The 57,671-nt window shown below is 51.2% G+C and carries 50 protein-coding genes, 1 tRNA gene, 1 pseudogene and 2 CRISPR repeat arrays (2 of these 54 running past the window's edge); of the genes and pseudogenes, 27 read left to right on the plus strand and 25 right to left on the minus strand.

What is annotated here, in order from left to right; all coding sequences use genetic code 11:
- A protein-coding gene (locus WES_RS13760; protein WP_001024862.1) for an aspartate:alanine antiporter crosses the window boundary here: on the minus strand, nt 1-535 show its beginning. 1,151 nt of this gene lie to the left of the window's left edge; the window shows 535 of its 1,686 coding nt (coding positions 1-535); its start codon is at nt 533-535; its stop codon lies off the left edge, out of view.
- 268 nt (nt 536-803) lie between these two features.
- Between WES_RS13760 and WES_RS13755 the strand changes: the two genes are divergently transcribed.
- Nucleotides 804-1,181, plus strand: a complete 378-nt coding sequence (locus WES_RS13755) for an inner membrane protein YbjM (protein ID WP_000681103.1) — start codon at nt 804-806, stop codon at nt 1,179-1,181.
- Between the two features lie 31 nt (nt 1,182-1,212).
- Here the strand turns inward: WES_RS13755 and grxA are convergent, their stop codons facing one another.
- Complete coding sequence (grxA, locus tag WES_RS13750; RefSeq protein ID WP_001195223.1) at nt 1,213-1,470, minus strand: glutaredoxin 1; 258 nt, start codon at nt 1,468-1,470, stop codon at nt 1,213-1,215.
- Nucleotides 1,471-1,629: 159 nt separating this feature from the next.
- Between grxA and WES_RS13745 the strand changes: the two genes are divergently transcribed.
- The 10 genes from WES_RS13745 to rlmC all read left to right on the plus strand — a co-directional run bounded on the left by WES_RS13745 (nt 1,630) and on the right by rlmC (nt 10,353).
- Nucleotides 1,630-1,917: a YbjC family protein gene (locus WES_RS13745; protein ID WP_001201566.1), complete on the plus strand. Its 288-nt coding sequence runs from the start codon at nt 1,630-1,632 to the stop codon at nt 1,915-1,917.
- A complete protein-coding gene (gene nfsA, locus WES_RS13740; protein WP_000189119.1) occupies nt 1,901-2,623 on the plus strand; it encodes a nitroreductase NfsA in 723 nt (240 codons plus the stop codon). Before WES_RS13745 ends, nfsA begins: the two co-directional genes overlap by 17 nt.
- Nucleotides 2,624-2,683: 60 nt before the next feature.
- Nucleotides 2,684-3,586 (plus strand): 30S ribosomal protein S6--L-glutamate ligase, encoded by a 903-nt coding sequence (rimK, locus tag WES_RS13735; protein WP_000684316.1) that lies wholly within the window; start codon nt 2,684-2,686, stop codon nt 3,584-3,586.
- 87 nt (nt 3,587-3,673) lie between these two features.
- Nucleotides 3,674-4,150: a type III secretion system chaperone family protein gene (locus WES_RS13730; RefSeq protein WP_000203025.1), complete on the plus strand. Its 477-nt coding sequence runs from the start codon at nt 3,674-3,676 to the stop codon at nt 4,148-4,150.
- A gap of 350 nt (nt 4,151-4,500) precedes the next feature.
- Nucleotides 4,501-5,613, plus strand: coding sequence for a spermidine/putrescine ABC transporter substrate-binding protein PotF (gene potF / locus WES_RS13725; RefSeq protein ID WP_000126096.1), 1,113 nt, complete (start codon nt 4,501-4,503; stop codon nt 5,611-5,613).
- 94 nt (nt 5,614-5,707) lie between these two features.
- A complete protein-coding gene (potG, locus tag WES_RS13720; protein ID WP_016159000.1) occupies nt 5,708-6,841 on the plus strand; it encodes a putrescine ABC transporter ATP-binding subunit PotG in 1,134 nt (377 codons plus the stop codon).
- A gap of 9 nt (nt 6,842-6,850) precedes the next feature.
- Nucleotides 6,851-7,795: a putrescine ABC transporter permease PotH gene (gene potH, locus WES_RS13715; protein WP_016158999.1), complete on the plus strand. Its 945-nt coding sequence runs from the start codon at nt 6,851-6,853 to the stop codon at nt 7,793-7,795.
- Nucleotides 7,792-8,637, plus strand: coding sequence for a putrescine ABC transporter permease PotI (gene potI, locus WES_RS13710; protein ID WP_001061658.1), 846 nt, complete (start codon nt 7,792-7,794; stop codon nt 8,635-8,637). Before potH ends, potI begins: the two co-directional genes overlap by 4 nt.
- 59 nt (nt 8,638-8,696) lie before the next feature.
- Nucleotides 8,697-9,185, plus strand: coding sequence for a YbjO family protein (locus WES_RS13705; protein WP_000389254.1), 489 nt, complete (start codon nt 8,697-8,699; stop codon nt 9,183-9,185).
- Between the two features lie 40 nt (nt 9,186-9,225).
- Nucleotides 9,226-10,353, plus strand: a complete 1,128-nt coding sequence (rlmC, locus tag WES_RS13700) for a 23S rRNA (uracil(747)-C(5))-methyltransferase RlmC (RefSeq protein WP_016158998.1) — start codon at nt 9,226-9,228, stop codon at nt 10,351-10,353.
- Nucleotides 10,354-10,381: 28 nt separating this feature from the next.
- On the opposite strand, the gene artJ is transcribed toward rlmC, so the two are convergent.
- From artJ to WES_RS13670, 6 genes are all read right to left on the minus strand, one after another.
- Nucleotides 10,382-11,113: an arginine ABC transporter substrate-binding protein ArtJ gene (gene artJ / locus WES_RS13695; RefSeq protein WP_016158997.1), complete on the minus strand. Its 732-nt coding sequence runs from the start codon at nt 11,111-11,113 to the stop codon at nt 10,382-10,384.
- Nucleotides 11,114-11,388: 275 nt separating this feature from the next.
- The gene (gene artM / locus WES_RS13690) at nt 11,389-12,057 is read right to left on the minus strand and encodes an arginine ABC transporter permease ArtM (RefSeq protein ID WP_016158996.1); all 669 of its coding nucleotides are present in this window, start codon (nt 12,055-12,057) and stop codon (nt 11,389-11,391) included.
- A complete protein-coding gene (gene artQ, locus WES_RS13685; protein WP_001001681.1) occupies nt 12,057-12,773 on the minus strand; it encodes an arginine ABC transporter permease ArtQ in 717 nt (238 codons plus the stop codon). Before artQ ends, artM begins: the two co-directional genes overlap by 1 nt.
- Before the next feature lie 6 nt (nt 12,774-12,779).
- Nucleotides 12,780-13,511: an arginine ABC transporter substrate-binding protein ArtI gene (gene artI, locus WES_RS13680; protein WP_000756564.1), complete on the minus strand. Its 732-nt coding sequence runs from the start codon at nt 13,509-13,511 to the stop codon at nt 12,780-12,782.
- A gap of 18 nt (nt 13,512-13,529) precedes the next feature.
- A complete protein-coding gene (gene artP, locus WES_RS13675; RefSeq protein ID WP_000027204.1) occupies nt 13,530-14,258 on the minus strand; it encodes an arginine ABC transporter ATP-binding protein ArtP in 729 nt (242 codons plus the stop codon).
- Nucleotides 14,259-14,475: 217 nt separating this feature from the next.
- Nucleotides 14,476-14,991 (minus strand): lipoprotein, encoded by a 516-nt coding sequence (locus WES_RS13670; RefSeq protein ID WP_010347551.1) that lies wholly within the window; start codon nt 14,989-14,991, stop codon nt 14,476-14,478.
- Between the two features lie 125 nt (nt 14,992-15,116).
- Here WES_RS13670 and WES_RS13665 point away from each other — a divergent pair, with 125 nt between their 5' ends.
- The gene (locus WES_RS13665; RefSeq protein ID WP_001160737.1) at nt 15,117-15,440 is read left to right on the plus strand and encodes a heavy metal-binding domain-containing protein; all 324 of its coding nucleotides are present in this window, start codon (nt 15,117-15,119) and stop codon (nt 15,438-15,440) included.
- Nucleotides 15,437-16,267, plus strand: coding sequence for an N-acetylmuramoyl-L-alanine amidase AmiD (gene amiD / locus WES_RS13660; protein WP_016158995.1), 831 nt, complete (start codon nt 15,437-15,439; stop codon nt 16,265-16,267). The genes WES_RS13665 and amiD overlap by 4 nt, the downstream gene beginning before the upstream one ends.
- Here amiD and WES_RS13655 read toward each other — a convergent pair.
- The 8 genes from WES_RS13655 to aqpZ all read right to left on the minus strand — a co-directional run bounded on the left by WES_RS13655 (nt 16,264) and on the right by aqpZ (nt 26,314).
- Nucleotides 16,264-17,277, minus strand: a complete 1,014-nt coding sequence (locus WES_RS13655) for an NAD-dependent epimerase/dehydratase family protein (RefSeq protein ID WP_024191085.1) — start codon at nt 17,275-17,277, stop codon at nt 16,264-16,266. The genes amiD and WES_RS13655 overlap by 4 nt on opposite strands.
- A 99-nt stretch (nt 17,278-17,376) precedes the next feature.
- Nucleotides 17,377-18,807 carry an SDR family oxidoreductase gene (locus WES_RS13650; RefSeq protein ID WP_016158994.1) on the minus strand — a complete coding sequence of 477 codons (1,431 nt, stop codon included), beginning with the start codon at nt 18,805-18,807 and terminating at the stop codon, nt 17,377-17,379.
- A gap of 10 nt (nt 18,808-18,817) precedes the next feature.
- Entirely contained in the window at nt 18,818-19,819 is a 1,002-nt protein-coding gene (gene ltaE / locus WES_RS13645) for a low-specificity L-threonine aldolase (protein ID WP_000566423.1), read from the minus strand.
- A gap of 37 nt (nt 19,820-19,856) precedes the next feature.
- Nucleotides 19,857-21,575 carry a ubiquinone-dependent pyruvate dehydrogenase gene (poxB, locus tag WES_RS13640; RefSeq protein WP_016158993.1) on the minus strand — a complete coding sequence of 573 codons (1,719 nt, stop codon included), beginning with the start codon at nt 21,573-21,575 and terminating at the stop codon, nt 19,857-19,859.
- Nucleotides 21,576-21,707: 132 nt separating this feature from the next.
- Complete coding sequence (gene hcr, locus WES_RS13635; RefSeq protein WP_016235169.1) at nt 21,708-22,676, minus strand: NADH oxidoreductase; 969 nt, start codon at nt 22,674-22,676, stop codon at nt 21,708-21,710.
- 11 nt (nt 22,677-22,687) lie between these two features.
- Nucleotides 22,688-24,340, minus strand: coding sequence for a hydroxylamine reductase (gene hcp, locus WES_RS13630; protein WP_000458802.1), 1,653 nt, complete (start codon nt 24,338-24,340; stop codon nt 22,688-22,690).
- Between the two features lie 143 nt (nt 24,341-24,483).
- On the minus strand, nt 24,484-25,383 hold the full coding sequence (gene lysO, locus WES_RS13625) for an L-lysine exporter LysO (RefSeq protein WP_000491125.1): 900 nt from the start codon (nt 25,381-25,383) through the stop codon (nt 24,484-24,486).
- A 235-nt stretch (nt 25,384-25,618) separates the two neighbouring features.
- Complete coding sequence (gene aqpZ, locus WES_RS13620; RefSeq protein ID WP_010347562.1) at nt 25,619-26,314, minus strand: aquaporin Z; 696 nt, start codon at nt 26,312-26,314, stop codon at nt 25,619-25,621.
- Between the two features lie 423 nt (nt 26,315-26,737).
- On the opposite strand from aqpZ, the gene WES_RS13615 reads away from it, so the two are divergent.
- Nucleotides 26,738-28,396 carry an ATP-dependent endonuclease gene (locus WES_RS13615; protein ID WP_016158989.1) on the plus strand — a complete coding sequence of 553 codons (1,659 nt, stop codon included), beginning with the start codon at nt 26,738-26,740 and terminating at the stop codon, nt 28,394-28,396.
- Here the strand turns inward: WES_RS13615 and WES_RS13610 are convergent.
- Nucleotides 28,393-29,349 (minus strand): VirK/YbjX family protein, encoded by a 957-nt coding sequence (locus WES_RS13610; RefSeq protein ID WP_133174890.1) that lies wholly within the window; start codon nt 29,347-29,349, stop codon nt 28,393-28,395. The genes WES_RS13615 and WES_RS13610 overlap by 4 nt on opposite strands.
- A 150-nt stretch (nt 29,350-29,499) precedes the next feature.
- Between WES_RS13610 and macA the strand changes: the two genes are divergently transcribed.
- Together macA and macB are read left to right on the plus strand one after the other, a co-directional pair.
- Nucleotides 29,500-30,615, plus strand: a complete 1,116-nt coding sequence (gene macA / locus WES_RS13605; RefSeq protein ID WP_000797455.1) for a macrolide transporter subunit MacA — start codon at nt 29,500-29,502, stop codon at nt 30,613-30,615.
- Entirely contained in the window at nt 30,612-32,558 is a 1,947-nt protein-coding gene (gene macB / locus WES_RS13600) for a macrolide ABC transporter ATP-binding protein/permease MacB (protein WP_000188132.1), read from the plus strand. The genes macA and macB overlap by 4 nt, the downstream gene beginning before the upstream one ends.
- A 72-nt stretch (nt 32,559-32,630) precedes the next feature.
- Here the strand turns inward: macB and cspD are convergent, their stop codons facing one another.
- Entirely contained in the window at nt 32,631-32,855 is a 225-nt protein-coding gene (gene cspD, locus WES_RS13595) for a cold shock-like protein CspD (RefSeq protein ID WP_000410785.1), read from the minus strand.
- 149 nt (nt 32,856-33,004) lie between these two features.
- On the opposite strand from cspD, the gene WES_RS24345 reads away from it, so the two are divergent.
- The 9 genes from WES_RS24345 (at nt 33,005) to cas6f (ending at nt 45,472) form a co-directional block, all read left to right on the plus strand.
- Nucleotides 33,005-33,079: a hypothetical protein gene (locus WES_RS24345; RefSeq protein WP_212741843.1), complete on the plus strand. Its 75-nt coding sequence runs from the start codon at nt 33,005-33,007 to the stop codon at nt 33,077-33,079.
- A 98-nt stretch (nt 33,080-33,177) separates the two neighbouring features.
- Entirely contained in the window at nt 33,178-33,498 is a 321-nt protein-coding gene (gene clpS / locus WES_RS13590) for an ATP-dependent Clp protease adapter ClpS (protein ID WP_000520781.1), read from the plus strand.
- Nucleotides 33,499-33,528: 30 nt separating this feature from the next.
- The gene (gene clpA, locus WES_RS13585) at nt 33,529-35,805 is read left to right on the plus strand and encodes an ATP-dependent Clp protease ATP-binding subunit ClpA (protein ID WP_016158987.1); all 2,277 of its coding nucleotides are present in this window, start codon (nt 33,529-33,531) and stop codon (nt 35,803-35,805) included.
- Between the two features lie 226 nt (nt 35,806-36,031).
- Nucleotides 36,032-36,900: direct repeats of the CRISPR family, unit length 28 nt; unit sequence GTTCACTGCCGTACAGGCAGCTTAGAAA.
- A gap of 169 nt (nt 36,901-37,069) precedes the next feature.
- Complete coding sequence (gene cas1f, locus WES_RS13580) at nt 37,070-38,053, plus strand: type I-F CRISPR-associated endonuclease Cas1f (protein ID WP_016158986.1); 984 nt, start codon at nt 37,070-37,072, stop codon at nt 38,051-38,053.
- Nucleotides 38,050-41,283 (plus strand): type I-F CRISPR-associated helicase Cas3f, encoded by a 3,234-nt coding sequence (cas3f, locus tag WES_RS13575; protein ID WP_016158985.1) that lies wholly within the window; start codon nt 38,050-38,052, stop codon nt 41,281-41,283. The genes cas1f and cas3f overlap by 4 nt, the downstream gene beginning before the upstream one ends.
- Before the next feature lie 387 nt (nt 41,284-41,670).
- A complete protein-coding gene (gene csy1, locus WES_RS13570; RefSeq protein WP_016158984.1) occupies nt 41,671-42,975 on the plus strand; it encodes a type I-F CRISPR-associated protein Csy1 in 1,305 nt (434 codons plus the stop codon).
- Entirely contained in the window at nt 42,972-43,895 is a 924-nt protein-coding gene (gene csy2, locus WES_RS13565) for a type I-F CRISPR-associated protein Csy2 (RefSeq protein ID WP_000120896.1), read from the plus strand. Before csy1 ends, csy2 begins: the two co-directional genes overlap by 4 nt.
- 10 nt (nt 43,896-43,905) lie before the next feature.
- Entirely contained in the window at nt 43,906-44,907 is a 1,002-nt protein-coding gene (gene csy3 / locus WES_RS13560) for a type I-F CRISPR-associated protein Csy3 (RefSeq protein ID WP_016158983.1), read from the plus strand.
- A gap of 10 nt (nt 44,908-44,917) precedes the next feature.
- Complete coding sequence (gene cas6f, locus WES_RS13555) at nt 44,918-45,472, plus strand: type I-F CRISPR-associated endoribonuclease Cas6/Csy4 (RefSeq protein ID WP_016158982.1); 555 nt, start codon at nt 44,918-44,920, stop codon at nt 45,470-45,472.
- A 256-nt stretch (nt 45,473-45,728) separates the two neighbouring features.
- On the opposite strand, the gene WES_RS13550 is transcribed toward cas6f, so the two are convergent.
- From WES_RS13550 to trxB, 7 genes and pseudogenes are all read right to left on the minus strand, one after another.
- Nucleotides 45,729-45,816: transfer RNA gene (locus tag WES_RS13550), tRNA-Ser, on the minus strand.
- A gap of 337 nt (nt 45,817-46,153) precedes the next feature.
- A CRISPR array of direct repeats spans nt 46,154-46,842; the repeat unit is 28 nt; unit sequence GTTCACTGCCGTACAGGCAGCTTAGAAA.
- Between the two features lie 106 nt (nt 46,843-46,948).
- Complete coding sequence (gene infA / locus WES_RS13545; protein ID WP_001040187.1) at nt 46,949-47,167, minus strand: translation initiation factor IF-1; 219 nt, start codon at nt 47,165-47,167, stop codon at nt 46,949-46,951.
- A pseudogene (locus WES_RS24715) lies at nt 47,095-47,267 on the minus strand (hypothetical protein); the annotation flags it as partial. The gene infA and the pseudogene WES_RS24715, both read right to left, overlap by 73 nt.
- A 184-nt stretch (nt 47,268-47,451) precedes the next feature.
- Nucleotides 47,452-48,156, minus strand: coding sequence for a leucyl/phenylalanyl-tRNA--protein transferase (gene aat / locus WES_RS13540; RefSeq protein WP_016158981.1), 705 nt, complete (start codon nt 48,154-48,156; stop codon nt 47,452-47,454).
- 44 nt (nt 48,157-48,200) lie between these two features.
- Entirely contained in the window at nt 48,201-49,922 is a 1,722-nt protein-coding gene (cydC, locus tag WES_RS13535) for a heme ABC transporter ATP-binding protein/permease CydC (protein WP_016158980.1), read from the minus strand.
- Nucleotides 49,923-51,689, minus strand: a complete 1,767-nt coding sequence (gene cydD, locus WES_RS13530; RefSeq protein ID WP_001043608.1) for a heme ABC transporter permease/ATP-binding protein CydD — start codon at nt 51,687-51,689, stop codon at nt 49,923-49,925. It lies immediately after the preceding gene.
- A gap of 122 nt (nt 51,690-51,811) precedes the next feature.
- Nucleotides 51,812-52,777, minus strand: a complete 966-nt coding sequence (trxB, locus tag WES_RS13525) for a thioredoxin-disulfide reductase (protein WP_016158979.1) — start codon at nt 52,775-52,777, stop codon at nt 51,812-51,814.
- A gap of 544 nt (nt 52,778-53,321) precedes the next feature.
- Between trxB and lrp the strand changes: the two genes are divergently transcribed.
- On the plus strand, nt 53,322-53,816 hold the full coding sequence (gene lrp / locus WES_RS13520; RefSeq protein ID WP_000228473.1) for a leucine-responsive transcriptional regulator Lrp: 495 nt from the start codon (nt 53,322-53,324) through the stop codon (nt 53,814-53,816).
- 134 nt (nt 53,817-53,950) lie between these two features.
- A protein-coding gene (gene ftsK / locus WES_RS13515) for a DNA translocase FtsK (RefSeq protein WP_016235170.1) crosses the window boundary here: on the plus strand, nt 53,951-57,671 show its 5' portion. It continues 308 nt past the right edge of the window; only the first 3,721 of its 4,029 coding nucleotides appear in the window; it begins with the start codon at nt 53,951-53,953; the stop codon falls past the right edge of the window.

Genomic DNA, 57,671 nt, shown 5'->3' on the forward strand with positions numbered 1-57,671 from the left:
GCGCACCGACAATCAAACTCACCAGGCCAATCAAATAGGTTAATGCATACCCGAGGCTTAAATTATCCAGTGCCGCAGAGAGCTGCCCGCTTTCTATTCCTGAGTGGCGTAAGGTATCGCCCGCACCAACCAAAACCGGTGTTGATGTCATTGAACCAGCCAACATACCGGCCGTCAGGCCGATGTCCCAGCCAAACAACTTACCCAGTCCTAAGGCGATCAGCAGTGCACTACCGACCATTACCAGGGCTAACATTAGGTAATTTTTCCCATCGCGGAAAAAAATGGAAAAAAAGTTGGGTCCGGCTTCGACCCCGACGCAGAAAATAAACAGCATAAAGCCAAGATTAAGCGCGTCGGTGTTAATACTGAAATGTTGTTGACCTAATAACAGTGATACGACTAAAACGCCAATGGAATTACCCAGTTGGATTGAACCAAGTCGTAATTTTCCGAGACATAGTCCAAGCGCGAGGACCACGAATAATAACAGAATGTAATTCCCATTTAACAATTCGGCGACGTTTATATTCACGGAGACTAACTTCTTGTTTACGAGTAAGCTGTTGAAAGAAATGGTAATTTAAGATAATGTTTTTACCTGAATTCAGAGCGCAGATTCATTCAGCGCACTTAATCAATAGTAAAGGAACAATATATTTTACTAGTGTAATCACATTAGATACCAACGGCTATAAGAATTGTGTTGGCCTATATTAGCATGGAATGCGAAGCGGCTTTATCTTACTGAGCGCCACACCGGCGAAAAATGTGTTCGATAGAGGCAGTGTCAGGAGGAACATGTGAAACATAAACAACATTGGGCGGGGGCAATTTGCTGTTTTGTCCTCTTTATTGTGGTGTGCCTTTTTCTGGCGACACATATGAAGGGAGCTTTTCGGGCTGCCGGGCACCCTGAAATCGGCTTACTGTTTTTCATTCTTCCTGGGGCTGTAGCCAGCTTTTTTTCGCGGCGTAGAGAAGTCCTTAAACCACTGTTTGGCGCAATGCTGGCAGCACCGTGTTCTATGTTAATTATGCGTCTGTTTTTTTCACCATCACGCTCATTCTGGCAGGAGCTGGCGTGGTTGTTGAGTGCCGTCTTCTGGTGTGCGCTGGGCGCATTATGTTTTTTGTTTATCAGTAGCTTGTTCAGGCCGCAACACAGAAAAAATCAATAAAGCCCTCAAACAGAGAGGGCTTATCCGGTAATCAGGCGTCAAGATTCTCTTTCACCCAGGCAGCAAAATCGGTATAGCCACCGATGTGTTGCTGATCGACAAAAATCTGCGGTACGGTTTCTACCGGCTTGCCAGCTTTCTGTTGCAGATCCTCTTTAGTGATCCCTTCAGCACGAATATCCACATACTGATAGTGAAAATCATCGTGTTCATTACTTAACTTTTCTGCCAAATCTTTGGCACGCACGCAGTAAGGGCAACCCGGACGACCGAAAATAACGGTTTGCATTGGCTTTCTCCATTTATCTCTCATGTGTGCATGATCACGCCAAATCTTATTCGCTGAAAGTAGGTTTAACCTGTTGCATTGATTGCTTAAAGCTATAACTGTTAAGCACAACGCGGCGAAAGGTTTTAAACTGGCAGCTCACTTTGCAGAGGGAAGTTTATGCGCGCGATCGGTAAATTGCCTAAAAGCGTGTTGATACTGGAATTTATTGGAATGATGTTACTGGCGGCGGCGCTGCTGTCGATAAGTGACAACTTTTCGCTTCCAGCGCCGTTTTCTACGCCAGAAGCGCAAATTCTGATGATTTTTCTCGGTGTTTTGCTCATGCTTCCCGCTGCGGTGGTGGTTATTCTTCAGGTGGCAAAACGGCTGGCCCCGCAACTGATGAATCATCCACCGGAATCTTCACGTTCAGAAAGAGAAAAAGATAATGACGCCAACCATTGAACTTATTTGTGGTCACCGCTCCATTCGCCATTTCACTGATGAACCTATCTCCGCTGAACAGCGTGAGGCGATTATCAACAGCGCCCGCGCGACCTCCAGTTCCAGCTTTTTGCAGTGCAGCAGCATTATTCGCATTACCGATCCCGCATTGCGTGAAGCCCTGGTGCCGCTGACCGGTGGGCAAAAACACGTTGCGCAAGCGGCGGAGTTCTGGGTGTTTTGCGCCGACTTTAACCGTCATTTGCAGATCTGCCCGGATGCTCAACTCGGCCTGGCTGAACAGTTGTTGCTCGGTGTTGTTGATACAGCGATGATGGCACAAAACGCCTTAACCGCAGCGGAATCGTTGGGGTTGGGCGGTGTATATATTGGCGGCCTGCGCAATAACATTGAAGCGGTGACGGAACTGCTGAAATTACCAAAGCATGTTCTGCCGCTGTTTGGCCTGTGTCTCGGCTGGCCTGCGGATAACCCGGATCTCAAGCCGCGTTTACCGGCCTCCATTTTGGTACATGAAAACAGCTACCAGTCGCTGGATAAAGATGCTCTGGCGCAGTATGACGAGCAACTGGCGGAATATTATCTTACCCGTGGCAGCAATAATCGCCGGGATACCTGGAGCGATCATATTCGGCGGACGATTATCAAAGAAAGCCGTCCTTTTATTCTCGATTATTTGCATAAACAAGGTTGGGCGACGCGCTAAAACCGTTACGGCGATGTATTATACGCGGGCTTTTGACCAGGTCTGACAGAGAGGTGCAGGGTGAAAATTGCCATATTGTCCCGGGATGGAACGCTCTATTCGTGTAAGCGGCTGCGTGAAGCCGCCATACAGCGTGGTCACCTGGTTGAAATTCTCGATCCGCTTTCTTGCTACATGAACATTAATCCTGCGGCGTCTTCCATTCACTATAAAGGCCGCAAACTCCCCCATTTTGACGCAGTGATCCCACGCATTGGCACCGCCATTACCTTTTATGGGACGGCGGCGCTGCGCCAGTTCGAAATGCTGGGCAGTTATCCGCTGAACGAATCGGTCGCGATTGCCCGGGCGCGTGACAAATTGCGTTCAATGCAACTGCTGGCGCGTCAGGGCATTGACCTGCCTGTCACGGGGATTGCGCATTCGCCGGATGATACCAGCGACTTAATCGATATGGTCGGTGGTGCGCCGCTGGTGGTTAAGCTGGTCGAAGGCACGCAGGGAATTGGTGTGGTGCTGGCGGAAACGCGCCAGGCGGCAGAAAGCGTGATTGATGCTTTTCGCGGCCTGAACGCTCATATTCTGGTGCAGGAATATATAAAAGAGGCGCAAGGGTGCGATATCCGCTGTCTGGTCGTCGGTGATGAAGTTGTCGCGGCGATTGAACGGCGGGCGAAAGAGGGCGATTTTCGCTCCAATTTGCACCGTGGCGGCGCGGCAAGCATCGCCAGTATCACGCCGAAAGAGCGTGAAATCGCCATCAAAGCTGCGCGAACGATGGCGCTGGATGTTGCCGGTGTGGATATTCTGCGTGCCAATCGCGGGCCGTTGGTGATGGAAGTGAACGCGTCGCCGGGGCTGGAAGGAATAGAAAAAACCACCGGTATCGACATTGCGGGTAAAATGATCCGCTGGATCGAACGCCACGCCACGGCAGAATATTGCCTGAAAACGGGTGGTTAGTCGCAATTACATTACTGATCATGGTTTTGCCTGCGCTTTTTGCGTAAGCTGTGCCAGTCTTTTTATCGGAAGAGGTTGTACAAAATTATGACATCGCTGGTCGTTCCTGGTCTGGATACGTTGCGTCAATGGCTCGATGACCTGGGGATGAGTTTTTTTGAATGTGATAACTGTCAGGCTTTGCATCTGCCCCATATGCAGAATTTCGACGGTGTCTTTGATGCCAAGATCGACCTGATTGATAACACAATCCTGTTTTCTGCCATGGCGGAAGTCAGGCCTTCAGCCGTGTTGCCGCTGGCGGCGGATTTATCAGCCATCAATGCCAGCTCACTGACCGTGAAAGCATTTCTCGATATGCAGGATGATAATCTGCCAAAGCTGGTGGTTTGCCAGTCTTTATCTGTTATGCAGGGCGTAACCTATGAACAGTTTGCATGGTTTGTACGCCAGAGCGAAGAGCAGATTTCGATGGTCATCCTCGAAGCTAATGCCCATCAGCTGCTGTTGCCGACTGACGATGAAGGGCAAAACAACGTTACCGAAAACTATTTCCTTCACTGATAACTCTCTTCGAGCACGCAGTCGCTGCCGCAGTGACTGCGCGTCGTAATATTTCCTGCTGATTTTAACCTTTCATTAAAGATTAATTCACTTCTATTGTGCCAGGTTTGCTTTATCACATAGAGCAAATACGCATAAAAATTTGTTAAATACCGTTTTTTAATTACAGCTATAGTTTCAAACCCTGGCTAAAGTTATTCTTGCGAGGCTTTTATATAGCGAGCAATGCTGGCCGGGAGAGAGTTCTCTTTTCTTGCACCGCGCCGATAAAAAATATGCACGTTTATTGCATATCTTTCAGTGTGACAACTTTTGTTCGTTTGTTAACGAACTTTCAGAAGGAAAGAGATATGACCGCCTTAAATAAAAAATGGCTATCGGGCCTGGTTGCGGGTGCTCTGATGGCCGTCTCTGTCAGCACGCTCGCGGCTGAACAAAAAACACTCCACATCTATAACTGGTCTGATTATATCGCCCCGGATACGGTGGCAAATTTTGAAAAAGAGACTGGTATCAAAGTCGTCTACGATGTTTTTGATTCTAACGAAGTGCTGGAAGGCAAATTAATGGCGGGGAGTACCGGCTTTGATCTCGTTGTGCCGTCAGCCAGCTTTCTGGAGCGCCAGTTGACTGCGGGAGTATTCCAGCCACTGGATAAAAGCAAATTGCCGGAGTGGAAGAATCTCGATCCGGAGCTGCTGAAGCTGGTCGCCAAACACGATCCCGACAATAAATTTGCTATGCCCTATATGTGGGCGACGACCGGGATTGGCTATAACGTTGATAAAGTCAAAGCGGTACTGGGCGAAAACGCGCCCGTCGATAGCTGGGACTTGATTCTCAAACCTGAAAATCTGGAAAAACTGAAAAGCTGTGGCGTCTCTTTCCTGGATGCGCCGGAAGAGGTTTTTGCCACTGTCTTGAATTATCTCGGTAAAGATCCCAACAGCACTAAAGCGGATGATTACACCGGACCGGCTACCGATCTGCTGTTAAAGCTGCGCCCGAACATTCGTTATTTCCATTCATCTCAATACATTAACGACCTGGCAAACGGCGATATATGCGTCGCTATTGGCTGGGCGGGCGATGTCTGGCAGGCGTCAAACCGCGCGAAGGAAGCGAAGAATGGCGTGAATGTCTCTTTCTCAATTCCGAAAGAAGGGGCGATGGCATTCTTTGATGTATTCGCCATGCCTGCCGATGCCAAAAATAAAGACGAAGCGTATCAGTTCCTGAATTATTTGCTGCGTCCGGATGTGGTGGCACACATCTCTGACCATGTGTTCTATGCCAATGCGAACAAAGCAGCTACGCCGCTGGTGAGCGCGGAAGTGCGTGACAATCCTGGTATTTATCCTCCGGCAGATGTCCGCGCCAAAATGTTCACCCTGCAAGTACAGGATCCGAAAATTGATCGTGTGCGCACCCGCGCGTGGACCAAAGTGAAGAGCGGAAAATAATCCGCAGCCGTAGATGCCGGACGGGCGCACCATCCCCGCCGGCAATTCGCACCATCATGGTGCGCTTGCACACATTAAATGCCGGAGAGCAGCCGTGAATGACGCTATCCCTCGCCCGCAGGCGAAAAGTCGTAAGTCGCTGACACCACTATTAGAAATCCGCAATTTGACCAAATCTTACGATGGTCAACATGCGGTCGATGATGTTAGTCTGACCATTTATAAAGGCGAAATCTTTGCACTGCTGGGCGCATCCGGCTGTGGCAAGTCCACACTGCTGCGTATGTTGGCAGGTTTCGAACAACCTTCTGCCGGGCAGATTATGCTTGATGGCGTCGATTTGTCACAGGTGCCGCCTTATCTGCGCCCCATCAACATGATGTTCCAGTCCTACGCGCTATTCCCCCATATGACCGTGGAGCAAAACATTGCCTTTGGTCTGAAACAAGACAAGTTACCAAAAGCGGAAATTGCCAGTCGGGTCAACGAGATGCTGGGGCTTGTGCATATGCAGGAGTTTGCCAGACGCAAACCGCATCAGCTTTCCGGTGGTCAACGTCAGCGAGTGGCGCTGGCCCGAAGCCTTGCCAAACGCCCGAAACTATTACTGCTCGATGAACCGATGGGCGCGCTGGATAAAAAACTGCGCGACCGGATGCAGCTTGAAGTGGTGGATATTCTGGAGCGTGTCGGCGTGACCTGTGTGATGGTAACGCACGATCAGGAAGAGGCGATGACCATGGCGGGGCGCATCGCGATTATGAATCGCGGTAAATTTGTTCAGATTGGCGAGCCGGAAGAAATTTATGAGCACCCGACCACGCGATATAGCGCCGAGTTCATTGGATCGGTCAATGTTTTCGAAGGACTGCTAAAGGAACGCCAGGAAGATGGCCTGTTGCTTTATTCGCCTGGGCTGGTGCATCCGTTGAAAGTCGATCCCGATGCGTCAGTGGTGGATAACGTGCCGGTGCATGTGGCGCTGCGTCCGGAAAAAATCATGCTCTGTGACGAACCGCCTGCTGATGGCTGCAATTTTGCAGTGGGAGAGGTGACACATATTGCCTATCTCGGTGATTTGTCTGTTTATCATGTCCGCCTGAAAAGCGGGCAGATGATCAGCGCCCAGTTACAAAACGCCCATCGTTTTCGCAAAGGGTTACCGACCTGGGGCGATGAAGTTCGTTTGTGCTGGGAATCAGACAGTTGTGTGGTGCTGACGGTTTAAGGAGCAAAGATGAGTACACTTGAACCTGCTGCCCAGCCGGGTGGATTAAAGCAATGGCTTACACAGTGGCAAATGAAGCACGGGCGCAAACTGGTGATTGCGCTGCCGTATATCTGGTTGATTTTGTTGTTTCTGCTGCCATTTCTGATTGTCTTTAAAATAAGCCTGGCGGAGATGGCGCGCGCTATTCCACCTTATACCGAACTGATGGAGTGGGCTGACGGGCAACTTTCCATCACTCTTAATCTCGGTAATTTTCTGCAACTGACTGACGATCCGCTCTATTTCGATGCTTATCTCCAGTCGTTACAGGTGGCGGCGATTTCGACCGTTTGTTGCTTATTGCTCGGCTATCCGCTGGCGTGGGCAGTGGCGCACAGTAAACCGTCGACCCGCAATATCTTATTGCTGCTGGTGATCCTGCCTTCGTGGACCTCATTTTTGATCCGCGTTTACGCCTGGATGGGGATACTAAAAAACAATGGTGTGCTGAATAATTTTCTGCTGTGGCTGGGGGTTATCGATCAGCCGCTGACCATTCTGCATACCAATCTGGCAGTTTATATCGGCATTGTTTACGCCTACGTACCGTTTATGGTGCTGCCGATCTACACCGCCTTGATTCGTATTGATTATTCGCTGGTGGAAGCCGCGCTGGATCTCGGCGCGCGTCCGCTGAAGACTTTCTTTACGGTGATTGTGCCGCTTACCAAAGGTGGGATTATCGCCGGATCAATGCTGGTTTTCATTCCGGCGGTGGGTGAGTTTGTGATCCCGGAACTGCTCGGCGGCCCTGATAGCATCATGATCGGGCGCGTTCTGTGGCAGGAGTTTTTCAATAACCGCGACTGGCCGGTGGCTTCTGCGGTGGCGATCATTATGTTATTGCTGCTGATTGTGCCAATTATGTGGTTCCACAAATATCAGCAAAAAAGCGTGGGGGAACACGGATGAATAATTTACCGGTCGTTCGTTCGCCCTGGCGAATTGTGATTTTGTTGCTGGGCTTCACCTTTCTCTATGCGCCGATGCTGATGCTGGTCATCTATTCATTTAACAGTTCGAAGCTGGTGACGGTGTGGGCCGGTTGGTCAACGCGCTGGTACGGTGAGTTATTGCGTGATGATGCGATGATGAGCGCGGTCGGCTTAAGTCTGACGATTGCCGCCTGTGCGGCGACGGCGGCGGCGATCCTCGGGACTATTGCGGCGGTCGTGCTGGTACGTTTCGGGCGGTTTCGTGGATCAAATGGCTTTGCCTTTATGATCACCGCGCCGTTAGTCATGCCTGATGTGATCACTGGCCTGTCGCTGTTGTTATTGTTCGTTGCCCTTGCTCATGCCATCGGCTGGCCTGCCGATCGCGGTATGTTAACTATCTGGCTGGCGCACGTGACTTTCTGTACGGCTTATGTGGCAGTTGTTATTTCTTCGCGTCTGCGGGAACTGGATCGCTCCATTGAAGAAGCCGCGATGGATCTCGGCGCGACGCCGCTGAAGGTGTTTTTCGTCATTACACTACCGATGATCATGCCGGCGATCATTTCTGGTTGGTTGCTTGCTTTTACTCTGTCGCTCGACGATCTGGTGATCGCCAGCTTTGTTTCCGGGCCGGGAGCCACCACGTTACCGATGCTGGTCTTCTCCAGCGTGCGGATGGGGGTGAATCCGGAAATCAACGCCCTGGCAACATTGATTCTCGGTGCGGTCGGAATTGTCGGATTTATCGCCTGGTATTTAATGGCGCGCGCAGAAAAGCAGCGGATACGCGATATCCAGCGTGCAAGACGTGGCTGAAGACACTAAAATTTGCCAACCTGGCTACATAATGCCGCGCATGTCGCGGCATTGTTTTCATGGAAGACGAAACGTTGGGATTTTTTAAGAAAACATCTTCATCACATGCTCGCCTGAATGTGCCTGCACTGGTGCAGGTGGCGGCGCTCGCCATTATTATGATCCGTGGCCTCGACGTGCTGATGATTTTCAATACGCTGGGCGTGCGCGGTATCGGCGAGTTCATTCATCGCAGCGTACAAACCTGGAGTTTAACGCTGGTCTTTCTAAGCAGCCTTGCGCTGGTTTTTATTGAAATCTGGTGTGCGTTTTCGCTGGTGAAAGGGCGTCGCCTGGCGCGCTGGCTGTATCTGTTGACGCAAATCACGGCAGCCAGTTACCTGTGGGCAGCTTCGCTCGGTTATGGTTACCCTGAGCTGTTCAGCATTCCTGGTGAATCGAAACGTGAAATCTTCCATAGCCTGATGTTACAAAAGCTGCCGGATATGCTCATCTTATTGCTGTTGTTCGTTCCCGCCACCAGTCGGCGGTTCTTCCAGTTGCAATAATGTGTATAATCCTCGCCCCTGATGATGTGAAGGTCAATGTATGCAGTGCGCACTTTACGACGCGGGTCGCTGTCGCTCCTGTCAGTGGATAACGCAGCCGATTCCAGAGCAACTCTCCGCTAAAACCGCCGATCTTAAAAATCTGTTGGCCGATTTTCCGGTTTCGGAGTGGTGTGCGCCGGTGTCTGGTCCGGAACAAGGGTTTCGCAATAAAGCCAAAATGGTGGTGAGTGGTAGCGTTGAAAAACCACTGCTCGGAATGCTACACCGCGACGGTACGCCAGAAGATCTTTGCGATTGCCCGCTTTACCCTGCCTCATTTGCGCCCGTTTTTTCGGCGCTAAAACCGTTTATCGCCCGTGCGGGTCTGACGCCCTACAACGTGGCGCGCAAGCGTGGCGAACTGAAATATATTCTGCTGACTGAAAGCCAGATGGATGGCGGTATGATGCTGCGCTTTGTACTGCGTTCTGAAACCAAGCTGGCGCAACTGCGTAAGGCGCTGCCGTGGTTACAGGCGCAACTGCCACAGCTAAAAGTCATTACCGTCAATATTCAGCCAGTGCATATGGCGATAATGGAAGGGGAGACGGAGATCTACCTGACCGAACAGCAGGCGCTGGCAGAGCGTTTTAATGACGTGCCGCTGTGGATCCGCCCGCAAAGTTTCTTCCAGACAAATCCGGCGGTCGCCAGCCAGCTGTACGCCACCGCGCGTGACTGGGTGCGGCAATTGCCGGTAAATCATATGTGGGATCTGTTCTGCGGCGTTGGCGGTTTTGGTTTGCATTGTGCAACGCCAGAAATGCAGTTAACGGGGATTGAGATTGCGCCAGAAGCGATTGCCTGTGCGAAACAATCTGCTGCTGAACTGGGTCTAACGCGTCTGCAATTTCAGGCGCTGGACTCCACTCAGTTTGCCACCGCTCAGGGTGAAGTGCCGGAACTGGTGCTGGTTAATCCACCGCGTCGCGGCATTGGTAAACCGCTGTGTGATTATCTTTCGACGATGGCACCGCGTTTTATTATCTACTCAAGCTGTAACGCCCAAACGATGGCGAAAGATATCCGCGAACTGCCAGGATATCGCATTGAGCGGGTACAGCTTTTCGATATGTTCCCCCACACCGCACATTATGAAGTGCTGACGCTGCTGGTGAAGCAATAAAAAAGCCGCATCTGCGGCTTTCTGAATCTTACTGCGGGAACCACTGTTCGCTGATTTTCTGATATGTACCGTCTGCTTTAACGGCTGCCAGTGCCTTATTCAGTTTCTCCAGCAGAGCTTTGTTATCCGGACGTACAGCGATGCCCAGACCGGTGCCGAAGTACTGCGGATCGGTTACTTTCTCAGTCGCAACGCCCAGTTGCGGATTGGTTTTCAGCCACTCATTAACTACCGCTGTATCACCAAATACCCCATCAATACGACCATTTTTCAGGTCGATAAATGCATTCTGATAACTGTCATAAGAGACGGTTTTCACTTCCGGATGCTGATCCTGAATATATTTCTGGTGAGTGGTGCCGTTTTCCATACCAATACGTTTACCTTTCAGGTCGGCAAAAGTCTTATAGGCATCTTTTTTGGCAATCACAACGGCTGAGTTTTCGTAATAGGGGGTGGTAAAGGCTACCTGCTTGCTACGTTCCGGTGTGATGTCCATCCCGGAAATCACTGCGTCATATTTTCTGAATTTCAGTGACGGGATCAGGCTGTCGAAAGCGTGATTAGTAAAAGTACATTCTGCCTGCATTTGTTTGCATAACGCCTTTGCCAGATCGATATCAAAGCCGACGATCTGGTTATTTGCATCCATCGATTCGAATGGCGGATAAGTGGCAGAGACGCCGAAATTGATTTTCTCTGCGGCAGAAGCGCCGAATGCACAGGATGCAAGTAATGCGGCAAGAACTAGCTTTTTCATGATGGAACTCCCGTCTGTCAATCTTATGATTATTAGCCGTGTCTGCGGCATGGATTTACAATGCCATCAAATGAATTTATATGCAATAAATATGATTAAATAGTTTGCGCTAGATAAAAAAAGACGGACAACTTAGTGGGTTGTCCGTCTTCATTATAAGGATTTATGCACTATGTACGCCGCATCCGGCACAGGCACCGTGCAGGTGTCTGATGCGACGCTGGCGCGTCTTCTCAGACCTACAAAACCCCCCGGTGAATGTGTACGCAGTCACATTAATTCCGACGTTCAAATGCCAGTGCTTTACGCTCAATCAGACGCATCATCAGCGTCAGCAGGCCGTTGACGACGAGGTAAATAATCCCCGCCGCGCCAAACACCATTACGTCGTAGGTGCGTCCGTACAGTAACTGGCTGTAGCCCATCACTTCCATTAGCGTAATGGTGTATGCCAGAGAGGTACTTTTGAACACCAGCACCACTTCGTTGGAATAGGAAGAGAGCGAGCGTTTAAAGGCATACGGCAGGAGGATCGCCAGCGTATCTTTTTTGCTCATTCCCAGCGCGCTACAGGACTGCCATTGACCTTCCGGGATCGCGCGAATCGCCCCGTAAAACAGTTGCGTGGTATACGCCGCACTGTTCAGCGACAACGCAATTAGCGCACACAGCCACGGTTCCGACAGCAAATGCCACAGCGCCGGATACTCCTGCAACGTCGGAAACTGACCCGGTCCGTAGTAAATCAGGAAGATCTGCACCAGCAGCGGCGTACCGGTAAACAGCGTTATATAGCCACGCACAAGCCACACCAGCACCGGTGTTTTCAGCGTCAGGATGATGGTAAAAATCAACGCCAGAATCAGCGCCACAACCAGTGAGGCTACCGTCAGCGTCAGGCTGGTATGCAGCCCTTTCATCAGTTCGGGTAAATACTCAAGCATCAGCCAGGTCTCCGCTCAAAACGTGTCGCGCGCAGGTCAATGCGTTTGAGTATGTACTGGCTCAACAGGGTAATCACCAGGTAAATCGCCGCCGCCACAATGTACCAGGTAAACGGTTCCTGAGTACGGGTGGCGATGCTTTTGGTTTGCAGCATTAAATCATTCACACTAATCAAACTGACCAGCGCGGTATCTTTCAGCAGTACCAGCCACTGGTTGCCGAGACCAGGCAGCGCATGACGCCACATCTGCGGCATCACCAGACGGAAAAAGATAGCCGATTTCGACAGCCCCAGCGCCTGACCCGATTCCCACTGACCCACCGGCACCGCTTTCAGTGCGCCACGCAGAGTTTGCGAAGCATAAGCGGCATACAGCAGTGACAGAGCGATAACACCGCAAAGGAACGGGCTAACGTCGAAGTTCTCAATGTTCATCTGCACCGGGATCTGCACGAATCCAAGATTGATGGTGAAGCCATCCGCAAGCGTCAGCAGTAACTGCGAGGAGCCAAAGTAGATAAACAGCACCACCAGAATTTCTGGCAGGCCGCGTAGAATCGTTACCAGCGCCGAACCTGCCCACGCAACAGGGCGCCATTTTGCTGACTCCCATACTGCAAAGAACATCGCCAGCGCCAGTCCGACAATCAATGCACAAACGGCAAGGCCGACGGTCATCCCGGCGGCGCTTGCTAAAGGAAAAAATTCATTCATCAGGAATTACTTCTGGAACCATTTGTTGTAGATGGTTTCGTAAGTGCCATCTTTCTTCACTTTTTCCAGCGCAGTATTAAATTTCTGCTGCAGTTCAGTGTTGCCCTGACGTACTGCGATGCCGAGGCCAGTACCGAAGTAATCTTTATCGGTCACTTTGTCGCCCACAGCCGCCAGTTTTGGATTATCTTTCAGCCATTCGGTTACCACTGCGGTGTCACCGAATACACCGTCGATACGCCCGTTTTGCAGATCCAGTTTCGCGTTCTGGTAGCTGTCATACGGCACGGTAGTGATTTCCGGATGTTTATCCATAATGAATTTCTGGTGTGTCGTCCCGTTCTGCACACCGACTTTCTTGCCTTTCAGCTGATCAACGCTGGTGTATTTACCTTGCTGACCCACAAACAGGGCGGAGTTGTCATAGTACGGAGTGGTGAACAGCACCTGTTTTTCACGCTCTGGAGTGATATCCATACCTGCCATAACGGCGTCCACACGGCGGAATTTCAGACTCGGGATCAGGCTGTCAAATGCCTGGTTGGAGAAAGTACAGGTTGCATCAATCTCTTTACACAGTGCCTGTGCGAGGTCGACGTCAAAACCGACGATCTGGTTATTTGCGTCTATAGATTCAAACGGAGGATAGGAGGCTTCGGTAGCAAAACGAATGGTTTCGGCAGCTGTGGCGGAAAGACTAAAACCTGCAATTAACGCGGCAATCAGAACTTTTTTCATTGTCGTTATCCCGAATCTTTAGTGAGAGAGATAGTTTTTAAATGCTTCGGTTTGCGGCTCGGTAAAGCAGCGCGCGTCGCCTTGTTCAACGATGTGACCGTTTTCCATATACACCACACGGCTGGCGGTTTTACGCGCCACTTCAACTTCGTGGGTGACGATCACCTGGGTAATATTGGTCTCCGCCAGCTCACGAATGATGCTGACGATCTGTGCCGTAATTTCCGGGTCCAGCGCGGCGGTCGGTTCATCAAACAGCAGTACCTGCGGCTCCATCATCAGCGCACGGGCAATAGCAACACGTTGTTGCTGACCACCAGAAAGGTGCAGCGGGTAACGATCGCTATAAGGTTTGAGACGCAGACGCTCAAGCAGTTTTTCTGCGCGAGCCAGCGCCTGATCTTTACTCAAGCCAAGTACGCGGCATGGCGCTTCGATCAGGTTTTGCTGCACGGTGAGATGCGGCCACAGATTGTATTGCTGAAACACCATGCCGACGTTGCGACGCAGGTCGCGAATCGCTTTGTCAGACGGTGTTTTGGTGAAATCGAAATGGTTGCCTGCAATGTTGAGCGTACCGGAGCGCGGCATCTCAAGCAGATTGAGTACACGCAGCAGCGAGCTTTTCCCCGCGCCGCTGGGGCCAAGTAACACCAGCGTTTCGCCTTGCGGGCAATCCAGCGTGATATCGAACAGCGCCTGGTGTGCGCCGTAGAAGCAATTAATGCCGTTTAATTGAATACTCATTGACACTCGTATACTGGCAGTCTGATAGCTATTGAGGTCGAAGATAGTACCTTTGACAGAATAATTATGCAATATTTCTGCTTTAAAAGTTAAAAGCAAAGCGCATTATTCAATAAACATAGCACAAAATAACGAGGGCGTTGTTCGGCGAGCATAAATGTCGGCATTCCTCACAGAATGCCGGACAATTTATGGGGGTTATAATCTAATCAAGGGATTAACGGTTCTCAATGGACTGGCGTAATGTTCCCGCTTTGGCGTGAACGCTGCCACCTAAATAGCGCACATCGTCGATGACCCAACACTGGCCTTCCTGAATCATCAGCACCTCATCCTGCCAGCTCTGGTCGCCTTGTTTCAGATCCACGCGCAACGGAATATTACGTGCATCGCGATTCGGGATGGTAGAAGCACTGGCGACGCGGGCGCTGTCTGGCAAGGTGGTACGACTGGAGAAGGGATCGCTGCTTAACAATTCTCGTTGGTTGTTATCGCGGCTGGCATCGCTGAGCAGTGCCGCCAGTTTGTCACTCAAGTACGGACGCAGAGCGGTAATGTCGTTACTGCGATGCTGAATACGGTAGTCATAGAATTGCTGAGCCACGCTGTCAGGGCCGCCCTGGACGCAAGAACCTGTGCGGGAGCCGTTGTCTTTATAGGCTGGCGTGACGGTGGTGCAAGCACTGAGTAACAGTGCGCAAGGGATAAGCATGGTCAATTTGCTGTAGCGCATAATGATTTCCTTATAAGCGAACACCTTGAAAGCGTTCTACGATAATAATGATATCCTTTCAATAATAGCGTATCAGTCCGATAATGCTTTTGAGATCGAAGGCTTAGCATACAAGGAGATCGATCATGCAATTTTCCACAACCCCAACACTTGAAGGTCAGACCATCGTTGAATATTGCGGTGTGGTGACGGGCGAAGCGATTTTAGGCGCCAATATTTTCCGTGATTTCTTTGCCGGTATCCGCGATATCGTCGGCGGTCGTTCAGGGGCTTACGAAAAGGAACTGCGCAAGGCACGAGAAATTGCGTTTGAAGAATTAGGTTCCCAGGCACGGGCGCTGGGAGCGGATGCAGTGGTCGGCATTGATATCGACTACGAAACGGTCGGGCAAAACGGCAGTATGCTGATGGTCAGCGTCAGCGGAACGGCGGTGAAAACGCGTCGATGAGAAGAGTTTTCTGGCTGGTTGCGGCGATCCTGTTACTGGCAGGGTGCGCAGGGGAAAAAGGCATTGTCGAGAAAGAGGGATACCAACTCGACACCCGACGCCAGGCGCAGGCGGCATATCCCCGTATTAAAGTGCTGGTGATCCACTACACGGCGGATGATTTCGACACGTCGCTGGCGACGTTGACCGATAAAAAAGTCAGCTCGCACTACCTGGTGCCTGCCGTGCCGCCGCGTTACAACGGCAAACCGCGTATCTGGCAATTGGTGCCGGAGCAAGAACTGGCCTGGCACGCGGGGATCAGCGCCTGGCGCGGGGCGACGCGGATTAACGATACCTCTATTGGCATTGAGCTGGAAAATCGCGGCTGGCAGAAATCAGCGGGGGTGAAATATTTTACGCCGTTTGAACCAGCGCAAATTCAGGCGCTCATTCCACTGGCGAAAGATATTATCGCTCGCTATCACATTAAACCAGAAAACGTGGTGGCACATGCGGATATTGCCCCACAGCGCAAAGACGATCCTGGTCCACTGTTCCCGTGGCAGCAACTGGCGCAGCAGGGGATTGGTGCCTGGCCCGATGCATCGCGCGTTAGCTTTTATCTGGCCGGGCGCGTGCCACACACGCCGGTAGAAACCGCATCGTTGCTGGAACTTTTGGCACGCTACGGCTATGACGTAAAACCTGAAATGACGCCGCGCGAACAGCAGCGAGTGATTATGGCGTTTCAGATGCACTTCCGCCCGACGTTATATAACGGCGAAGCGGATGCAGAAACTCAGGCGATTGCCGAAGCGTTGCTGGAGAAATACGGTCAGGATTAGCGCGGCAGTTTTCCGTGGTCGCGCAGCCAGGCGGCAGTTTGCTCAATACCTTCATTTAGCGTGATGATCGGCTGATAACCTAACTCTTCCTGCGCACGCGTAATATCCAGCGTAAAGTCAAAATTCAACTTGGAGACGCCGTAATGGGTCAGCGGCGGCTCTTTTGCTGACTTGCGTCCTAAACGCTCCATACTGCGGGCAATCATATCCAGCATTGGGTAAGGCACCGACCGGATACGGCAATCAATGTTCAGTTCGTCGATCAGTTTCTGCACGATGCTGCGCAGAGTGCGATGTTCGCCGTTGGTAATGTTGTACGTACGACCAGAAGGCAACTTATCGCACGCTTCCTGACTCGCCAGCCACATAGCGTGCACGGCATTTTCATAGTAGGTCATATCGACCAGCGCGCTGCCGCCGTGGGGTAACAGAATGCTGCCGTAGTGGTGCATCATATGCGCCAGACGGGGAATAAAAACTTTATCGTGCGGGCCGAACAGACTTTGTGGGCGCAGAATAGTAAAGCGCGTCTGTGGGTTGGTCTGCGAAAGCATATTGATCACCTCTTCGCTGGCGGCTTTGCTGCGGGCAAATTCGTTGGCGAAGCGGTGAGGGCGAAAATCTTCTTTGATATCGCGATGGTGGTGATAGTCGAAGTACAGGGAGGGGGAAGAGATATGAATAAAATTACGCACGCCCCAGGCGACAGCCCATTCGCCCAGGCGGCGAGTGGCGCGAACGTTTGCCAGATCGAAAGCCTGCTGCGTTCCCCACGGCGAGGTAAAGCTGGAACAGTGCCACAGTGTATCAATGCCAGCGAGCATCACCTTCGCCTGCGATGAGACCAGCTCGGTCAGATCCGCATGGACAAACTCTGCACCTATTTTTTCCAGCAATTTGCCCATCGCTTCGTTGCGACCGGTTGCTCTCACACTGATGCCTTTCCGGCATAAAAACTCAACCGCGTTTCGACCTAAACCGCTGGTGGCGCCGGTAACCAGTACCTTCATATCATTCCACTGTTGTTGATAAAACGACGAGCGCATTCTTCCGTGATTTCCTCCTTGATGCAATGGGAAACGTGAAAGAATAACGCAGGTTTTTTTCGATTAATCTGTGCTTTGTTCTGCCAGTCTGGCGATTCGTTTTGCCATGCCGCGAAAAATAAACAGATGCGCGGGGATCATCAGTAGCCAGTAAAACAACCCTGGCATACCGTGAGGATGCCAGAAGGCGCGTACATCAATAGTGCGATAGTCGCCTTTATCTTCCAGCGTAAAACACAGTCGCCCAAGTCCTGGCGCTTTCATGCCAAATAACAGGGTAAGTTGTTTTTCCGGCTCGACGACAATCACTTTCCAGCTATCCACCGCATCGCCCGTTTGCAGATATTCCCGTGCGGGGCGACCTTTCGCCAGTTTGTGACCTATCGCGCGATCCATTAGCGCCCGGGTCTGCCACAAAATATTGCCAAAGAAATAACGTTCTTTACCGCCGATTTGATTCACCACCTGCCATAAAGCCTGAAGGCTGGCGGAAGTTTTAACGGTAAACCCCGCCTGTTTGGCGAAATAGCCGTATTCTGGTCGCCAGCGGGCAAAAGCCTGAGCGTCGTATCCCCAGTCGCTGGAGTTAACCAGTTTTTCTTCTTCTTTCAGGGTGCGACGTACCGCGTCATCGAAGGCGATCAGCGGTTGTGGGATGAGCGCGCGTAACGCGGTGTCATCCGCCAGCAGATCGTGTTTCAGCCCCTGAATCAACGCTTTGGCAGTAGTAGAGGGAACGGAGGTAATCACATTGAGAAACCACACCGAAATCCAGCGGGTGGGGAAGGGGACTGGAATCAACCAGCGATGTTTACCGCTCACCGCCATAAAATGTTCAAACTGCTGCTGATAGCTGAGCACCTCTGGTCCGGCGGCTTCGAATACCTGATGTTCGCTGGCCGGATGCTCCAACAGCGCCACCAGATAGTGCAGCAGGTTTTCCAGCGCGATGGGCGTGGTGCGTGAACGTACCCAGCGTGGCGGCGTTAACACTGGCAGGTTGTAAACCATATCACGCATCACTTCGAACGCTGCTGACCCGGCACCGACGATAATTCCGGCACGCAATTCGGTAACCGGTACATTCGCTTCACGCAGTATGTCCGCCGTAGCCTGACGAGCGCGCAGATGATCCGATTGCTCATGGGGCGGGGCTTGCAGTGAACTGAGAAAAATTAATTGCTTAACCGGCACTTCGCGCAGCGCATCGCGGACGTTGAGAGCCACCTGGCGCTCCTGCGCGATAAAATCGCCGCCTTCGCCCATGCTGTGCACCAGAAAATAGACGGTATCGATATCCTGCAAGAGTGCCGGAAGATTATCCGGCCAGCTAAGATCGACTTTATGGCAACTGACATTAGCCAGTTGCAGCTTCGAAAGTCTGTCGACGTGACGTGCCGCCGCCAGAACCTGATGCCCCTGCTGGCTGAGTGTGCGCACCAGATGCTGACCAATGTAGCCACTGGCACCGAGAACTAAAATGCGTTGCGGCACGTCTCTCTCCTTAACGCGTCAGGAAAGCGCGCCAGTGGGCGGCAACTTCAGCCAGTTGTTCACGCGAGACGTCAAGATGCGTCACCAGGCGGACAATCGGCGAGGCGTTGATCAGTACGTTTCGCGCTTTCATGTATTCGCCTAACGCGGCAGCATTTTCTTCCCCGACGCGGACAAACAGCATATTGGTGTCCTGACGCATCACATCCGCGCCTGCCTCACGCAACTGCTCCGCCATCCAGGCGGCGTTGTCGTGGTCTTCCTGCAACCGTGCGACGTTATTTTTCAGGGCATACATCCCGGCGGCAGCCAGAATGCCGGACTGGCGCATCCCGCCGCCGGTCATTTTCCGCCAGCGGATGGCGCGTTTAATGTAATCACGATTGCCGACCAGTAACGAACCGACTGGCGTACCAAGACCCTTCGACAGACAAATGGTGAACGAGTCACAATATTGCGTGATCTCTTTCAGTTCGCAGCCGTAAGCCACTACGGCGTTAAAGATGCGCGCACCGTCAACGTGTAATGCCAGATTACGCTCGCGGCTAAATTCCCATGCTTCTTTCAGATATTCACGCGGCAGCACTTTGCCGTTGTGGGTGTTTTCCAGACTGAGTAATTTGGTGCGGGCGAAGTGAATATCGTCGGGTTTGATTTTCATCGCCACTTTATCCAGCGGCAGCGTGCCGTCAGCAGCAGCGTCGATGGGTTGCGGCTGAATACTGCCCAGCACCGCTGCGCCACCAGCTTCAAACAGATAGTTATGCGCGGCCTGACCGACAATATACTCTTCGCCGCGTTCGCAGTGACTGAGCAGAGCGACCAGGTTAGCCTGGGTGCCGGTCGGCAGAAAGATGGCGGCTTCTTTACCGGAAAGCTCTGCGGCGTAGTCCTGCAAAGCATTAACGGTAGGGTCGTCTCCGTAAACGTCGTCCCCAACCGGGGCGGCCATCATCGTTTCGAGCATGGCGCGGCTCGGTCGGGTTACGGTATCACTGCGTAAATCAATCATGGCATGTCCTTATTTATGACGGGAAATGCCACCCTTTTTACCTTAGCCAGTTTGTTTTCGCCAGTTCGATCACTTCATCACCGCGTCCGCTGATGATTGCCCGCAGCATATACAGGCTAAATCCTTTGGCCTGCTCGAGTTTGATTTGCGGCGGAATGGCTAACTCTTCTTTGGCAACCACCACATCCACCAGCACCGGACCGTCGATGAAGAAGGCGCGTTGCAGGGCTTCATCGACTTCAGAGGCTTTTTCCACGCGAATACCCGTAATGCCGCATGCTTCGGCAATGCGGGCAAAGTTGGTGTCGTGCAGCTCAGTACCGTCTGTCAGGTAGCCTCCGGCCTTCATCTCCATCGCCACAAAGCCCAGCACGCTGTTGTTAAAGACGATAATTTTCACCGGCAGTTTCATCTGCACTACTGAGAGGAAATCGCCCATTAACATGCTAAAACCGCCATCGCCGCACATGGCGACCACCTGACGTTCCGGCTCCGTCGCCTGAGCACCCAGCGCCTGTGGCATAGCATTAGCCATCGAACCGTGGTTAAACGAACCTAACAGGCGACGCTTGCCGTTCATTTTCAGATAACGCGCTGCCCATACTGTTGGCGTGCCGACGTCACAGGTAAAGATGGCGTCATCGGCAGCAAAATGGCTAATTTGCTGCGCCAGATATTGCGGATGAATTGCTTTCTCGCTCGGTTTAGCTAAATCGTCCAGCCCTTTGCGGGCATCGCGGTAATTTTCCAGCGCCTTATCGAGGAACTTGCGATCGGTTTTTTCTTCCACCAGCGGCAGCAATGCACGCAGAGTCGATTTGATATCGCCGACCAGTGCCATATCCACCTTGCTGTGCGCACCAATGCTCGCTGGGTTGATATCAATCTGAATAATTTTGGCATCGGTTGGGTAGAACGCGCGGTAGGGGAACTGCGTGCCGAGCAGAACTAACGTGTCGGCGTTCATCATGGTATGAAAACCTGATGAGAAGCCGATTAATCCCGTCATTCCAACATCATACGGGTTATCGTATTCGACATATTCTTTACCGCGCAGGGCATGAATAATAGGCGCTTTAATTTTCCCGGCAAACTCGACTAACTCTTTATGCGCTCCCGCACAGCCGCTGCCGCACATCAGGGCGATATTGCTGGAGTAACGCAGCAGTTGCGCCAGTTTGCGTAACTCTTCTTCTTCTGGTGTGACTACCGGCTGTGGCGCATGATACCAGTGCGTGGTCGCCCCTTCTGGCGCAGGTTTTAACGCCACGTCGCCCGGTAACACTACAACCGAAACGCCACGGTTTAACACCGCTTTGCGCATGGCAATCGCCAGCACTTGTGGGATCTGCTCCGGGCTGGAAACCAGCTCGCAATAGTGGCTACATTCTCGGAATAACTCTTGCGGGTGGGTCTCCTGGAAATAGCCGCTGCCGATTTCGCTGGAAGGGATGTGGGCGGCAATCGCCAGTACCGGAACGTGATTGCGATGACAATCGAACAGGCCGTTGATTAAGTGAAGGTTGCCGGGGCCGCACGATCCGGCACAGACCGCCAGTTCTCCTGAAAGCTGGGCTTCAGCGCCAGCGGCAAAGGCCGCGACTTCTTCATGGCGAGTAGGCATCCACTCGATAGTGCCCATGCGATTCAGGCTGTCGCTAAGGCCGTTAAGTGAGTCGCCCGTGACTCCCCAGATGCGTTTCACACCTGCCGATTCGAGCGTTTTGGCGATATAAGCTGCAACCGTTTGTTTCATGGTTCTCCGTCTCCTGAATGTGATAACGGTAACAAGTTTAGTTCATCTGACGGAGGGGGAAGGGAGGGGAGAAAAAGGAGGCACTAACGGTTAAATAGCCCGATGACAGGAATATCATCGGGCATAAGGCGATTATGCGAGAACCATATCCCCCTGCGGATGACATGAACACGCCAGTACGTAACCCTCGGCGATTTCGGCGTCGGTCAGCGTCATCGTGCTGCTCACCGTATATTCACCGGAAACCACTTTCGTCTTACAGCAACCGCAAACACCCGCACGGCAGGCGGCGACAACCGGAACTTTGTTGCTTTCCAGCGCCTCCAGCAGCGTGGTGCCAACCGGTGCGTAAAATTCTTGCGCCGGTTGCAGTTTGGTGAATTTCAGACCGCTGGTCGCCGCTTCCGCCACTGGCGTAAAGAATTTCTCTTTAAAGAAGCGTGTCACGCCAAGCGCCTTCACTTCCTGTTCTACCCAATCCATATACGGAGCCGGGCCACAGGTCATCACGGTACGTGAAGCTAAGTCAGGAACGCGAGTCAGCAGTTCGCGAGTGAGACGACCAGCGATAAAGCCTTCGGTAACGTTATTTTCCGCCACCAGCGTTACCGGATAGTTACGCCATTCGTCGGCAAAAATAACGTCCTGCGGCGTACGCACGTTGTAGATCACCTGCACATCGGCCTGCGGACGGTTCTTCGCAAGCCAGCGACGCATCGACATAATCGGCGTGACGCCGCAGCCTGCCGCCAGTAACAGGAATTTATCTTCAGATTTATCGTCGCAGGTAAATTCCCCCATTGCGTCCGAAAGCCAGATATAGTCACCGCGTTTCACGTCGCGGGTCAGCCACTGGGAACCGACACCGTCATCAATCCGCCGCACTGTCAGGGTGATGTATTCACTCACGCCAGGTGTGGAGGAGATGGTATAAGCACGCAGCGTTTCGGCTGAGTTTCGTACGCTGACCAGCGCATATTGCCCGGCGCGATACGGATAGTAATCGTGGCAAATCAGGGAAATGGTCCACACATCCGGCGTTTCTTGCTTAATGTGATGAACCTGCATCCGCCACGGGCATTGATTCGTTGGCATCGTCATCGACAAACTCCTTACGCGCTCAACAGTTGCTTCATGTCTTCTTCAACAGTGGTGATAGAACGCAGGCCGAATTTCTCGTTCAGCACCGCCAGCAGGTCTGGGGTCAGGAAGCCGGGTGCAGTCGGGCCGGTGACGATATTTTTCACGCCCAGAGAAAGCAGCGTCAGCAGAATGACAATCGCTTTCTGTTCAAACCAGGAGAGCACCAGCGACAACGGCAGATCGTTGACACCGCAGCCCAGTTTTTCTGCCAGCGTTACCGCCAGAATAATCGCTGAATAAGCATCGTTACACTGACCGGCATCCACCAGACGCGGCAGGCCTTCGATATCGCCAAACTCCAGTTTGTTAAAGCGATATTTACCACAGGCGAGAGTCAGGATCAGGCAGTCATCCGGCACGCTAGTGGCGAAATCAGTGAAGTAGTGACGTTCGCCGCGCGCGCCGTCACAGCCGCCAAGCAGGAAGATATGACGCAGTTTTTCGCGGCTCACCAGATCAATCAGCGTATCCGCCGCGCCAAGCAGCGTCTGGCGACCAAAACCAACGGTGATCAGGTGCGGAATTTCGCTGTACGGGAAGCCCGCCATTTGTTGCGCCTGGGCGATAACCGCAGAGAAATCTTCGCCATCCAGATGACGCACGCCCGGCCAGCCAACAATGCTGCGGGTCCAGATACGATCGTCATAAGCGCCGACGGTTGGGTCGATGATACAGTTAGAGGTCATCACGATGGGGCCAGGGAAGCGAGCGAACTCAACTTGTTGATTTTGCCAGCCGCTGCCGTAGTTACCGACCAGATGTTTGAATTTACGCAGTTCCGGATAGCCATGCGCTGGCAGCATTTCGCCGTGGGTGTAGACGTTAACGCCCGTGCCTTCGGTCTGTTCCAGCAGGTTGTAGAGATCTTTGAGATCGTGACCGGAAATCAGGATGCATTTACCCGCCGTCGCTTTCACGTTGACCTGAGTTGGCGTCGGGTGACCGTATTTACCGGTTTCGCCTGCATCCAGAATGCTCATCACTTTGAAGTTCATCTGGCCGATTTCCATTGAACATTCGAGAAGTGCGTTCATATCGGAAGGCCAGGTTCCCAGCCATGCCATGATTTTATGGTACTGGGCGTAAATATCGTTGTCATATTGACCGAGAACGTGTGCGTGTTCCATATAGGCCGCCGCACCTTTCAGGCCATACAGGCAAAGCAGACGCAGGCCGAGAATGTTTTCGCCAATCGCCGCTTTATCTTTGTTCGGGGTAAATTCTGCCGCCTGACGTTGCAGTTCGCCGAGATCGTCGCTCACCAGTTGTAAGTCCGCCATCGGGTTATCGACGTGGGCGTTGGCATCTACAGCCAGGCATTGTGCTTTCAGCGCCTCGCGCAGGGCAATCGCTTCACGGGCGTAGCCGACAATACGCGGAGAATCGAAGTTAACGTTGGTCAGGGTTGAGAAAAATGCGCGTGGCGCGAAGCTGTCAACGTCGTGGTTGATGATGCCGTATTCACGCGCTTTTACTGCCCAGGCAGAAAGCCCTTGCAGCGCCGCGATGAGTAAATCCTGAAGGTCAGAGGTTTCCGCCGTTTTACCACACATCCCCTGCGCGTATGAGCAGCCGTTTCCTGCCGGAGTACGGATAGTTTGTTCACATTGCACACAAAACATGATCACACCTTTTAAAGTTATATTTAATATACATGTTTAAGGTTAAGACTCTTCAAGACGGGATAAAAGGGGTTTTTCATGCAACTTTAAGGGAGATTGATTTAGCGCAATTTTGGCGGCAGGGATCTACCGCCAGAGAGGTATTACGCAGAGAAAAGGGCGATCAGAATTGGCACTAACAGACTAAGAATAAAACCGTGAACAATCGCCGCTGGAACCATCTCCAGCCCGCCTGTCCGCTGAAGCACGGGCAGGGTGAAATCCATTGATGTGGCACCGCACAAACCCAGTGCCGTTGAGCGACTGCGACGGATAAGGCCGGGGATTAACATAATGGCGATCAGCTCACGTGCCAGATCATTAAAAAACGCCGCGCTCCCGATTACCGGGCCAAAAGATTCAGTCAACAAAATACCGGAAAGAGAATACCAGCCGAAACCTGAGGCCATTGCCAGCGCGGTATTGATGGGGAGATCAAGAATAAAGGCATTAATTAAGCCACCAATTAAAGAACTGGCAACCACCACCACAGCGACAATCATTCCCCGGCGATTAAGGACAATCTGCTTTAAGGTCATGCCATTATTGCGTAGCTGAATACCGACGAGGAAAAGTAACAGAATTAATGTGTATTCGCTGGCTTCAGTAGCATGTTGTAAGAAACCTAATCCGCTAAGGCCAATGGCAAAACCAATTACGACTACGCCGCACAGTTTTAGCGACTCCAGCGCCATCGCAATACGTGACGGAAGTTTTTCTTGCTGGTGGTGATTACGCCACGGCAGACCACGCTCCAGCCACAACAACGCAATAATATTGCAGAGTAAAATAATGGTAATGCTGACGGCGGAATAATGCAGTATCGCCAGCAAATTACTGGCGAGATTATCAAGGAACGCCAGACTGATACCCATAAAAAAGAGAATGAGATAGACCATCCAGCTTAATAGCTGATTAATGCGTTTTAACGCAGCTTTTTGGCGAAGCGGAATGAGGTAACCCACAATCAGGGGAACCAGAATGATTAACAGCCCAGAAAACATGAAAACTCAGTCCTTGCAAAGAAGAAGTCGAAATGCGCGATGACACACTACTGAAAGCAGAAGGATGAGTAAAGTTGCAATTAAAAGGAAACGTTATGCTTCAGAAACAGTGCGTGCTCCTTGCGCCTGTGACTATATGTGGTTTTACACATCAAGGAGCGCAAAAGGAGGATGAATCAACATATAACAACATCTTAAAAAAAGGCCTGACATTGCGTCAGGCCTTCTGCGTTAATTAATCACGTTTTTCCAGCAGAGTACGGTAAATCAGACCACCGATAATACCGCCGACAATTGGCACCACCCAGAAGAACCACAGTTGTTCTAGTGCCCAACCGCCCTGGAAGATGGCAACCGCAGTACTGCGCGCCGGGTTAACGGAAGTGTTAGTTACCGGAATACTGATTAAGTGAATCAGCGTTAATGCCAGACCAATGGCAATGGGTGCAAAACCTGCCGGAGCGTATTTGTCAGTTGCACCGTGGATCACCAGCAGGAAACCCGCACTCAGTACCAGTTCAACCACCAGTGCAGAAAGCATGGAATAACCGCCCGGTGAATGCTCGCCATAACCGTTCGAAGCAAAACCGCTGGCTGCCGCGTCAAATCCAGCTTTGCCGCTGGCAATTAAATACAGCAGTGCCGCCGCAACAATACCGCCGACAACCTGGGCAATCACATAGCCAACGACTTCTTTTGCCGGGAAACGACCGCCTGCCCATAAACCAATAGTGACAGCCGGGTTAAAATGACCACCAGAAATATGACCAACAGCGAAGGCCATGGTCAGTACGGTCAGACCAAAAGCCAGCGCGACACCAGCAAAACCAATGCCTAATTCCGGGAACGCCGCCGCCAGCACTGCGCTACCGCAGCCACCAAATACAAGCCAGAAAGTACCAAAACATTCAGCTGCTAATTTTCTGAACATATCCACCTCAATTAAAAATTGACCCTGTGAAAAATATGGTCGTTTTATAGGGTCGTCGTAAAAAAGTGACGACAGAAATAATGCGTGGGTATTTTAAAAACGAAGGCGACTCATTCGCCAGATAAATAAATCCAGTAATTTTGATTTAGGGCAATAGTCAGTTCCCTCATATAGTCATTTGCCTGATTGACATTGTAGTGCAAACAACTGAATTAAGCCTTTGGAGGTAATAAAAATAATTCATAATGTAATTATTTGATTTCATTGTTTTTTCAGGGAGAGCGTCAAGAGGTGGCATAACACAATTATTCGCTCATTTTTCAGACATTTGCCATGCTTAATTGTGATGACATCACGTATTGCCACGGCCTTTCTCGTTATACTGCCGGAGTAAAAGATAAATAACATATTTCTGGAGGGGATATGATTCTTGAGCGCGTTGAAATTGTGGGTTTTCGCGGCATTAACCGATTGTCATTGATGCTGGAACAAAACAATGTCCTGATTGGGGAGAACGCGTGGGGTAAATCCAGCTTGCTGGATGCCTTAACCCTGCTGTTATCGCCAGAGTCAGATCTCTACCATTTTGAGCGCGACGATTTCTGGTTTCCGACGGGAGATATCAATGGGCGGGAACATCATCTGCATATCATTTTGACCTTCCGTGAATCGCTGCCAGGCCGGCATCGGGTGCGCCGCTATCGTCCGCTGGAAGCGTGCTGGACGCCGTGCGCCGATGGTTATCACCGTATTTTTTATCGCCTGGAAGGGGAGAGTGCGGAAGACGGCAGCGTAATGACACTCCGCAGTTTTCTCGATAAAGACGGACATCCAATTGATGTCGAGGATATTAACGATCAGGCACGCCATCTGGTGCGTTTAATGCCAGTGCTGCGCTTGCGTGATGCCCGCTTTATGCGCCGTATTCGTAGTGGCACGGTGCCAAATGTCCCCAATGTGGAAGTCACCGCACGCCAGCTCGATTTTCTCGCCCGTGAGTTATCCTCGCATCCACAAAATCTCTCTGATGGGCAGATTCGGCAGGGACTTTCGGCAATGGTGCAATTGCTTGAGCATTATTTCTCCGAGCAGGGAGCCGGACAGGCGAGATATCGTTTAATGCGGCGGCGAGCCAGCAATGAACAACGAAGCTGGCGCTATCTGGATATCATCAACCGGATGATTGACCGGCCAGGAGGTCGTTCGTATCGGGTTATTTTGCTCGGCCTGTTTGCCACTTTATTGCAGGCAAAAGGGACATTGCGGCTGGATAAAGACGCCCGTCCATTATTGCTGATAGAAGATCCAGAAACCCGTTTACACCCCATTATGCTTTCAGTTGCCTGGCATCTGCTGAATCTTCTGCCATTGCAGCGTATTGCTACCACCAACTCTGGCGAACTGCTTTCGTTAACGCCGGTAGAATATGTTTGCCGCCTGGTGCGTGAATCTTCTCGCGTTGCCGCCTGGCGTCTGGGGCCGAGTGGCTTGAGTACCGAAGACAGCCGACGCATCTCCTTTCATATTCGTTTTAACCGTCCGTCATCGCTGTTTGCCCGTTGCTGGCTGCTGGTGGAAGGGGAAACAGAAACCTGGGTTATTAACGAGCTGGCGCGCCAGTGTGGACATCATTTCGATGCCGAAGGGATTAAGGTCATTGAATTTGCACAGTCCGGGCTAAAACCGCTGGTCAAATTTGCCCGGCGGATGGGGATTGAATGGCATGTGCTGGTCGATGGCGATGAAGCCGGGAAGAAATATGCCGCTACGGTGCGCAGCCTGCTGAATAACGATCGGGAAGCTGAACGAGAACATTTAACGGCGTTACCGGCGCTGGATATGGAACATTTTATGTATCGCCAGGGGTTTTCCGATGTGTTCCATCGTGTGGCGCAAATCCCGGAAAACGTGCCGATGAATCTGCGCAAAATTATCTCGAAGGCGATCCATCGCTCTTCCAAACCCGATCTCGCCATTGAAGTGGCAATGGAGGCCGGACGTCGTGGGGTGGAGTCCGTGCCGACGCTGCTGAAAAAAATGTTTTCACGCGTGCTGTGGCTGGCGCGCGGTCGGGCAGATTAACCGCGAAACATTGTTGTCATCTGTGGCTGAATGGCGTCGAGCATCTCATAGCGCCGACGGTATTCAGCTCGTTTTTTACTGGCGATTTCGGCAATCTCTTTTCGTGCTATCTGTGCCGGAAGGCGGTAATGGTGTTCAGCATCACATACGCCGCCAACCGATTCCCAGAAAGCGTTGTAATCAGCATGGATCTTGCCTTCTTTATCGCGATAACGCAGGCTGCGGTAAATATGCGTTTCATTACTGACGGCAATGATCTGCTCTACCTGTAAACGTTGGGCAAACAGACAGGCCGCTTCCATCACGAGGCGTTTTGGAAATAGCCCGTGGCAGGCTTTCGTCGCATTCTGGATTTCCTGATGCGGAATTTCCCATTTCGCACCTTGCAGTCCGCCAATAAACATCGTTCTTTTCCCCTGATATTCACACAGGGTAAAAGTGATCTCCGCCAGAGGAATACCCTCACTGTTACGGAACAGGATTGTGCTGTCACCTTCTTTATCCATTGAGATCATCATGGTCAGCTCAAGCGTGAACTGCTCGCCGTTTTTGCCTTCCAGCTTCGCCAGTTGCAGGCCGGGGGTATTCAAATATAAGCTGAATTCTTCTGCCGACATACACGCACGCAGCAATGCATAATGGTAACGTAGCGCCTCGAGTAATTGCTTACGGTTAAGATTGGCGGCAAGGTAAGGGCGATGCAGACGAACAGGCAGTCGCGGCTGGCGTGTTAACAGCGTATTGAGATTAGGCCAGTGGGATAGTTCGTTCATCCACTCAACGCTTAAGCGCGGCATAATCAACGAGCGCAGCAAAAATTTCTGACGAAAGCTACGTCGGTGCCAGAATTTACCTGGTCGACACTGTCCGCGTGCCAGACTAAGAAAAAGAGACAGGCTGCTGAGAGATTCAGATGGCGTAAAGGACCGTTCAGTTAGCTGCGACATATTCATGAAATCAATGGTTATACATGACGCCGATTTCACCATTGCGTATCTTAACCAAACATCAATAGTGTGATTACTAACGTAAATTTTAGGGTTTTGTTGATATTTCGTTGAAGTTGATGACCCGGATTGGCATATGGAGTATTCAGAATATTTATGAAAAATCGGAGAACCGTGAAGAAACGTTACGTTATTGCGCTGGTGATAGTCATCGCCGGGCTGATTGCGTTATGGAGAATTCTCAACGCGCCCGTGCCGACTTATCAGACACTAATTGTGCGCCCCGGTGATTTGCAGCAAAGCGTACTGGCGACCGGAAAGCTGGACGCGCTGCGTAAGGTTGACGTGGGCGCGCAGGTCAGCGGTCAGTTGAAAACGCTGTCGGTGGCGATTGGCGATAAAGTAAAAAAAGATCAGCTTTTAGGGGTTATTGATCCTGAGCAGGCTGAAAACCAGATCAAGGAAGTGGAGGCTACATTGATGGAGCTACGCGCGCAGCGGCAGCAGGCGGAAGCGGAGCTGAAACTGGCGCGGGTGACGTATTCACGTCAACAACGTCTGGCGCAAACGCAGGCGGTTTCACAACAGGATCTCGACACCGCCGCGACCGAGATGGCTGTGAAACAGGCGCAAATCGGCACTATTGACGCGCAAATTAAGCGCAATCAGGCCTCTCTCGACACAGCTAAAACTAATCTCGATTACACCCGCATCGTGGCTCCAATGGCCGGGGAAGTCACGCAAATCACCACTCTGCAAGGTCAGACGGTGATTGCCGCACAACAAGCACCGAACATTCTGACGCTGGCAGATATGAGCACTATGCTGGTAAAAGCGCAGGTTTCTGAAGCGGATGTTATCCACCTGAAGCCGGGGCAAAAAGCCTGGTTTACGGTGCTTGGCGATCCGCTGACGCGCTACGAAGGGCAGATTAAAGACGTGCTACCGACGCCGGAAAAGGTTAACGATGCCATTTTCTACTATGCCCGTTTTGAAGTGCCAAACCCCAATGGTTTGCTGCGGCTGGATATGACCGCGCAGGTTCATATTCAGCTCACCGATGTGAAAAACGTGCTGACGATCCCTCTGTCAGCGTTAGGTGATCCGGTTGGCGATAATCGTTATAAGGTCAAATTGTTGCGTAATGGTGAAACACGCGAGCGTGAAGTGACGATTGGCGCACGTAACGATACCGATGTTGAGATTGTCAAAGGGCTGGAAGCGGGCGATGAAGTGGTGATTGGTGAGGCCAAACCAGGAGCTGCGCAATGACGCCTTTGCTCGAATTGAAGGATATTCGCCGCAGCTATCCCGCTGGGGATGAGCAGGTCGAAGTGCTGAAGGGCATCAGCCTTGATATTTATGCCGGTGAGATGGTGGCGATTGTCGGCGCTTCGGGTTCCGGTAAATCGACCCTGATGAATATTCTCGGCTGCCTGGATAAGGCCACCAGCGGCACCTATCGCGTAGCCGGTCAGGATGTTGCCACACTGGACGCCGATGCGCTGGCGCAACTGCGCCGCGAGCATTTCGGCTTTATTTTCCAGCGTTACCATTTGCTTTCGCATTTAACCGCCGAGCAGAACGTTGAAGTTCCCGCCGTCTATGCCGGTCTTGAGCGAAAACAGCGACTGCTGCGTGCCCAGGAGTTGCTGCAACGACTGGGGCTGGAAGACCGTACAGAGTATTACCCGGCACAGCTTTCGGGTGGTCAGCAACAGCGCGTCAGTATCGCGCGGGCATTGATGAACGGCGGTCAGGTAATACTTGCCGATGAACCGACAGGCGCACTGGACAGCCATTCTGGCGAAGAGGTCATGGCGATCCTGCATCAGTTGCGCGATCGCGGGCACACGGTGATTATCGTCACCCACGATCCGCAGGTCGCGGCTCAGGCCGAGCGGGTGATCGAAATTCGCGACGGCGAAATCGTGCGCAATCCGCCCGCTATTGAAAAGGAGAATGTTGCTGGCGGGACGGAGCCTGTAGTCAAAACGGTGTCTGGCTGGCGGCAGTTTGTCAGCGGTTTTAACGAGGCGCTGACGATGGCGTGGCGGGCGCTGGCAGCGAATAAAATGCGTACCTTACTGACCATGCTGGGGATTATTATCGGTATTGCGTCGGTGGTTTCTATTGTCGTAGTGGGCGATGCCGCCAAACAAATGGTGCTGGCGGATATTCGTTCTATTGGTACGAATACTATTGATGTCTATCCCGGGAAAGATTTTGGCGATGACGATCCGCAATATCAACAGGCGCTAAAATACGACGATTTAATCGCTATTCAAAAACAACCGTGGGTCGCCTCTGCCACCCCCGCTGTCTCGCAAAACCTGCGCCTGCGTTATAACAATGTTGATGTTGCTGCCAGTGCCAACGGCGTGAGCGGCGATTATTTCAATGTCTATGGCATGACCTTCAGCGAAGGGAACACCTTTAATCAGGAGCAACTTAACGGTCGCGCGCAGGTCGTCGTTCTCGACAGTAATACCCGCCGTCAGCTTTTCCCGCATAAAGCGGATGTGGTTGGCGAGGTGATTCTGGTTGGTAATATGCCAGCGAGGGTCATCGGCGTGGCGGAAGAAAAACAGTCGATGTTTGGTAGTAGTAAAGTGCTGCGCGTGTGGTTGCCTTACAGCACGATGTCCGGGCGAGTAATGGGACAATCGTGGCTTAACTCAATTACCGTAAGAGTGAAAGAAGGCTTTGACAGCGCCGAGGCGGAACAGCAACTGACGCGTTTGTTGTCGCTGCGTCACGGCAAAAAGGATTTCTTCACCTGGAACATGGACGGCGTCTTGAAAACCGTTGAAAAGACCACACGTACTCTACAACTGTTTCTGACGCTGGTAGCGGTGATTTCGCTGGTGGTCGGAGGCATTGGTGTAATGAACATTATGCTGGTGTCAGTGACCGAGCGAACGCGGGAAATTGGCATTCGCATGGCTGTAGGGGCGCGAGCCAGCGATGTACTGCAACAGTTTCTGATCGAAGCCGTGCTGGTTTGTCTGGTGGGCGGTGCGTTGGGGATCTCTCTTTCGCTGTTAATCGCTTTCACCTTGCAGCTTTTTTTACCCGGCTGGGAAATTGGCTTTTCTCCGTTGGCGCTGCTGCTGGCGTTTCTTTGCTCGACCATTACCGGGATTTTATTCGGCTGGCTGCCTGCGAGAAATGCGGCACGGCTGGATCCAGTGGATGCTCTGGCGCGAGAGTAGTATTTGAGATAAAAATGCCAGCCGATCGGGCTGGCATTTTGCCTGTAGGATGTACACAATGAGACAGAAGAGCTATGCGACTGCCGCTTCTACTTCGACGGGCACAATAACACTGGCATGATTGCCTTTTGGCCCCTGGTGGACATCAAACTGAACGGATTGCCCAGCTTTTAGCGTTCTGTAACCATCCATCTGGATGGTGGAATAATGAGCGAAAATATCTTCGCCGCCGCCTTCAGGGCAGATGAAACCAAACCCTTTGGCATTGTTGAACCACTTAACAGTACCCTTTTCCATGCTTCGACATCCTTCGCAAATCTTATACAAGTAAGATGGAATAAACCGGGGTCAGAGAGGGGGCAGTTCAAAACCTCGCCAACTCTAGAAATACAATTTAGAGAAATAGGGCGAGTCGTCAAGCGTTTGACAGGGGCCAGGGGGTAGGTATGCATCAAAAATTTGAAGCAGTTAACGCTATTGACAGTAATGTGACTGATGTCGCTGATGCCAACGATAGATGATACTTATCTATTATGTGGAGTAGATTGGTCAGGCAAATAAGCTCTTGTCAGCGGCAGAGCGTTCTGCCGATAACCGTAACCGAAGATGATAACTGACAATGGGTAAAACGAACGACTGGCTGGACTTTGATCAACTGGCGGAAGAAAAAGTGCGTGACGCGCTAAAACCGCCATCTATGTATAAAGTGATATTAGTCAATGATGATTACACTCCGATGGAGTTTGTTATTGACGTGTTACAAAAATTCTTTTCTTATGATGTAGAACGTGCAACGCAATTGATGCTCGCTGTTCACTACCAGGGGAAGGCCATTTGCGGAGTCTTTACCGCCGAGGTTGCAGAAACTAAAGTGGCGATGGTGAACAAGTACGCGAGGGAGAACGAGCATCCATTGCTGTGTACGCTGGAAAAAGCCTGAATGCAGGCATAAAAATTGGGGGAGGTGCCTATGCTCAATCAAGAACTGGAACTCAGTTTAAACATGGCTTTCGCCAGAGCGCGCGAGCACCGTCATGAGTTTATGACCGTCGAGCACTTGTTACTGGCATTGCTCAGTAATCCGTCTGCTCGGGAGGCGCTGGAAGCATGTTCCGTGGATCTGGTGGCGCTCCGTCAGGAACTGGAAGCCTTTATTGAACAAACCACACCCGTTCTGCCTGCCAGTGAAGAGGAGCGCGACACGCAGCCGACGCTGAGTTTTCAGCGGGTACTGCAACGTGCGGTCTTCCATGTTCAGTCCTCCGGTCGCAGTGAGGTTACCGGTGCGAATGTTCTGGTTGCTATCTTTAGCGAACAGGAGTCACAGGCGGCGTATCTGTTGCGCAAACATGAAGTCAGCCGTCTCGATGTGGTGAACTTTATTTCTCATGGCACGCGTAAAGACGAGCCATCTCAGTCTTCTGAACCAGGAAACCAGCCGAGCAGTGAAGAACAAGCTGGTGGGGAGGACCGTATGGAGAATTTCACGACTAACCTGAACCAGCTTGCACGCGTGGGAGGAATCGACCCGCTGATTGGTCGTGAGAAGGAACTGGAGCGCGCCATTCAGGTTCTCTGTCGCCGCCGTAAAAACAACCCGCTGCTGGTCGGGGAGTCTGGCGTCGGTAAAACCGCGATTGCGGAAGGTCTTGCCTGGCGTATTGTTCAGGGCGATGTACCGGAAGTGATGGCTGACTGTACGATTTACTCCCTCGATATCGGTTCTCTGTTAGCGGGCACCAAATATCGCGGCGACTTTGAAAAACGTTTCAAAGCATTGCTTAAACAACTTGAGCAGGATACAAACAGCATCCTGTTTATTGATGAGATCCACACCATCATCGGCGCAGGTGCAGCCTCTGGCGGTCAGGTGGATGCAGCTAACCTGATCAAGCCGTTGCTCTCCAGCGGTAAAATTCGCGTGATTGGTTCGACGACGTATCAGGAGTTCAGCAACATTTTCGAGAAAGACCGTGCTCTGGCGCGTCGCTTCCAGAAAATTGATATTACTGAACCGTCGATCGAAGAAACTGTTCAAATCATCAACGGCCTGAAACCGAAGTATGAAGCGCACCACGACGTGCGTTATACCGCAAAAGCGGTGCGTGCGGCGGTAGAGCTGGCGGTGAAATACATCAATGATCGTCATCTGCCGGATAAAGCGATTGATGTTATCGACGAAGCGGGCGCTCGCGCACGCCTGATGCCGGTAAGCAAACGCAAGAAAACCGTTAATGTGGCGGATATTGAGTCCGTGGTGGCTCGTATTGCACGCATTCCAGAGAAGAGTGTTTCTCAGAGTGACCGCGATACTCTGAAAAACCTCGGCGATCGCCTGAAAATGCTGGTCTTCGGTCAGGATAAAGCCATTGAAGCACTTACCGAAGCCATTAAGATGGCGCGTGCAGGTTTAGGTCACGAACATAAACCGGTCGGTTCGTTCCTGTTTGCCGGCCCTACCGGGGTCGGGAAAACAGAGGTGACGGTACAGCTTTCGAAAGCGTTGGGCATTGAGCTGCTGCGGTTTGATATGTCCGAGTATATGGAACGTCATACCGTCAGCCGTCTGATTGGTGCGCCTCCGGGATACGTTGGTTTCGATCAGGGTGGTCTGCTGACCGATGCGGTAATCAAGCATCCACATGCGGTGCTGCTGCTGGACGAAATCGAGAAAGCGCATCCGGACGTGTTCAATATTCTGTTGCAGGTGATGGACAACGGTACGCTGACCGATAACAACGGACGCAAAGCAGACTTCCGTAACGTGGTGCTGGTGATGACCACCAACGCCGGGGTACGGGAAACTGAGCGCAAATCTATTGGCCTTATCCACCAGGATAACAGCACCGATGCGATGGAAGAGATCAAGAAGATCTTTACACCGGAATTCCGTAATCGTCTCGACAACATTATCTGGTTCGATCATCTGTCAACCGACGTGATCCATCAGGTGGTGGATAAATTCATCGTCGAGTTGCAGGTTCAGCTGGATCAGAAAGGTGTTTCTCTGGAAGTGAGCCAGGAAGCGCGTAACTGGCTGGCTGAGAAAGGTTACGACCGGGCAATGGGCGCACGTCCGATGGCGCGTGTCATCCAGGACAACCTGAAAAAACCGCTCGCCAACGAACTGTTGTTTGGTTCGCTGGTGGACGGCGGTCAGGTCACCGTCGCGCTGGATAAAGAGAAAAATGAGCTGACTTACGGATTCCAGAGTGCACAAAAGCACAAGGCAGAAGCAGCGCATTAATCTGATGGTGTAAAGCCTTTTAAGTAGGTTGATAAAGTCCGTAATCCTGTATGGGGTTACGGACTTTTTTTGTTTGTGAGGTGAGGGCGGTTGTAACCCTAATTTTTATGGTTACTGTAACTTATTGATAATTAATGCTGCTGGAAGGCAAGGATAAAAAAGGGTAGCAGCAGGGAAATTAGATAGTTTTACTTTATTAACAACGGGCTAAACGTGTAGTATTTGAGTTCACTGCCGTACAGGCAGCTTAGAAATTACCATCCCACACGACTCTGAGTTCATGCGCGTTCACTGCCGTACAGGCAGCTTAGAAATGGCGTTGTCCTGGTCACTGTCTGGATCGGGTGTTCACTGCCGTACAGGCAGCTTAGAAATGCCGGTCCCCGGACAGAGCACAAAGGAAGTCGTTCACTGCCGTACAGGCAGCTTAGAAACTGCTGCGCCTGCCCTGTTGTTTCGAGATGATCGTTCACTGCCGTACAGGCAGCTTAGAAATATATGCAGTACACACCCGAACAGGCACGTAGGTTCACTGCCGTACAGGCAGCTTAGAAATCTCGCGATGCCGAAGACCATGTAGAATATGTGTTCACTGCCGTACAGGCAGCTTAGAAATCGCCGATCAAATCGAGGCACCAGATGTGCTGGTTCACTGCCGTACAGGCAGCTTAGAAATAAGTACTGCCAGCAAGCTGTCAGTACTAAGTGTTCACTGCCGTACAGGCAGCTTAGAAACGCTGGCTGGCTGGTGTTGACGCGGTGCGGCAGTTCACTGCCGTACAGGCAGCTTAGAAAGCTAATCACGACCAGATCCTGTCCATCCTGGCGTTCACTGCCGTACAGGCAGCTTAGAAACTGTTGCGCCGCCGCACCTTTGTCTTTAATTTCGTTCACTGCCGTACAGGCAGCTTAGAAAAGAAGGCAAAGCCTGGCTTGTGAAACGGCTTGGTTCACTGCCGTACAGGCAGCTTAGAAAGATCTGGTGTACTCCCCTTACGTCAAATAATAGTTCACTGCCGTACAGGCAGCTTAGAAAAACGTAGAGGACCAGCTGTCGAATGCAGCAAGTTCACTGCCGTACAGGCAGTTTCACAATACGCAATGGTAGACGTTTGGTCATATCATGACGCTCTCAACTTCAAAACATTAGCCTTAGCACACAATAACAATTGTAATAATTGCGACAGAAATCAATTTCCTGCATAGAAATCAATGTTGTACTAATCCTAACGCCTTCAAACAAAAATAATCACAGGATGTGTTTATGTCTTCAAATTACCTTACTCCTTCTGACCTCAAAACCATTCTCCACTCCAAACGCGCCAATATTTATTATCTGGAAAAATGCCGGGTGCAGGTGAATGGGGGGCGGGTGGAGTATGTTACCAGTGAAGGCAAGGAGTCATATTACTGGAATATCCCCATTGCGAATACCACAGCGTTGATGTTGGGGATGGGAACATCCGTTACTCAGGCGGCGATGCGTGAATTTGCCCATGCGGGGGTGATGGTAGGATTTTGTGGTATGGATGGCACACCGCTTTACTCCGCCAATGAAGTAGATGTTGATGTCTCCTGGCTCAGTCCACAAAGCGAATATCGTCCTACCGAGTACCTTCAGCAATGGGTTTCTTTCTGGTTTGTTGAAGACAAACGACTTGCCGCCGCGAAACGTTTTCAGTTAATCCGCCTGACACATATTGATAAACACTGGACTAGCGCGAAAATGCAGCGTGAACACGCATTTCAACCTGATGCTAATGCGCTCCAGGCCCTGCTAAATCGTACTCGTGAAGAAATAGACGCGGCAGAAAACCATACGCAGCTTATGCTCGTAGAGGCGAAATTGACCAAAGCACTCTACAAAATGGTGAGCCAAACCGTGGGTTATGGCGATTTCACCCGCGCAAAACGGGGCGGTGGGATTGATATGGCTAACCGCTTCCTCGATCAAGGGAATTATCTGGCCTATGGCCTGGCGGCAGTGGCGGCGTGGGTAACAGGTATCCCGCACGGTTTAGCGGTAATGCACGGTAAAACACGTCGCGGTGGGCTTGTTTTTGACCTTGCCGATCTGATTAAAGATGCCCTTGTTATGCCACAAGCATTTATCGCCGCAATGGCGGGAGAAGATGCTCAGGCGTTTCGTCAACGCTGCATCAATATCTTTCAACAAGCGGATGCGCTGGATGTCATGATCACCTCTCTGCAGGAAACAGCTCAGGCACTGGCTAAGGCTGACCAATGAACGTTCTGATCATTTCGCGCTGCACAAAAAATGCCCGCGTGGAGAGTTGCCGTATTATTGATCAGTTTGCCGAACGCACAGGTGATGCCGCATGGCAAACGGTAATTACTCAGGAAGGTGTTAACACTTTACGCCGTTTACTGCGCAAAACGGCAAGACGAAATACAGCGGTTGCTTGTCACTGGCTGAAGAAGAATGGGCAAACGGAGCTGATGTGGATTGTCGGCAATATTCGTCGCTTTAATGCTCAAGGCCGCGTTCCCACAAATCGAACAACGCAAACCAGCCTGGTGAACAAAGAAGAAAATCGCTGGCAGTGCGCGGAAAGCATTGCGCTGCTGGCGGCTATTGCTGGGTTATTTCATGATTTTGGTAAAGCAGGACGCAGCTTTCAGCAAAGCCTGACCAAAAAGAGTGCACGAAGTTATCAACCTTACCGGCATGAGTGGATTTCGCTGCGGCTTTTTCAGGCTTTTGTCGGTAAGCAGTCAGATGATGTATGGCTGGAAAAACTCGGGGAATTAACGGCTGATGATGAAACCGCGATTCTTGAGCGCCTGCAAAAAGACACGCCTCATTTTTCCAATAGCCCATTCAGTTCGCTGCAACCACTCGCCAAAACGGTAGGCTGGTTGATCCTTTCCCATCATCGAATGCCGGAGAATCTTTCGCCACAACCGGAACAATCATACAAAGGCTGTGAAAGTTGGCTGGAGAAGCAACTCAATGCTGACTGGAATGCCGTTAACCACCGTAAGAATGACTGGTCACCTCAGGATTTCGAGCAAGTCTGGCAGTTTCCGTCAGGAACGCCACTTCAAAGCGCGAGCTGGCGAGAAAAAGCGCGCCAGATTGCCCGTCGGGCGCGTAACGCAGTCGCTTTAAAGGAATGGGGGCTGATGGAGCAACTGTTTCTATTACATATGGCGCGTTTTTGCCTGATGCTTGCTGATCACTACTATTCATCTAACGACGCGCAGCAAAAATGGCAAGATCCGAATTATATCGTCTGGGCAAATAGCGATCGGCAGAGCGGCACGCTCAAACAACGGGTAGATGAGCATCTTGTGGGCGTTGCGCATCATGCGTATTTGCTTGGGCGGCAACTGATGCACACACGGGCATCGCTTCCGGCAATTGCCCGACATAAAGGTTTTAACCAGCGAGCTACAGATGCGAAATATCGCTGGCAGGACAAAGCCTGGGATGTGGCGCGTGCGTTACGTGAACGCAGTCGGGAAGATGGTTTTTTCGGTGTCAATATGGCCTCGACGGGGTGCGGTAAAACCTTTGCTAACGCCCGCATTATGTATGCGCTTGCTGATGAGCGTGAAGGGTGTCGTTTTACCATTGCATTGGGATTACGTACGCTGACCTTACAAACGGGTGACGCTCTGCGCAGCCGGCTTGGATTGGGTGAGGATGAGCTGGCAGTACTGATTGGTTCGGCGGCAGTCAAACAACTCTGGCAGCAGGAAAAAACAGACAATGATTGCGGAAGTGCTTCGCAAGAGTCGCCAGCAGAGGAGCAACAGTTTGTTAAATACGAAGGTAGTCTTCATACCGGCGCGCTGGAAAAATGGTTGAAGGATGACAGCAAACTTAAAGAGCTAGTAAGTGCCCCAATTCTGGTAGCGACGATTGATCATCTTATTTCCGCGACCGAAGGTGTACGCGGCGGGAAACAGCTTCCGGCGATGTTGCGTCTGTTAACCAGCGATTTAGTGCTCGACGAACCTGACGATTTTGATATTGCCGATCTTCATGCGGTATGTCGTCTGATGAACTGGGCTGGAATGCTGGGTACGCGGGTATTACTTTCTTCCGCGACGTTGCCGCCAGATTTGATTCAGGCTCTGTTCGCGGCTTATCTTGCCGGGCGCAAAATGTGGCAGGCGTCATGCGGTACGAACGGCAGACCCGTCAATATCTGCTGTGCCTGGTTTGATGAAAAAGATGCCGATGCCACACAAATTGGTGATGGCGCTACTTTTCGTGAGACGCACAAAAAGTTTGTTGCGCGACGAGCGTTAATGTTGGCTGAAAAAGAACGATTTCATTTCGGGCGTATAGCTTCGATTTCATCCCCATCAAGCGCGATTCAGGATGTTATCGAAAGCGTGGCTCACACGGTACATGAGCAAATGCTGAAGTTGCATCAGGCGCATCGCCAGCAACACGAAAGCGGCAAAACTGTTTCGCTGGGTCTGGTGCGCTTCGCCAATATTAATTCTCTGGTCGCGGTGGCCAAAGCTCTGATTACCATTCCTTCACCAGAAGATGTCTGCATTCATTATTGCGTTTACCACTCCCGACATCCGCTGGCGGTACGTTCAAATATTGAGAAGCGGCTGGATCGCGCTTTTACTCGTCATAGAGAAGATGATTTCTGGAAAAACGAGGATATCGCTGAAGCCTTACATAAAAGTCCGGAATCGCACCATATTTTTGTGGTGTTGGGCACATCGGTTATAGAAGTGGGGCGTGACTGGGATGCGGACTGGGGAATTATCGAACCGAGTTCTATGCGTTCGATTATTCAATTTGCCGGACGTATTCAACGCCACCGCAGAAATGTGCCAACCAGTGAGAATCTGGTTATTTTGCGGAGCAATATCAAAGCATTGCAGAAAAAATGCCCCGCATTTTGTAAACCGGGTTTCGAAACAAAAGATCGCGTGCTGAATAGCCATGATATTTGCGAGCTGATACCACTCACGGACTACCGGACGATTAATGCCTTACCACGGATCTTACCTGCCAATAATGAAAATAAACTGGCGGAACTTGAGCATCGTCGTTTATCCACCGAGTTGATGAGTAGTAAAAGCAAACATGTGGTAGCTGCGCAATGGTGGCGCGCACCACTAAGCTGGAACGGCTGGATGCAGCGCCAGACGCCTTTTCGTTATTCGTCGTTACCGGAAGCGGTGTTTTTTCTGCATATGGATGACGAAGAAAGAAAAGCGAGTTTCTATTCCCGCATGGGCGACAACGAGCGTAAAGAGCAGGGGAATTTCAAACGAGAAGAAGTGATATGCGCCAGCGGCGTTGCTTGTTGGGGCATGATGGATTACCAACAAGTTTTGTTGGATCTGGCTGTTGAGCACAGTTGTGAGATTAATCGTGTCGGGGAAAGGTTTGCTGAAGTGAGAGTACCCGTCTGTGACGAAGATGCGCTCAACGGCTGGCATTATCACCCATGGTTAGGGGTGTTTCGCGCCCCGTGAAGGGGCGCGAGCTGCCTGTACGGCAGTTTACAAGTATCGCTATAGGAGCTTTATATATTTCTAAGCTATCTGTTCGACAGTTTAGTTCTTAACTTTATCGCAATTCTGGAAAACATTGCAACGTGATTCATATTAAAGAAGCTTTATATAGGTGTTGATCGTTTTTTGATCGTTGATTACAATCCCCTACACTTGAGGCGTGGAGGGGGTTGTGAATGCGTGATGATATGAAAGTATTTTGTGCAGTTTTGTTTTGTACTTGCTGGATATTTGCATCTAAACCGATGTTGGTTTCGATTGATCACAAGGTTGCGACAGGCGGGGAAGTGAATAATTCATTAATAATATTAAATTTTTAGCTAGTAGGTGGCGCAAGGAGGGAATCTTTTGAACAACAATTTAGTAGATTTTATAACTGACTACATTGCTTCGCGAAGGCAACCCAAAATCGATGCCTTTGAAAAAGAAGCAGCAAAGAGGCTAGAGCAGGGCAATGATGCCAGCGCCATCGCTCAGGAACGGCAGGAACTTGAAGCACGCTACCTGCCACGTAACTGGTTAACGGATGCGGCGAAGCGTGCCGGGCAAATTAAGTTAGTCACTCATGGCGCTAAATTTAGTCATGGTGATTCTAAAGCCAGCAGCTTTTATCTGGACACCTCCGCTAACGAAAGCTATTTAAACACAGCATCGTTGGCGAAAGTCGCCACTGACGCCATTGGCAACGCCGCCGCACTGGACGTCGCAAAACTGCTACAAACCGATGTCAATGGAGATTCATTGCTTGCCAGTCTTAAGCGCGGCGACTATCAGGCATTAAGCACGTTTGCAGAGGATGAAGCTCAACTGGCGCAGTGGGTTGCAGGGTTTCGTCAGGCATGGACACTTGCACAGCCTGTCAGCCATAAACTGGCAAAACAAATCTATTTCCCTGTCGATGATGGCTATCACCTGTTATGCCCGCTGTTTTCCAGTTCACTGGCGCAGGCGATGTATGAAAAGCTAACCGCTGTGCGTTTTAGCGAGGAATCGAAAGCCATTCGCGATGCTCGCAAGGCAGGTAAATGGCACCCACAGCCAGATATTCGTTTCCCTAATCTTGCTGAGATGCATTTTGGCGGTACAAAACCGCAGAATATTTCTCTGCTCAACAGTGTTCGTGGTGGTCGTATTTGGTTGCTGCCATCAATGCCCCCCACCTGGTCGACGCAGGATCGCGCACCACAAAACATGCGCAGTATTTTTGCCTTACGCGGCGATTTCAATCGCTTAGCTTCGGGCACTATCGCCCGGATGACCTACTTACTGAAAGTTGACATAAACAATGTTCATATCCGTACTGCGCGCGCGAAATATATTGATGAGTTGATAGATTTGCTGTCCATGCAGGCATCCTCTTTTCAGCAAGAAAAATGGCAGGGGTGGTCAGCACAATCACCAGACTTACCACGTCACCAGCAGCTTTGGCTGGACCCGTGGCGAAGCCTGTCAGATGAGGCTTTCAAACTGGAGCGTGAGAAAAACGACTGGCAGAGAACCGTCGCTGATGACTTCGCGCGCTGGCTGAACTATCGCCTGAAAAAAGCAAGTTTCGATGTGGGAGCCGTCGAGCAAAGAGAGTGGCGTAGTCAGTCCCTGTTCACTCAACGGATGCGTGAAATGGAAGCCGTTTTGCAGGAGGCGCTGAAATGAGTTATCTGCTCTTGTTACCCCATATACGCATAGAAAACGCTAACGCCGTTTCCGGGTTGACCTGGGGATTCCCGGCGATGACCCATTTTCTCGGCTATGTTCATGCGCTTTCTCGCAAAGTGGTGGATGAATTTGGCGTAAGTTTTGCCGGTTGCGCAGTCGTTAGCCATGAACAGCATATTCAGGCGTACAGTTCCGGGCGCGATTTTCAGTTCGCTCTCACCCGTAACCCATTAACCAAAGAAGGTAAAACTGCCTCGTTCAATGAAGAGGGGCGTATGCACCTGACGGTTTCTCTACTTGTTGAATGTAATGGCGAAATTACCAATGGAGAATACGGTAGAAAAGCCCTGTGTGACCATCTGAAAGTGCTTTGCCAGAGCCATAAACTGGCGGGTGGCAGCATTGTCAGTATGCGCGATCCGCAGCTTTTTCATGCACCTGAAGATGAAAAGCAACTGCGTAAAATCATCTGGCGTTTAATGCCGGGTTACGCGCTTTACGATCGCAGCGAATGGCTGGCTGAACATCACCAACAACATCCTGATATATCGTTGCTTGATGCCTGGCTCGATTTCGCCGCCATTAAATATCAGGCCGAATCTCCGGCAGAAGACAACAGCGCAAAATGGACATACCAGCCGAAGCCGATGCCCGGTTTCCTGGTACCGTTAATGTGCGGTTACCAACGTATATCTCCTGTTTACGCCCCCGGTGAAGTTGAAAATGCGCGCGACACCGTGACGCCATTTGCTTTTGCCGAAGCCGTTTATGGAATTGGTGAATGGCGCGGATTACATCGCATCACTGACCTGCAACCGCTGATGTGGCGCTACCGTACAACGGACACCGGCTACTATTGCTCGGCAATACCACTCGTTGACGACCCTATAACTCATGAAGATGACGATTCAGAATAAGGACATAATTATGGCAAAGGCTCCTGTAGCAATAAAAACAGCATCGGTACTGGCATTTGAACGCAAACTGGCAACCTCTGACGCGGTGATGTATGCAGGTAACTGGCAAGGAAATGAATGGCAACCCATTGAGATTCAGGAGAAAGCGGTTCGCGGAACCATCTCTAATCGCCTGAAAAACACGATTGCCAGCGACCCCACAAAACTGGACGCTGAAATCCAAAAAGCCAACTTGCAGCGGGTAGATGTGGCCTCGCTTCCGGTAGATGCGGATACGCTAAAAGTGGTGTTTACGCTGCGAGTGCTGGGTAATTTATCTTCACCTTCAGTATGTAATGATATGGCTTACCAGGAGGCGCTTTCCGGGGTCATTGAAGGTTACATCAGTGAACATGGCTTTAAAGAGCTGGCGTTACGCTATACGCTGAATCTGGCAAATGGCCGTTTTCTGTGGCGCAACCGCATTGGCGCTGAGCAGATCCAGGTGAAAGTTACTGCGAATGATACTTCATGGACTTTTAACAGCCATGACTTCTCTTTACGTCAATTTGACCAGGAGCAGGCAGCGGTCACGCAGCTGGCGGCCATCATAGAACAAGGGTTAAGCGGAAAAGAGTGGGTCATGCTTACCGTTGAAGCGCAGGTTCGCCTCGGTGCCGGGCAAGAAGTCTTCCCGTCACAGGAGCTGGTGCTCGACAGTAACAGTAGCAAAAGTCGCGTGTTGTACCAGGTTGCAGGCATTACCGGTATTCACTCCCAAAAAATTGGCAACGCTTTACGTACCATTGATACCTGGCATCCGAAGGTTGATGAGCTGGGAGCTATCGCTGTAGAACCTTATGGTTCTGTAACCAGTCGCGGTGTCGCTTGTCGTCAGCCAAAAGAAAAACTCGATTTTTATACCTTACTGGATAATTGGGTGACTAAAGGCGTCAAACCAGAAGTTGATCAGCAGCACTACGTGATGGCTGTCTTGATCCGTGGTGGTGTTTTTGGTGAGAAAGCGGAATAAGGAGCTGTCAATGGATCACTATCTTGAGATCCGCGTTCTGCCCGATCCTGAATTTTCGAGTGAAATGTTGATGGCGGCGTTATTTGCCAAATTGCACCGGGCACTGGGTGCAAGAGGTCAAGGTGATATCGGCGTGAGTTTCCCGGACATAAACGTTAAGCCAGGAGCGCGTTTACGCTTGCATGGTAGCGCCCCGGCATTGCAGGAGCTTGAAGCCTCAATGTGGCGTAAAGGGCTTACGGATTATTGCCAATGTTCGCCTGTCACTCCCATTCCTGAAATAAAGGGCTGGCGAGTGGTAAGTCGTGTGCAGGTCAAAAGTAACCCACAGCGTCTGTTAAGGCGTTCAGTGAAAAAAGGCTGGCTTACTGAAGAGCAGGCGATTGAGCGACTGGCGACGCAAACTGAACAGCGGACCGATTTACCTTTTCTTAATATGAAGAGTTTGTCGAGTCAGCAACAGTTTAAGCTGTTTATCCAGCACGGTGATTTGCGTGCAGAACCGGTTAAAGGGGAATTTAGTAGTTATGGATTAAGCACAACGGCAACTATTCCCTGGTTTTGATGTTTTGCAATTATTAAGAGGCCTGGCCGTGTGGCTGGGCCTTTTTGTAGTGTGGCCAGGCCGTTGAGAAGATGTGTTGGATGTTAATTGTTCATATCCGGGATGTTGTTTTCTTTGCTAAAAAAGTTTTATTGCTAAACCATTTCCTGGAGAGGGAGTTATTGAACTGAGAGGTAGTTATTGAACTGAGAGGTATACGAAGCCATCTATATGCGAAAAAAAAGCCCGTACTTTCGTACGAGCTCTTCTTAAAATATGGCGGTGAGGCGGGGATTCGAACCCCGGATACGTTGCCGTATACACACTTTCCAGGCGTGCTCCTTCAGCCACTCGGACACCTCACCAAATTTTTGTTGCCTGACCTCATGGGGCAACGGGGCGCTACTATAGGGAGTTGGAGTAAAACGGTCAAGAAAAATTTATTTAGATTTGTTTGTTTGGTTATGCATTGTTCACGCGGTTCATCCGACCAGGATTGTGACTATACATGTTCTGGGCAATTATTTATCAAAAGCTACGCTGGAAATATGAGATTGAAGACATTCCAATCGACCCTTTTTCAGAGTGAAATGTAACTCATTGATTTTATTTATTACTATTTTGATGCCTCGAAAAAGGGTATGAATTGGAGATTTTGTAAGTTTTAACAGTAAATCAATCGGATAGTCTGTTATTATTCCAGTTCACTGCCGTACAGGCAGCTTAGAAAAACATTATTTGGCCCAAAGATAATAGTAATATGTTCACTGCCGTACAGGCAGCTTAGAAAGAATCCAGTTGTCGTGGTACGCACGGAACACTGTTCACTGCCGTACAGGCAGCTTAGAAAGTCATCACAAGACCAGCTACAGCCGCCGCATCGTTCACTGCCGTACAGGCAGCTTAGAAAGCCTTCCATGCCGCTGACGCGGCATCAAAAAAGTTCACTGCCGTACAGGCAGCTTAGAAACCAGCACCAATTGCTGGGGGTTGCCCTCATTTGTTCACTGCCGTACAGGCAGCTTAGAAACTGTTGTATTCAGCCATTCTCCGGTCATCTGCGTTCACTGCCGTACAGGCAGCTTAGAAATCTTTCAGCGCAACCATGGCATTCTTGCCGCCGTTCACTGCCGTACAGGCAGCTTAGAAAATCAGCAAAACCGGCAACACAGACATTTGAAGGTTCACTGCCGTACAGGCAGCTTAGAAAACCTCAATACTCAAACAGGGATCGTTTCGCAGGTTCACTGCCGTATAGGCAGCTTAGAAAAGAATGCTGGCACTTAGTCCAACAGGAAATCTTGTTCACTGCTGTACAGGCAGCTTAGAAAGCTAACGCGGAGATACGCCCCGGCTGCGGGTGGTTCACTGCCGCACAGGCAGTTATAAAATCCATACCCCAATATTTATTTTCTTCCTTAACTCCAGATGCAAAAAAGGCCGGTTAAACCGACCTTTTACTCGTTCTTTCTCTTCGCCCATCAGGCGGCAAAACAATCAGCGACTACGGAAGACAATGCGGCCTTTGCTCAGGTCGTACGGGGTCAGTTCAACAGTCACTTTGTCGCCCGTCAGGATGCGGATGTAGTTTTTGCGCATTTTACCGGAGATGTGTGCAGTAACCACGTGACCGTTTTCTAACTCTACGCGGAACATGGTGTTAGGCAACGTTTCAAGAACGGTGCCTTGCATTTCAATATTGTCTTCTTTGGCCATCTAATCCTCTGGGGTATCACTACCGTAATTTGAACCGGCAAGATAATGCCGAAGTTCTGTAAATAAGTAAAGATTTGCGCGCTAAATCGCAACAAACAGGTTTGGCACATAACTCCGAAAACACACGGCTAAGCCGCACCAAAAGCGCAACGTATAAGGGAGCGGTGAGATAAACGATGGGCGTTACCTGACGCGAAAAATTCCTTATCGGCAGCGGAGTAATGAGCGTAACCAACTCTGCGACCGCAATTATAACACTCTGGAGAGAAATGTGCCGAAAACATTCATTTCTGAGGCGAAAACAATTGCCGTGGCACCCAGAAGTTATTCGGCAATCGTTCCGGGCGCATTTGATTAAGATAATTGAGGTAATCCCTGCGGGGAATTTCGCAGGCGCCAAGCGAAGCTGTGTGATCATTAAGCACCTGACAATCGATTAATTTGCCACCGTGATAGATAAATTCTTCGCAGAATACCAGGAGCGCCGTTTTGGACGCATTTTCCATGCGGCTGAACATCGACTCACCACAAAATAACGTTCCCTGCGCCACGCCATATATGCCGCCGACAAGCTCGTCTTCACGCCAGACTTCAATAGAGTGGGCATGACCCAGCTCGTGCAGGCGGTAGTAAGCTTCAACCACGTCGCGCGTGATCCAGGTTCCTTCTTCGCGATCGCTGGCACAACCTTCAATAACCTGACCAAATGCGTAATTCATCGTGACACGATAGGGCGAGCGTCTATGAAAACGTTTCATACTGCGACTAATATGCAGGGATTCTGGCCATAATACCGCGCGAGGGTCGGGCGACCACCACAGAATAGGGTCGCCAGGAGAAAACCACGGAAAAATACCGCGTTGATAAGCCATCAACAGACGCGCAGGGCTTAGATCGCCCCCCAGCGCCAGCAGGCCGTTAGGCTCACGTAATGCGCCTTCCGGGGAAGGGAAGGCTATTGAATGGCGAGAAAGCTGAACCAGGCGCATGACCGCAAAACTCCACTACGCAAGTCGGATCGTTCAATAATAGCTTACAAACCCTGCTTAAACTGGTAATAACGTCCCTGTCTGGCAAGCAGTTCTGCATGAGTACCTTGCTCAATAATTTGTCCGTTGTCCATCACAATTATTTGTTGGAAGCGAGAGAGTCCGCGAAGTCTATGGGTGACCATTAACACCGTTTTTTCACGCATCATTTCTGCAAGCAATTCAAGGATCTGGCTTTCAGTTGTGGCATCTAAGCCTTCGGTTGGTTCGTCCAGCAATACTAGCGGCGCATCGTGTAATAGCGCACGGGCGATAGCCAGGCGGCGCAGTTCGCCACCGGAGAGTTGGCGTCCACCTTCACCCAGCCAACTGTTGAGTCCTGCGTCTTCAAGCAGCTTCTCCAGACCGACGCGGCGCAAGATCTCCGCCAGAGCCTCATCACTGCTGCCAGGTGCTGCAAGTAACAGATTATCTCGCAGCGTTGCGCTAAACAGATGTACACGCTGTGGCACAACGCTGATGGCCTTACGCAGAGCCGTTTCATTCAGGCTGGCTATAGGGCTACCGTTAAGCAAAATCTCGCCCTGTTGCGGATCCCATGCGCGGGTCAGCAGTTGTAATAGTGTCGACTTGCCGCATCCCGTTCGACCGAGAATCGCAATATGTTCTCCGGCGTTTGTCTGAAGGGAAATCCCTTTAAGAGCTTGCTGTGATTGCTCAGGATAAGTGAACTGAACATCACGTAACGTCAGGGAAACCTGATCGGCAACATGGGTTTGGGTATCAGGGAAGGTGACTTCTGGTTTTTGATTCGTTAAGTCAGTGATCCGTACTGCAGAGGCAATGACTTGCCCCAGATGCTGAAATGCACCTGTCACCGGCGCCAGAGCCTCAAACGCAGCTAACGCACAGAAGACAAACAAGGCAATTAACGCGCCGGGTTGAGCATTGCCGCCAACGCCGCCAGACGCCATCCACAGCATCAGGATCACCGCTAACGCACCAATTAGCAGCATTATCGCTTGCGATAAAGCGGTCAGTTCAGATTGACGGCGTTGCGCTTCCAGCCACTGAATTTCAGTATTCTCTAATTGCGTGCGATAACGATCGCTGGCACCAAAAATGGTCAGTTCAGCTTGCCCTTGCAGCCAGGCGGTCAGTTGCTGGCGATACTGCCCGCGAAGATGAGTCAGATTATGCCCTGTGCTTTTACCAGCACGATAAAATAGCGGAGGCATCAGGAACAACGTCAGCAACATAATGCCGCCCAGCGTAAAGGCGAGGGTGAAATCAAGGAAACTTAACCCGATTGTCACCACCATAATCACCACAAAAGCGCCCACCAGCGGTGAGATAACGCGCAAATAAAGATGATCGAGCGTATCAACATCCGCCACGACGCGGTTGAGCAATTCGCCCTGACGATAGCGCGCAAGCCCGGCAGGGGAGAGCGGCAAAAGTTTACTGAATGTGTAAATGCGCAGATGCTGCAATACGCGGAAAGTCGCGTCATGACTCACCAGACGTTCAAAATAACGCCCTGCGGTACGGGTGATTGCTGCGCCACGCACCCCTGCGGCGGGGAGCATATAGTTGAAGCTGTACAGTCCTGCAACGCCCGCAACCGCTGAGGCGGAGAGGAACCATCCGGAAAGCGTCAACAGACCGATACTGGCGAGCAGAGTAATAATCGCCAGTACAATACCAAGGCTTAACATCCACTTATGACGTTTATACAGAGCCAGATAGGGTAGCAAAGCGCGCATTTAAATCTCCTCCTGACGATGGGCCAGCAATGTAGCGAAAGGACCGTTAGCCACGCTTAATTCCGCGTAACGTCCTTGCTCGACAATCTGACCATCCTGCATCACCCAGATAGTATCCCAGTCAGCAAGATCTTCTAACTGGTGGGTGACCATTAACGTAGTCTGGCGCAGAGAGGCGGCATTCAGCGCCTCCATCACGCGCTGTTCGCTGTGTGCATCCAGGCTGGCAGCGGGTTCATCCAACAGTAATAGCGAACAGGGATGCAGTAATGCACGCGCCACCGCCACGCGCTGCGCCTGACCTACGGAAAGGCGGGCAGCCTGGTCGCCAACAGGCGTATCAACTCCTTGTGGCAGGAGCGGTAGAAACTCACTGACCCATGCGTTATCCAGTGCTGTTTGTAACTCTTGTTCGCTGGCATCAGGTCGCGCCAGTAGCACATTGTCCCGTAGTGTTGCTGCTGGTAGTTGTGGATTCTGCCCAACCCAGGAGAGATGTTTGCGCCAGGATTCCGGTGATAAATCGCGCAATTCGATACCGTTGACCCGTAGCGATCCCTGATATGAGAGGAAACCGGAAAGTGCATTCAACAGTGAGCTTTTACCTGAACCGCTACGGCCAACCAATACAGCTCGTTGGCCTGCTGGCAAAGTAAAGTTCAGCGGTCCGGCCAGCGTTTTACCTTCCGGCGATGTGATAAACAGATCCTCGGCCTCAATGGTCACCGGATCGGTTGATGCTAATTCCGTCTCACCGCGCTGCGGATGGGCGAGCGGGGTTTCCATAAACGTTTTCAGACTGTCAGCCGCGCCAACAGCCTGGGCTTTAGCATGATAAAACGTACCGAGATCGCGCAATGGCTGGAAAAACTCCGGCGCAAGGATCAGCGCCAGAAAACCCGCAGCCAGCGTCACGCCAGTATCATAGTGACCAAAATCCAGCTCGCCGAGATAGGAAAAACCAAAGTACACCGCCACAAGGGCAATCGACAGCGAGGTAAAGAATTCCAGAATGCCGGAGGATAAAAATGCCAGTCGCAGCACTTCCATTGTCCGTTGACGGAAATCTTCAGAAGCAGAACGAATGCTTTCAATTTCAGCTTCACCACGACCAAAAATACGCAGCGTTTCCATGCCGCGCAGGCGATCGAGGAAATGCCCACTTAAGCGAGCAAGTGCGAGAAAGTTACGTCGGTTAGCATCGGCGGCGCCCATTCCAACTAAGGCCATAAACAACGGGATTAACGGCGCAGTGCCCAGCAGAATAAGCGCCGCAGCCCAGTTAGAAGGGAATATTGCTACCACAATCAGCAGCGGCACTGACACCGCCAGCGCCATTTGTGGCAGGTAGCGAGCATAGTAATCATGCATATCGTCAATTTGCTCGAGTACCAGCGTCGCCCAACTCCCCGCAGGTTTGCCCTGAATCCACGCCGGTCCTGCTTGCTGCAAACGGTCGAGAACCTGGCGGCGGATGGCAAAACGGATATGCTGCCCGGCGTGATAACCCACCCGTTCGCGCAACCAGACCACCCATGCGCGCAATACAAAGGTCAGAACCAGTAACGTAAAGGGCAGCAGCAGGGCTTCACGGGGGATGTTCTCCATAATCATGTGCTGCAGAATACGCGCCATGAACCAGGCCTGGGCAATTATCAATATGCCACTCACAAAGCCCAACAGACGAGAAATATTCAGCCAACGTTGGGAGATGACGCTTTGCTGTTTTAACCAGCGGGTTAACTCTTTTTGACGGGATTTATTCATTGCACGCTTAGCAGGTGAGTTATCAGAATTTTTTGCAGGGCAATGTTACAACGGAGGAATAATAAAGGCGACCCATAGTCGCATGGTGTCGCCTTCTTTACTTTTGTTACTGATTTGTAAAATTATTTTGCGTCAGCTAAACCGTCGAGGTAGCGTTCAGCATCCAGTGCCGCCATGCAGCCTGTACCGGCGGAAGTAATAGCCTGGCGATAAATATGATCCATCACGTCACCTGCGGCAAAGACGCCCGGAATGCTGGTCTGGGTGGCATTACCATGAATACCCGATTGTACTTTGATGTAGCCGTTTTCCAGTTCCAGTTGCCCTTCGAAAATGGCGGTATTCGGGCTGTGGCCGATAGCAACAAACAGACCGGCAACGTCGAGTGACTCGATGTTATCGCTGTTTTGCGTATCGCGAAGACGAACGCCAGTGACGCCCATCTGATCGCCGGTCACTTCTTCCAGCGTACGGTTGGTGTGCAGAATGATGTTGCCGTTCTCCACTTTATCCATCAGACGCTTAATCAGAATTTTTTCTGCGCGGAAAGTATCGCGGCGGTGAATCAGGTGTACTTCAGAAGCAATGTTAGACAGATACAATGCCTCTTCAACAGCGGTATTACCGCCGCCGATAACCGCAACCTTCTGATTACGGTAGAAGAATCCATCGCAGGTCGCACAGGCAGAAACCCCACGTCCTTTAAAGGCTTCTTCAGAGGGCAGGCCGAGATAGCGTGCAGAAGCTCCGGTAGCAATAATCAGCGCATCGCAGGTGTACTCGCCGCTGTCGCCAGACAGACGGAACGGACGATTCTGCAATTCCACTTTGTTGATGTGATCAAAGATGATTTCAGTTTCAAATTTGGTGGCATGTTCATGCATGCGTTCCATTAATAATGGACCGGTCAGATCGTTTGGATCGCCTGGCCAGTTTTCCACTTCCGTGGTGGTGGTCAGTTGGCCGCCTTTTTCCATGCCGGTAATCAGCACGGGTTGCAGGTTGGCGCGCGCCGCGTAGACAGCAGCGGTATAACCCGCCGGGCCTGAACCCAGGATAAGCAGTTTACTGTGTTTGGTCGTGCCCATGAGATCCCCATAGTTGTTGGCAGACAATGGGCAGGATTGTAGGGAATTTACAGACGTAAAAAAAGAGTATGACGATTTTGTTAACGATTTGTGCAATCGTCAGAAGCGATAAGCGTGTCAAATTCTTCGGTCATTATCACGCCTGCTACTTAATTTTTTCGGTTTATAAGCCGATTAAATGATGATTAAACGCGACTGTTAATGAATAACTGGCATGTTGTACTAAAAAACGATGTTTTGCTTTGACAATCACCTGGCGTTTTGCGAAAACATTCGAGGAAGAAAAAAACAGTATTCTTATATGCGCATAATCATGCATGTAAATACCATGTTTACCGTGCTAGTGAAATCTACGCATGGCGTGGACAGACGCCATTCGTGATGTCGATAGCGGCCTCCAGGCAACGGTCTTCTCACCGTAGACCCAGGCATTGCGCGCCGTGAATCTTAATGATTTCGGTCTATCGTGACGGGTAGCGACTCTGAACAGTGATGTTTTCAGGGTCAGACAGGAGTAGGGAAGGAATACAGAGAGACAATAATAATGGTAGATAGCAAGAAGCGCCCTGGCAAAGATCTCGACCGTATCGATCGTAACATTCTTAATGAGTTGCAAAAGGATGGGCGTATTTCTAACGTCGAGCTTTCTAAACGTGTGGGACTTTCCCCAACGCCGTGCCTTGAGCGCGTGCGTCGGCTGGAAAGACAAGGGTTTATCCAGGGCTATACGGCACTGCTGAACCCGCATTATCTGGATGCATCACTTCTGGTATTCGTTGAGATTACTCTGAATCGTGGTGCTCCGGATGTGTTTGAACAATTCAATACCGCTGTACAAAAACTTGAAGAAATTCAGGAGTGTCATTTAGTATCTGGTGATTTCGACTACCTGTTGAAAACACGCGTGCCGGATATGTCAGCTTACCGTAAGCTGCTGGGGGAAACTCTGCTGCGTCTGCCTGGCGTCAATGACACACGGACATACGTTGTTATGGAAGAAGTCAAGCAGAGTAATCGTCTGGTTATTAAGACGCGCTAACACGGAACAGGTGCAAAATCGGCGTATTTTGATTACACTCCTGTTAATCCATACAGCAACAGTACTGGGGTAACCTGGTACTGTTGTCCGTTTTAGCATCGGGCAGGAAAAGCCTGTAACCTGGAGAGCCTTTCTTGAGCCAGGAATACACTGAAGACAAAGAAGTCACATTGACAAAGTTAAGCAGCGGGCGCCGACTTCTGGAGGCGTTGCTGATTCTTATTGTCCTGTTTGCCGTCTGGTTGATGGCAGCTTTATTGAGTTTTAACCCTTCGGATCCTAGCTGGTCGCAAACGGCCTGGCATGAGCCTATCCATAATTTAGGCGGGGCACCTGGTGCGTGGCTGGCCGATACCCTGTTCTTCATTTTTGGCGTGATGGCTTACACCATCCCCGTCATCATTGTCGGTGGCTGTTGGTTTGCGTGGCGTCATCAGACCAGCGACGAATACATTGATTATTTTGCCGTTTCGCTACGTATTATTGGCGTGCTGGCGCTCATCCTTACCTCCTGTGGTCTGGCAGCCATTAACGCCGACGATATCTGGTATTTTGCCTCCGGTGGCGTAATCGGTAGCTTATTAAGCACTACGTTGCAGCCTCTGCTACACAGCAGTGGGGGAACAATTGCGCTGCTTTGCGTCTGGGCAGCGGGCCTGACGCTGTTTACCGGCTGGTCCTGGGTGACTATTGCCGAAAAACTGGGCGGCTGGATTTTAAACATTCTCACCTTCGCCAGTAATCGTACCCGTCGCGATGATACCTGGGTCGATGAAGATGAGTATGACGATGACGAAGAGTACGAAGATGAAAACCACGGTAAACAGCATGAATCGCGCCGTGCTCGTATTCTTCGTGGCGCGTTAGCGCGTCGTAAACGCCTGGCAGAAAAATTCATTAATCCGATGGGGCGGCAAACGGACGCTGCGTTGTTCTCCGGCAAGCGGATGGATGATGAAGAAGATGTTACCTACACTGCGCGCGGAGTAGCGGCCGATCCTGATGACGTCCTGTTTTCGGGCAATCGTGCAACGCAGCCTGAATATGACGAATACGATCCTTTATTAAATGGTGCGCCGATTACCGAGCCTGTAGCTGCCGCAGCGGCTGCAACCACGGCGACGCAAAGCTGGGCCGCGCCGGTTGAACCTGTTACTCAGACGCCGCCTGTTGCCTCTGTTGATGTTCCACCTGCGCAACCTACTGTATCCTGGCAGCCTGTACCGGGGCCGCAAACGGGCGAGCCGGTTATTGCTCCTGCAGCAGAAGGTTACCCACAGCAGCCACAATATGCGCAGCCTGCGGTGCAATATAATGAGCCGCTGCAACAGCCTGTACCGCCACAGCAGTCGTACTATACGCCTGCAGCGGAACAACCGGTTCAACAGCCGTATTATGCACCTGCACCGGAACAGCCGGTGGCAGGTAACGCCTGGCAAGCCGAAGAGACGCAATCCACTTTTGCTCCACAGTCTACATACCAGGCGGAGCAAACTTACCAGCAGCCAGCCGTTCAGGAGCCGTTGTACCAACAGCCGCAACCTGTTGAACAGCAGCCTGCCGCGACACCGGAGCCTGTTGTTGAAGAGACAAAGCCTGCGCGTCCGCCGCTTTACTATTTTGAAGAAGTGGAAGAGAAGCGTGCCCGTGAACGTGAACAACTTGCGGCCTGGTATCAACCGATTCCTGAACCGGTTAAAGAACCAGAACCGATCAAATCTTCGCTGAAAGCACCTGCTGTTGCAGCAGTACCTCCAGTAGAAGCCGCTGCCGCTGTTTCACCGCTGGCATCGGGCGTGAAAAAAGCGACCCTGGCGACGGGAGCCGCAGCGACGGTTGCTGCGCCTGTTTTCAGCCTGGCAAATAGCGGTGCGCCGCGTCCGCAAGTGAAAGAGGGCATTGGCCCGCAGTTACCTCGACCGAAGCGTATCCGCGTACCAACACGTCGTGAACTGGCGTCATATGGCATTAAGCTGCCATCGCAGAGAGCGGCGGAAGAGAAGGCTCGTGAAGCGCAGCGCAACCAGTACGATGCTGGCGGGCAGTATAACGATGATGAAATCGATGCGATGCAGCAGGATGAACTGGCTCGTCAGTTTGCCCAGACGCAGCAGCAACGCTATGGCGAGCAATATCAACATGATGTGCCAGTGAACGCGGAAGATGCAGATGCTGCGGCAGAGGCTGAGCTGGCTCGTCAGTTTGCCCAGACTCAGCAGCAGCGTTATTCCGGTGAACAACCGACTGGGGCGAATCCGTTCTCGCTGGATGATTTCGAATTTTCACCGATGAAAGCGTTAGTGGATGATGGTCCACACGAGCCGCTGTTTACGCCAATTGTTGAACCTGTTCAACAGCCGCAGCAACCAGTCGTGCCGCAGCCGCAATATCAGCAGCCGCAACAACCGGTAGCACCGCAGCCGCAGTATCAACAGCCGCAGCAATCGGTAGCGCCGCAGCCGCAGTATCAACAGCCGCAGCAACCGGTAGCACCGCAGCAGCACTATCAGCAGCCGCAGCAACCGGTAGCGCCACAGCCGCAGTATCAGCAGCCGCAACAACCGGTAGCACCGCAGCATCACTATCAGCAGTCGCATCAACCGACGGCACCACAGCCGCAGGATACCCTGCTTCATCCGCTGTTAATGCGCAATGGCGACAGTCGTCCGTTACACAAACCGACGACGCCGTTGCCTTCTCTGGATTTGCTGACGCCGCCGCCGAGCGAAGTGGAACCCGTAGATACCTTTGCGCTTGAACAAATGGCGCGTCTGGTAGAGGCGCGCCTGGCTGACTTCCGCATTAAAGCCGATGTCGTCAACTATTCTCCGGGGCCAGTTATCACTCGCTTTGAGCTGAACCTGGCACCGGGCGTAAAAGCTGCGCGTATTTCTAACTTGTCACGTGACCTGGCCCGTTCGCTATCAACTGTGGCGGTTCGTGTCGTTGAAGTTATTCCGGGTAAACCTTACGTAGGTCTGGAGTTACCTAACAAAAAACGCCAAACCGTTTACCTGCGCGAAGTGCTGGACAACGCTAAGTTCCGCGATAACCCATCGCCATTAACGATAGTGCTGGGTAAAGATATCGCTGGCGATCCGGTCGTTGCCGATCTGGCAAAAATGCCGCACTTGTTGGTTGCGGGGACTACCGGTTCCGGTAAGTCTGTCGGTGTGAACGCCATGATTCTGAGTATGCTCTATAAAGCGCAGCCGGAAGATGTGCGTTTCATTATGATCGATCCGAAAATGCTCGAGCTTTCAGTTTATGAAGGTATCCCGCACCTGTTAACGGAAGTCGTGACCGACATGAAAGATGCTGCCAACGCTTTACGCTGGTGCGTCAACGAAATGGAGCGTCGATATAAACTGATGTCGGCTTTGGGTGTACGTAACCTGGCGGGTTATAACGAAAAAATTGCTGAAGCTGACCGTATGATGCGCCCAATACCAGACCCGTACTGGAAACCGGGCGACAGTATGGATGCTCAGCATCCGGTGCTGAAAAAAGAGCCTTATATTGTTGTTCTGGTGGACGAATTTGCCGACCTGATGATGACGGTGGGTAAAAAAGTGGAAGAGCTGATTGCACGTCTGGCGCAAAAAGCCCGTGCCGCAGGAATCCACCTCGTACTGGCAACGCAACGTCCATCAGTTGATGTTATTACAGGTCTGATTAAAGCGAATATTCCAACTCGTATCGCCTTTACGGTATCCAGTAAGATTGACTCGCGTACCATTCTTGATCAGGCTGGTGCCGAATCGTTACTGGGAATGGGCGATATGCTCTACTCAGGGCCGAACTCCACCATGCCGGTACGTGTCCATGGTGCTTTTGTTCGCGATCAGGAAGTTC

Source organism: Escherichia sp. KTE31 (genome assembly GCF_000407925.1).
GTDB classification, from domain to species: domain Bacteria; phylum Pseudomonadota; class Gammaproteobacteria; order Enterobacterales; family Enterobacteriaceae; genus Escherichia; species Escherichia ruysiae.

What these genes read in the sequence shown, in the direction of transcription:
- aat (WP_016158981.1), bottom strand. Translation starts at nt 48,156, where the DNA reads ATGCGCCTGGTTCAGCTTTCTCGCCATTCAATAGCCTTCCCTTCCCCG.
- cspD (WP_000410785.1), bottom strand. Translation starts at nt 32,855, where the DNA reads ATGGAAAAGGGTACTGTTAAGTGGTTCAACAATGCCAAAGGGTTTGGT.
- rlmC (WP_016158998.1), top strand. Translation starts at nt 9,226, where the DNA reads ATGCAGTGCGCACTTTACGACGCGGGTCGCTGTCGCTCCTGTCAGTGG.
- csy3 (WP_016158983.1), top strand. Translation starts at nt 43,906, where the DNA reads ATGGCAAAGGCTCCTGTAGCAATAAAAACAGCATCGGTACTGGCATTT.
- csy2 (WP_000120896.1), top strand. Translation starts at nt 42,972, where the DNA reads ATGAGTTATCTGCTCTTGTTACCCCATATACGCATAGAAAACGCTAAC.
- artJ (WP_016158997.1), bottom strand. Translation starts at nt 11,113, where the DNA reads ATGAAAAAGCTAGTTCTTGCCGCATTACTTGCATCCTGTGCATTCGGC.
- artP (WP_000027204.1), bottom strand. Translation starts at nt 14,258, where the DNA reads ATGAGTATTCAATTAAACGGCATTAATTGCTTCTACGGCGCACACCAG.
- cydC (WP_016158980.1), bottom strand. Translation starts at nt 49,922, where the DNA reads ATGCGCGCTTTGCTACCCTATCTGGCTCTGTATAAACGTCATAAGTGG.
- WES_RS13655 (WP_024191085.1), bottom strand. Translation starts at nt 17,277, where the DNA reads ATGAAGGTACTGGTTACCGGCGCCACCAGCGGTTTAGGTCGAAACGCG.
- cas6f (WP_016158982.1), top strand. Translation starts at nt 44,918, where the DNA reads ATGGATCACTATCTTGAGATCCGCGTTCTGCCCGATCCTGAATTTTCG.
- WES_RS13615 (WP_016158989.1), top strand. Translation starts at nt 26,738, where the DNA reads ATGATTCTTGAGCGCGTTGAAATTGTGGGTTTTCGCGGCATTAACCGA.
- macB (WP_000188132.1), top strand. Translation starts at nt 30,612, where the DNA reads ATGACGCCTTTGCTCGAATTGAAGGATATTCGCCGCAGCTATCCCGCT.
- hcr (WP_016235169.1), bottom strand. Translation starts at nt 22,676, where the DNA reads ATGACGATGCCAACGAATCAATGCCCGTGGCGGATGCAGGTTCATCAC.
- cas1f (WP_016158986.1), top strand. Translation starts at nt 37,070, where the DNA reads ATGTCTTCAAATTACCTTACTCCTTCTGACCTCAAAACCATTCTCCAC.
- WES_RS13670 (WP_010347551.1), bottom strand. Translation starts at nt 14,991, where the DNA reads ATGCGCTACAGCAAATTGACCATGCTTATCCCTTGCGCACTGTTACTC.
- WES_RS13705 (WP_000389254.1), top strand. Translation starts at nt 8,697, where the DNA reads ATGGAAGACGAAACGTTGGGATTTTTTAAGAAAACATCTTCATCACAT.
- trxB (WP_016158979.1), bottom strand. Translation starts at nt 52,777, where the DNA reads ATGGGCACGACCAAACACAGTAAACTGCTTATCCTGGGTTCAGGCCCG.
- WES_RS13610 (WP_133174890.1), bottom strand. Translation starts at nt 29,349, where the DNA reads ATGAATATGTCGCAGCTAACTGAACGGTCCTTTACGCCATCTGAATCT.
- potH (WP_016158999.1), top strand. Translation starts at nt 6,851, where the DNA reads ATGAGTACACTTGAACCTGCTGCCCAGCCGGGTGGATTAAAGCAATGG.
- WES_RS13730 (WP_000203025.1), top strand. Translation starts at nt 3,674, where the DNA reads ATGACATCGCTGGTCGTTCCTGGTCTGGATACGTTGCGTCAATGGCTC.
- artM (WP_016158996.1), bottom strand. Translation starts at nt 12,057, where the DNA reads ATGCTTGAGTATTTACCCGAACTGATGAAAGGGCTGCATACCAGCCTG.
- cydD (WP_001043608.1), bottom strand. Translation starts at nt 51,689, where the DNA reads ATGAATAAATCCCGTCAAAAAGAGTTAACCCGCTGGTTAAAACAGCAA.
- WES_RS13745 (WP_001201566.1), top strand. Translation starts at nt 1,630, where the DNA reads ATGCGCGCGATCGGTAAATTGCCTAAAAGCGTGTTGATACTGGAATTT.
- clpA (WP_016158987.1), top strand. Translation starts at nt 33,529, where the DNA reads ATGCTCAATCAAGAACTGGAACTCAGTTTAAACATGGCTTTCGCCAGA.
- clpS (WP_000520781.1), top strand. Translation starts at nt 33,178, where the DNA reads ATGGGTAAAACGAACGACTGGCTGGACTTTGATCAACTGGCGGAAGAA.
- cas3f (WP_016158985.1), top strand. Translation starts at nt 38,050, where the DNA reads ATGAACGTTCTGATCATTTCGCGCTGCACAAAAAATGCCCGCGTGGAG.
- artQ (WP_001001681.1), bottom strand. Translation starts at nt 12,773, where the DNA reads ATGAATGAATTTTTTCCTTTAGCAAGCGCCGCCGGGATGACCGTCGGC.
- poxB (WP_016158993.1), bottom strand. Translation starts at nt 21,575, where the DNA reads ATGAAACAAACGGTTGCAGCTTATATCGCCAAAACGCTCGAATCGGCA.
- potI (WP_001061658.1), top strand. Translation starts at nt 7,792, where the DNA reads ATGAATAATTTACCGGTCGTTCGTTCGCCCTGGCGAATTGTGATTTTG.
- amiD (WP_016158995.1), top strand. Translation starts at nt 15,437, where the DNA reads ATGAGAAGAGTTTTCTGGCTGGTTGCGGCGATCCTGTTACTGGCAGGG.
- WES_RS13665 (WP_001160737.1), top strand. Translation starts at nt 15,117, where the DNA reads ATGCAATTTTCCACAACCCCAACACTTGAAGGTCAGACCATCGTTGAA.
- ltaE (WP_000566423.1), bottom strand. Translation starts at nt 19,819, where the DNA reads ATGATTGATTTACGCAGTGATACCGTAACCCGACCGAGCCGCGCCATG.
- grxA (WP_001195223.1), bottom strand. Translation starts at nt 1,470, where the DNA reads ATGCAAACCGTTATTTTCGGTCGTCCGGGTTGCCCTTACTGCGTGCGT.
- nfsA (WP_000189119.1), top strand. Translation starts at nt 1,901, where the DNA reads ATGACGCCAACCATTGAACTTATTTGTGGTCACCGCTCCATTCGCCAT.
- aqpZ (WP_010347562.1), bottom strand. Translation starts at nt 26,314, where the DNA reads ATGTTCAGAAAATTAGCAGCTGAATGTTTTGGTACTTTCTGGCTTGTA.
- macA (WP_000797455.1), top strand. Translation starts at nt 29,500, where the DNA reads ATGAAAAATCGGAGAACCGTGAAGAAACGTTACGTTATTGCGCTGGTG.
- artI (WP_000756564.1), bottom strand. Translation starts at nt 13,511, where the DNA reads ATGAAAAAAGTTCTGATTGCCGCGTTAATTGCAGGTTTTAGTCTTTCC.
- infA (WP_001040187.1), bottom strand. Translation starts at nt 47,167, where the DNA reads ATGGCCAAAGAAGACAATATTGAAATGCAAGGCACCGTTCTTGAAACG.
- lysO (WP_000491125.1), bottom strand. Translation starts at nt 25,383, where the DNA reads ATGTTTTCTGGGCTGTTAATCATTCTGGTTCCCCTGATTGTGGGTTAC.
- hcp (WP_000458802.1), bottom strand. Translation starts at nt 24,340, where the DNA reads ATGTTTTGTGTGCAATGTGAACAAACTATCCGTACTCCGGCAGGAAAC.
- potF (WP_000126096.1), top strand. Translation starts at nt 4,501, where the DNA reads ATGACCGCCTTAAATAAAAAATGGCTATCGGGCCTGGTTGCGGGTGCT.
- lrp (WP_000228473.1), top strand. Translation starts at nt 53,322, where the DNA reads ATGGTAGATAGCAAGAAGCGCCCTGGCAAAGATCTCGACCGTATCGAT.